This is a genomic window from Streptomyces monomycini (genome assembly GCF_022271435.1).
GTDB lineage: Bacteria > Actinomycetota > Actinomycetes > Streptomycetales > Streptomycetaceae > Streptomyces > Streptomyces monomycini.
This window is the reverse complement of sequence record NZ_JAFIQY010000016.1, coordinates 113,339-161,990: the sequence shown is the minus strand read 5'-3', so window position 1 is coordinate 161,990 and position 48,652 is coordinate 113,339. Positions and strand designations below refer to the sequence as shown.

General features: G+C 70.9%; 48 protein-coding genes, 1 tRNA gene and 1 pseudogene. 31 read left to right on the top strand and 19 right to left on the bottom strand.

Annotated features, from left to right (window positions below; all coding sequences use genetic code 11):
• The 10 genes from JXZ78_RS20075 to JXZ78_RS20030 form a co-directional block, all read left to right on the top strand.
• Positions 1-161, top strand: a 161-nt coding sequence (locus JXZ78_RS20075; RefSeq protein ID WP_238783245.1) for a UTRA domain-containing protein, incomplete at its 5' end; no start/stop codon positions are given.
• A gap of 156 nt (positions 162-317) precedes the next feature.
• Positions 318-674 (top strand): SCO3933 family regulatory protein, encoded by a 357-nt coding sequence (locus tag JXZ78_RS20070; protein ID WP_030023172.1) that lies wholly within the window; start codon positions 318-320, stop codon positions 672-674.
• A complete protein-coding gene (locus JXZ78_RS20065; protein WP_030023170.1) occupies positions 674-2,050 on the top strand; it encodes an FtsK/SpoIIIE domain-containing protein in 1,377 nt (458 codons plus the stop codon). Before JXZ78_RS20070 ends, JXZ78_RS20065 begins: the two co-directional genes overlap by 1 nt.
• 84 nt (positions 2,051-2,134) lie before the next feature.
• Complete coding sequence (locus JXZ78_RS20060) at positions 2,135-2,782, top strand: DUF2637 domain-containing protein (protein ID WP_030023168.1); 648 nt, start codon at positions 2,135-2,137, stop codon at positions 2,780-2,782.
• Between the two features lie 12 nt (positions 2,783-2,794).
• The gene (locus JXZ78_RS20055) at positions 2,795-2,986 is read left to right on the top strand and encodes a mobile element transfer protein (RefSeq protein WP_030023167.1); all 192 of its coding nucleotides are present in this window, start codon (positions 2,795-2,797) and stop codon (positions 2,984-2,986) included.
• A 26-nt stretch (positions 2,987-3,012) separates the two neighbouring features.
• Positions 3,013-3,207: a hypothetical protein gene (locus JXZ78_RS20050; protein WP_030023165.1), complete on the top strand. Its 195-nt coding sequence runs from the start codon at positions 3,013-3,015 to the stop codon at positions 3,205-3,207.
• 25 nt (positions 3,208-3,232) lie between these two features.
• A complete protein-coding gene (locus JXZ78_RS20045; protein WP_030023162.1) occupies positions 3,233-3,481 on the top strand; it encodes a hypothetical protein in 249 nt (82 codons plus the stop codon).
• A gap of 165 nt (positions 3,482-3,646) precedes the next feature.
• The gene (locus tag JXZ78_RS20040) at positions 3,647-4,963 is read left to right on the top strand and encodes a replication initiator (protein WP_050502863.1); all 1,317 of its coding nucleotides are present in this window, start codon (positions 3,647-3,649) and stop codon (positions 4,961-4,963) included.
• On the top strand, positions 4,960-5,148 hold the full coding sequence (locus tag JXZ78_RS20035; RefSeq protein WP_030023160.1) for a helix-turn-helix domain-containing protein: 189 nt from the start codon (positions 4,960-4,962) through the stop codon (positions 5,146-5,148). The genes JXZ78_RS20040 and JXZ78_RS20035 overlap by 4 nt, the downstream gene beginning before the upstream one ends.
• Entirely contained in the window at positions 5,148-6,302 is a 1,155-nt protein-coding gene (locus JXZ78_RS20030; protein WP_030023158.1) for a tyrosine-type recombinase/integrase, read from the top strand. The genes JXZ78_RS20035 and JXZ78_RS20030 overlap by 1 nt, the downstream gene beginning before the upstream one ends.
• 68 nt (positions 6,303-6,370) lie before the next feature.
• Here JXZ78_RS20030 and JXZ78_RS20025 read toward each other — a convergent pair.
• Positions 6,371-6,445, bottom strand: a tRNA-Val gene (locus JXZ78_RS20025).
• Between the two features lie 178 nt (positions 6,446-6,623).
• Here JXZ78_RS20025 and JXZ78_RS20020 point away from each other — a divergent pair.
• The 5 genes from JXZ78_RS20020 (at position 6,624) to JXZ78_RS20000 (ending at position 10,648) form a co-directional block, all read left to right on the top strand.
• Positions 6,624-8,018 carry a coiled-coil domain-containing protein gene (locus JXZ78_RS20020; RefSeq protein WP_078624565.1) on the top strand — a complete coding sequence of 465 codons (1,395 nt, stop codon included), beginning with the start codon at positions 6,624-6,626 and terminating at the stop codon, positions 8,016-8,018.
• A 128-nt stretch (positions 8,019-8,146) separates the two neighbouring features.
• Entirely contained in the window at positions 8,147-8,788 is a 642-nt protein-coding gene (locus JXZ78_RS20015) for a DUF4383 domain-containing protein (RefSeq protein ID WP_030023155.1), read from the top strand.
• Positions 8,789-9,022: 234 nt separating this feature from the next.
• Positions 9,023-10,168, top strand: a complete 1,146-nt coding sequence (gene dgoD, locus JXZ78_RS20010) for a galactonate dehydratase (RefSeq protein ID WP_030023154.1) — start codon at positions 9,023-9,025, stop codon at positions 10,166-10,168.
• 10 nt (positions 10,169-10,178) lie between these two features.
• Positions 10,179-10,493: a hypothetical protein gene (locus JXZ78_RS41090; protein ID WP_106968885.1), complete on the top strand. Its 315-nt coding sequence runs from the start codon at positions 10,179-10,181 to the stop codon at positions 10,491-10,493.
• A complete protein-coding gene (locus JXZ78_RS20000; RefSeq protein WP_030023153.1) occupies positions 10,442-10,648 on the top strand; it encodes an FmdB family zinc ribbon protein in 207 nt (68 codons plus the stop codon). Before JXZ78_RS41090 ends, JXZ78_RS20000 begins: the two co-directional genes overlap by 52 nt.
• Before the next feature lie 211 nt (positions 10,649-10,859).
• Here JXZ78_RS20000 and JXZ78_RS19995 read toward each other — a convergent pair whose 3' ends face one another.
• The 3 genes from JXZ78_RS19995 to JXZ78_RS19985 are packed head-to-tail and all read right to left on the bottom strand — an operon-like array spanning position 10,860 to position 13,312.
• Complete coding sequence (locus tag JXZ78_RS19995) at positions 10,860-11,519, bottom strand: O-methyltransferase (RefSeq protein WP_030023152.1); 660 nt, start codon at positions 11,517-11,519, stop codon at positions 10,860-10,862.
• 9 nt (positions 11,520-11,528) lie between these two features.
• On the bottom strand, positions 11,529-12,185 hold the full coding sequence (locus tag JXZ78_RS19990; protein ID WP_030023151.1) for a response regulator transcription factor: 657 nt from the start codon (positions 12,183-12,185) through the stop codon (positions 11,529-11,531).
• Positions 12,176-13,312, bottom strand: a complete 1,137-nt coding sequence (locus tag JXZ78_RS19985; protein WP_030023150.1) for a sensor histidine kinase — start codon at positions 13,310-13,312, stop codon at positions 12,176-12,178. Before JXZ78_RS19985 ends, JXZ78_RS19990 begins: the two co-directional genes overlap by 10 nt.
• Before the next feature lie 108 nt (positions 13,313-13,420).
• On the opposite strand from JXZ78_RS19985, the gene JXZ78_RS19980 reads away from it, so the two are divergent.
• On the top strand, positions 13,421-14,050 hold the full coding sequence (locus JXZ78_RS19980; protein ID WP_030023148.1) for a DedA family protein: 630 nt from the start codon (positions 13,421-13,423) through the stop codon (positions 14,048-14,050).
• On the opposite strand, the gene JXZ78_RS19975 is transcribed toward JXZ78_RS19980, so the two are convergent.
• The 3 genes and pseudogenes from JXZ78_RS19975 to JXZ78_RS19965 form a co-directional block, all read right to left on the bottom strand.
• Positions 14,013-14,834: a hypothetical protein gene (locus JXZ78_RS19975; protein WP_033039240.1), complete on the bottom strand. Its 822-nt coding sequence runs from the start codon at positions 14,832-14,834 to the stop codon at positions 14,013-14,015. The two genes, JXZ78_RS19980 and JXZ78_RS19975, sit on opposite strands and share 38 nt — an antisense overlap.
• A pseudogene (locus JXZ78_RS19970) lies at positions 14,831-17,470 on the bottom strand (phosphoribosyltransferase). Before JXZ78_RS19970 ends, JXZ78_RS19975 begins: the two are co-directional and overlap by 4 nt.
• Before the next feature lie 69 nt (positions 17,471-17,539).
• Positions 17,540-18,712, bottom strand: coding sequence for an HpcH/HpaI aldolase/citrate lyase family protein (locus JXZ78_RS19965; protein ID WP_030023146.1), 1,173 nt, complete (start codon positions 18,710-18,712; stop codon positions 17,540-17,542).
• A gap of 219 nt (positions 18,713-18,931) precedes the next feature.
• Between JXZ78_RS19965 and JXZ78_RS19960 the strand changes: the two genes are divergently transcribed.
• The 3 genes from JXZ78_RS19960 (at position 18,932) to JXZ78_RS19950 (ending at position 22,456) form a co-directional block, all read left to right on the top strand.
• Positions 18,932-20,203, top strand: coding sequence for a TerD family protein (locus JXZ78_RS19960; RefSeq protein WP_030023145.1), 1,272 nt, complete (start codon positions 18,932-18,934; stop codon positions 20,201-20,203).
• 1,066 nt (positions 20,204-21,269) lie between these two features.
• A complete protein-coding gene (locus tag JXZ78_RS19955) occupies positions 21,270-22,121 on the top strand; it encodes a hypothetical protein (RefSeq protein ID WP_157851711.1) in 852 nt (283 codons plus the stop codon).
• 80 nt (positions 22,122-22,201) lie between these two features.
• Positions 22,202-22,456 carry a hypothetical protein gene (locus JXZ78_RS19950; protein ID WP_157851710.1) on the top strand — a complete coding sequence of 85 codons (255 nt, stop codon included), beginning with the start codon at positions 22,202-22,204 and terminating at the stop codon, positions 22,454-22,456.
• A 35-nt stretch (positions 22,457-22,491) separates the two neighbouring features.
• On the opposite strand, the gene JXZ78_RS19945 is transcribed toward JXZ78_RS19950, so the two are convergent.
• From JXZ78_RS19945 to JXZ78_RS19920, 6 genes are all read right to left on the bottom strand, one after another.
• Entirely contained in the window at positions 22,492-23,229 is a 738-nt protein-coding gene (locus JXZ78_RS19945; protein WP_030023143.1) for a TerD family protein, read from the bottom strand.
• A gap of 233 nt (positions 23,230-23,462) precedes the next feature.
• A complete protein-coding gene (locus tag JXZ78_RS19940; RefSeq protein ID WP_030023141.1) occupies positions 23,463-24,659 on the bottom strand; it encodes a DUF475 domain-containing protein in 1,197 nt (398 codons plus the stop codon).
• 54 nt (positions 24,660-24,713) lie between these two features.
• Positions 24,714-25,289, bottom strand: coding sequence for a TerD family protein (locus JXZ78_RS19935; protein WP_030023140.1), 576 nt, complete (start codon positions 25,287-25,289; stop codon positions 24,714-24,716).
• 261 nt (positions 25,290-25,550) lie between these two features.
• Positions 25,551-26,126, bottom strand: a complete 576-nt coding sequence (locus tag JXZ78_RS19930) for a TerD family protein (protein WP_030023139.1) — start codon at positions 26,124-26,126, stop codon at positions 25,551-25,553.
• Between the two features lie 157 nt (positions 26,127-26,283).
• The gene (locus tag JXZ78_RS19925; RefSeq protein WP_030023138.1) at positions 26,284-26,742 is read right to left on the bottom strand and encodes a peroxiredoxin; all 459 of its coding nucleotides are present in this window, start codon (positions 26,740-26,742) and stop codon (positions 26,284-26,286) included.
• A 207-nt stretch (positions 26,743-26,949) separates the two neighbouring features.
• A complete protein-coding gene (locus JXZ78_RS19920; protein ID WP_030023137.1) occupies positions 26,950-27,390 on the bottom strand; it encodes a DUF3052 domain-containing protein in 441 nt (146 codons plus the stop codon).
• Between the two features lie 470 nt (positions 27,391-27,860).
• Between JXZ78_RS19920 and aceE the strand changes: the two genes are divergently transcribed.
• Entirely contained in the window at positions 27,861-30,593 is a 2,733-nt protein-coding gene (aceE, locus tag JXZ78_RS19915) for a pyruvate dehydrogenase (acetyl-transferring), homodimeric type (RefSeq protein ID WP_030023135.1), read from the top strand.
• 182 nt (positions 30,594-30,775) lie between these two features.
• Here aceE and JXZ78_RS19910 read toward each other — a convergent pair whose 3' ends face one another.
• From JXZ78_RS19910 to JXZ78_RS19900, 3 genes are all read right to left on the bottom strand, one after another.
• Positions 30,776-31,105, bottom strand: coding sequence for a hypothetical protein (locus JXZ78_RS19910; protein WP_030023134.1), 330 nt, complete (start codon positions 31,103-31,105; stop codon positions 30,776-30,778).
• 69 nt (positions 31,106-31,174) lie between these two features.
• Entirely contained in the window at positions 31,175-31,579 is a 405-nt protein-coding gene (locus JXZ78_RS19905; RefSeq protein WP_030023132.1) for a peptidase inhibitor family I36 protein, read from the bottom strand.
• 418 nt (positions 31,580-31,997) lie between these two features.
• Entirely contained in the window at positions 31,998-33,602 is a 1,605-nt protein-coding gene (locus JXZ78_RS19900) for an MFS transporter (RefSeq protein WP_030023130.1), read from the bottom strand.
• A gap of 114 nt (positions 33,603-33,716) precedes the next feature.
• Here JXZ78_RS19900 and JXZ78_RS19895 point away from each other — a divergent pair, with 114 nt between their 5' ends.
• The 7 genes from JXZ78_RS19895 to JXZ78_RS19865 all read left to right on the top strand — a co-directional run bounded on the left by JXZ78_RS19895 (position 33,717) and on the right by JXZ78_RS19865 (position 41,851).
• Positions 33,717-34,433 (top strand): TetR family transcriptional regulator, encoded by a 717-nt coding sequence (locus JXZ78_RS19895; protein ID WP_033039236.1) that lies wholly within the window; start codon positions 33,717-33,719, stop codon positions 34,431-34,433.
• 225 nt (positions 34,434-34,658) lie between these two features.
• Positions 34,659-35,882 (top strand): alpha/beta hydrolase, encoded by a 1,224-nt coding sequence (locus tag JXZ78_RS19890; protein WP_238783242.1) that lies wholly within the window; start codon positions 34,659-34,661, stop codon positions 35,880-35,882.
• A gap of 198 nt (positions 35,883-36,080) precedes the next feature.
• Positions 36,081-36,977, top strand: a complete 897-nt coding sequence (locus JXZ78_RS19885) for a DUF4429 domain-containing protein (RefSeq protein WP_030023127.1) — start codon at positions 36,081-36,083, stop codon at positions 36,975-36,977.
• A 111-nt stretch (positions 36,978-37,088) separates the two neighbouring features.
• Positions 37,089-38,471, top strand: a complete 1,383-nt coding sequence (locus tag JXZ78_RS19880) for a sensor histidine kinase (protein ID WP_030023126.1) — start codon at positions 37,089-37,091, stop codon at positions 38,469-38,471.
• The gene (locus tag JXZ78_RS19875) at positions 38,468-39,148 is read left to right on the top strand and encodes a response regulator (protein WP_030023125.1); all 681 of its coding nucleotides are present in this window, start codon (positions 38,468-38,470) and stop codon (positions 39,146-39,148) included. Before JXZ78_RS19880 ends, JXZ78_RS19875 begins: the two co-directional genes overlap by 4 nt.
• A gap of 237 nt (positions 39,149-39,385) precedes the next feature.
• A complete protein-coding gene (locus JXZ78_RS19870) occupies positions 39,386-40,552 on the top strand; it encodes an alpha/beta hydrolase (protein WP_030023124.1) in 1,167 nt (388 codons plus the stop codon).
• Positions 40,553-40,621: 69 nt separating this feature from the next.
• Entirely contained in the window at positions 40,622-41,851 is a 1,230-nt protein-coding gene (locus JXZ78_RS19865; RefSeq protein WP_238783241.1) for an acyltransferase family protein, read from the top strand.
• A gap of 77 nt (positions 41,852-41,928) precedes the next feature.
• Here JXZ78_RS19865 and JXZ78_RS19860 read toward each other — a convergent pair whose 3' ends face one another.
• Both JXZ78_RS19860 and JXZ78_RS19855 read right to left on the bottom strand, forming a co-directional pair.
• Positions 41,929-42,957, bottom strand: coding sequence for an aldo/keto reductase (locus tag JXZ78_RS19860; protein WP_030023121.1), 1,029 nt, complete (start codon positions 42,955-42,957; stop codon positions 41,929-41,931).
• 7 nt (positions 42,958-42,964) lie between these two features.
• On the bottom strand, positions 42,965-43,432 hold the full coding sequence (locus tag JXZ78_RS19855; protein ID WP_030023120.1) for a MerR family transcriptional regulator: 468 nt from the start codon (positions 43,430-43,432) through the stop codon (positions 42,965-42,967).
• Positions 43,433-43,664: 232 nt separating this feature from the next.
• Between JXZ78_RS19855 and JXZ78_RS19850 the strand changes: the two genes are divergently transcribed.
• Positions 43,665-44,483, top strand: a complete 819-nt coding sequence (locus JXZ78_RS19850) for a serine hydrolase domain-containing protein (protein ID WP_030023119.1) — start codon at positions 43,665-43,667, stop codon at positions 44,481-44,483.
• Between the two features lie 107 nt (positions 44,484-44,590).
• Here the strand turns inward: JXZ78_RS19850 and JXZ78_RS19845 are convergent, their stop codons facing one another.
• Positions 44,591-45,265: a pirin family protein gene (locus JXZ78_RS19845; RefSeq protein WP_030023118.1), complete on the bottom strand. Its 675-nt coding sequence runs from the start codon at positions 45,263-45,265 to the stop codon at positions 44,591-44,593.
• 73 nt (positions 45,266-45,338) lie between these two features.
• On the opposite strand from JXZ78_RS19845, the gene JXZ78_RS19840 reads away from it, so the two are divergent.
• The 3 genes from JXZ78_RS19840 to JXZ78_RS19830 all read left to right on the top strand — a co-directional run bounded on the left by JXZ78_RS19840 (position 45,339) and on the right by JXZ78_RS19830 (position 48,620).
• On the top strand, positions 45,339-46,529 hold the full coding sequence (locus JXZ78_RS19840; RefSeq protein WP_030023117.1) for a PucR family transcriptional regulator: 1,191 nt from the start codon (positions 45,339-45,341) through the stop codon (positions 46,527-46,529).
• An 89-nt stretch (positions 46,530-46,618) separates the two neighbouring features.
• Positions 46,619-47,560 carry an ACP S-malonyltransferase gene (locus JXZ78_RS19835; RefSeq protein ID WP_030023116.1) on the top strand — a complete coding sequence of 314 codons (942 nt, stop codon included), beginning with the start codon at positions 46,619-46,621 and terminating at the stop codon, positions 47,558-47,560.
• Between the two features lie 13 nt (positions 47,561-47,573).
• The gene (locus JXZ78_RS19830; RefSeq protein WP_030023115.1) at positions 47,574-48,620 is read left to right on the top strand and encodes a ketoacyl-ACP synthase III; all 1,047 of its coding nucleotides are present in this window, start codon (positions 47,574-47,576) and stop codon (positions 48,618-48,620) included.
• Positions 48,621-48,652 lie beyond the last annotated feature (32 nt).

Here is a 48,652-nt window from a genome sequence, read left to right as displayed (position 1 = left end):
CCTCACCTGCCGAGGTCAAGACGCTGCAACTGGCGTCCGGCGTCCCGGTCATCCACCTGATCCGCACGGCGTACGACACGGAGAAGCGGGCCGTGGAGGTCTGCGACACGGTGATGGCAGCGGACGCGTACGTCCTGTCCTACCAACTCCCGGCCACCTGACCGACGGTGCGCGAGGCCACTTCCTCGGACTCGTACACCCCAACACGCATACTCGTATAGACGAGTGGCCAAGTGGTGTAGCAAGGTAGTCCACGTTCCCGGAGTAGCCGGGTACGCAGACTGCAACTTGTCTAGACGAGTAGATGGGAAGAAGCCTTGCGCACCATCCGTGTGGAGACCTCGGCCGCGACGATCCTGCTGACCGAGGCGCCCGAACCCAAGGTCCGCGACCGCAAGACCGGCGAGATCGCGAAGGACACCAACAGCGGCGAAGCGCTGATGACGATCGGCGTCGTCTACATCGAGGAAGGGGAGTCGTCCCTGATCAAGGTCACCGTTCCGGAGAGCGGCGCCTCCGAGGGCCTGGCGCTCGGCGCTCCGGTCTCCCTGCCCGGCCTGGTCGCCCGGCCGTGGGAGTCGGTGTTCAACGGCCAGCAGCGGCACGGCATCGCCTACCGGGCCGCCGCCGTCACTCCGGCCGCCTTCCCGGCCGCCATGGGGAACGCGGCCTGATGACCGACCTGACAACGCTTCTGGAGGTGGGTGGTCCCGTCGCCGCACTCGGCGGTGGGGCCGCCTACGCCCGGGCGCGACACCCGGGCGTCTACTGGTCCACGGTCGGCCTGCCGGTCTCAATAGCCCGGCTGCTCGGCTCCTACAGCTCGGTCATGGAAGCGTGCGGCCTGACCGTGACTCCCTCCCGGCTGCGGGTCCTGGCGGTCAAGGCCACCGCCCGCCGCGAGGTCCGACCCGTACCGCCTCGTCGCGGCATCATCCGGCCGACCACGACCGGGTTACGCCTTCGGCTCCGCCTCGCTCCTGGGCAGGAGCCTGCCGATGTGGCGGCCTCGGCCGAACGCCTGCGCCATGCGTGGGGCGTGCACGCCGTGTACGTGACACCCGTCAAGCCTGGCGTGATCGACCTGCGGCTGGTCGGCTTCGACGTGCTGCGGAAGGTCCGTATGCCGCGCAAGCTCCAGGCTGGGCTGCTGAAGGTCCCGGTGGCGCTGCGGGAGGATGCCACGGCCTTCGTACGGGACTACCGCACCGTGCCGCACGGGCTCACCCTCGGCGCCACGCTGTCGGGCAAGTCCATGTACCTGCGCCACCTCATCACCGGGCTGGCTCGGCAGCCGGTCGCCCTGGTCGGCATCGACTGTAAGCGGGGTGTGGAGCTGGCACCGTTTGCGGCCCGGCTCTCGGCGCTGGCCACCGACCCTGAGCAGGCGGCAGAGCTGCTGCCCGTCCTGATTGAGGAAATGGAGGACCGGTACGACCTGATCAAGGCCCGGCAGGGTGTCGCCCCGGACACGCCGGATGAGGAGATCACCTCCGACATCTGGGACCTGCCCGAGCACGAACGTCCGGTGCCTGTCGTGCTGTTCGTGGACGAAGTGGCGGAACTCTTCCTCGTCGCCACGAAGAAGGACGAACAACGTCGGGACGAGATGGTCACGCAACTCATCCGCCTTGCCCAGCTCGGCCGGGCGGCCGGCATCTACCTGGAGATCTGCGGCCAGCGCTTCGGCGCCGAACTGGGCAAGGGAGCGACCATGCTGCGCGCCCAGTTGACCGGACGCGTCTGCCACCGCGTGAACGATGAAGCCTCCGCGAAGATGGCGTTGGGCGACATCGCGCCCGAAGCGGTCTCCGCCGCCTGTGCCATCGCCCCTGAACAGCCCGGTCTCGCCGTGATCGGTGACGCGTCCGGCGGCTGGTCCCGCGTCCGTACGCCGTACCTGTCTCTCGCTGAGGCGGCCGATACCTGCCATGCCTCGGCCCACCTGGTCCCTGACATGCCCGCGCTCCAGCCGTTCCGGCCTGCTGTGCCGGTACGGCCGGGCAAGTCCCCGGCCCCGCTCGTTCGGCCGCAACCGACGACCGGCTGAACTCCGCCTCCCCACCCGGTTGGCGTGACCGCCTCACGCCGTGTCCCTACCCCCGCCATGCCTGAATCCGGAAGGAGCCGCAGTATGCGCGCCCTGCTGGCCCGCGTTGACGCGGTGCTCGTCCAGGCGGTCATCGCCGCCGCACTGTCTTTCGCCCACCTGCACGACATCGCCTCGGCGGCCGGTCAGGACGGGTGGAAGGCATGGGCGTACCCCATCTCCGTCGACCTGCTGCTGGTGGCCGCCTGGCGGAGGCTGCGAACCAGCGACGAGAAAGCGGCCGGGTGGTGCTGGTTCGTGATCGCGCTGGGCGCGTCCCTGGGCGCCAACGTCGCCACCGCCGGGCTGCTCGATCTGAACCACGTACCGGCCTGGTTGCGCATCCTCGTCGCGGGTTGGCCTGCGGTCGCCTTCCTCGGCGGCACGCTGCTCGCTCACTCCGCAGCGGTTCCGGCAGAGGCACCCACCGCCGACGAGGACCAGGAGGAGCCCTCGGCCATCGAGAACCAGGAGGACGCGCCCGCCCCGGCACCGGTACTCCCGGCGCCACCGACCCCCGAACCGACTCCCGCGCCCTCTGCGGTCTCCGTCCCGGCCGCCCTGATCGAACACGCCCGCAAGGTCGCCACCGAGCACCACACCCGCACCGGCACCGCCATCGACACCCCGACCCTGCGCGCCCGCCTCGGCGTACCTCTGCCGATCGCTGACGCCATCGCCGCCCAGCTCTGAGAGGAGATCTACATGAGCGCCAACCGCCGCTTCCGCTCGGTCACCCACATTGGCCCCGTCCAGGTCGGCACGTCGTACGACGGCCGTGGCCGGGAGAAGCACACCGCCGCCTGCACGGCTCCGCGCTGCGGCTTCTCCGCCGACTACGACAGCCGCGCCGCCGCCGAACTGGCCGCCCGCACCCACCGCTGCCCCGTCCGCTGATCCACGCGCTGAAAGGACTCCGTCCCGTGACCGTCAGCCTGCCGCTCGTCGTCGTCCTCGGCCTCTTCGCCTGGGGTGCGGTCAAGTACCTCGGCGTCCGCATCTGGATCGTCGTGGTGATCGCACTCTTCGGCTTCTGGCTCTCGCACACCTTCATGGCGCCGGCCATCGAGAACGGCACGCGCTCCGGCGTGAACATCATCAACGGCTCACATGACTAGACGAGTAGATAAGGAGATCTCTGCCGTGTTCCTGCCCAAGTACCCCGACAGCCCGACGCCGCCGCCCACGCACATCACCCCCACCGCGGCCGACTCGGCCCCCGCGCGGCGGCCCGTCCCTCAGATCTCCATCAGCACCGGCGCCGTCGCGGCCGCCCTCATCGGCGGGGTCGTGCTCACCGCGCTCCTGGCCGCCGTCGCCGTCTCGGCCGTGTCCGTGGCGGTCGCCGCCGTGGTCCTGCGCTCGCTGCTCCGCGAACGCCACCGCCGCTGACTGACCAGCAGCACACCGAACCCCCGGGTCGGCCTCGATACCACCAAGCATCCGCCGCCCGGGGGCCTCCCCCTTCCAGCCGAAGCCAGAAGGAGAAAGGCCATCATCACCCCCGCCACCCCGCCCCCGCTCACCGAACTCGGAGAACTGGCCGCCTTCGGCACCATGCCCGCACTCCTGCGCCAGCTCTCCGGCCTCGGCGGCTGCACCCACCCGATCCGCCTCGACGGCCACCGCACCGAACGCGCCTTGAACACCCGCACCGGCGAGATCGGCAACGTCCTCCACCACCTCGACTCCTCCACCCTCCCGGCCGGTCACCTCCTGGTCCGCTGCAACAACCGCCGCACCACCCGCTGCGCGGCCTGCTCCGAGGTCTACCGCCGCGACACCTTCCAACTGATCACCTCCGGCCTGCGCGGCGGCAAAGGCGTCCCGGAACGCGTCGCCGCTCACCCGCGCGTCTTCGCCACCTTCACCGCCCCCGGCTTCGGCCCGGTCCACAACCGCCCCACCGGGCCGACCGGTTCGGTCCGCCGCTGCCGCTGCGGCGCCTTCCACGACCAGGAGGACACCGCCCTCGGCACCGCACTCAACCCCGACACCTACGACTACGAAGCGGCCGTCCTCTGGAACGCGCACGCCGGTGCCCTCTGGCGGCGCTTCTCCATCTACCTGCGGCGAGAGGTCGCCAAGCGCGCCTGCCTCACTCAGCGCGCGTTCCGGCAGTACGCCCGGGTGTCCTTCGCCAAGGTCGCCGAGTACCAAAAGCGCGGCGCCGTCCACTTTCACGCGGTCATCCGCCTCGACGGCCCGACCGGCAGCGACACCCCGCCGCCCGCCTGGGCCACCGCCGCATTACTCGCCGACGCCATCCAGGCCGCCGCGACGGCCGCCCGCGTGGACGGCCCCGTGATCGACGGCCGGGCGCACGTCTTCACCTTCGGCCGCCAGCTCGACGTACGCACCATCCGCTCGGCCGACTTCGACAGCGGCCAGGAGCTGACCGAACGGGCCGTGGCTGCGTACATCGCCAAGTACGCCACCAAGGGCGCCGAAACCGCGACCGGAGCCCTCGACCGCCCGCTGAAGTTCCTCGCCGAACTCGCCCAGCGCGACATCAACGACCACGCCCGCCGCCTCATCCGAACCGCCTGGAACCTCGGCGCCCGCAAAGACCTGGAAGAACTCCGACTCCGCGCCTGGGCCCACATGCTCGGCTTCCGCGGCCACTTCTCCACCAAGTCCCGCCGCTACTCCACCACCCTCGGCGCCCTCCGCAACGCCCGCGCCGAATGGCGCCACGCTCAAGCCGCAGGAGAGACCGAGACCACCCCGGACACCACCCTCGTCCTCGCCCACTGGGTCTACGCCGGAACCGGCCTCACCAACGCCGAAACCTGGCTCGCCGAAAGCCTCGCCCGCGACACCGCCCTTGAAAACCGCGCCACCCTCGACACCGAAGGAGGCGACTGGTCATGACCACCGCCACTGACGAACTCCTGACAGTCCCGGAAGTCATGGCCCGCCTCCGCCTCGGCCGCTCCACCGTCTACGACCTGATCCGCTCGCACCGCCTGGTCTCCATCACGGTCGGCCGCGCTCGCCGCATCCCCCTGTCCTCCCTCCGCGACTTCATCGCCGATCAGATTGCGGAGGCTGCGTGATGGCACAGCAGCGGAAGCGCAACCCCAACGGCGCCGGCACGATCACCAAGCGCAAGGACGGCCGCTATCAGGCCGCTGTGTACGTCCTTCAGCCGGACGGCACCCGTGCCCGAAAGTTCGCCTACGGCAAGACCTGGGCCGAGTGCGACACCAAGCGGCGTGAGCTGCTGGACAAGGTGGACAACGGCGTGCCCGTGCCCACGCGGTCGGCCAAGCTCGCCGAGTGGCTGCCGTACTGGCTGGAGAACATCATCAAGCCGCGTCGCAAGCGCACGACGTACGCGAAGTACGAGGTACACGTCCGGCTGTACCTGGTGCCCATGCTCGGAACGAAGCGGCTCGAATCTCTGAGCGTCGGGGACGTGCGGCGTTTCCTGAGTCAGGTCGAGCGGAAGAAGTCGGCGGCGACCGCCAAGGAGTCCCACCGGGTCCTCCGTACCGCGCTCATGGCGGCTTGCCGGGAGGAGCTGATCACCCGAAACGTTGCCACGTTGGTCGAGCCTCCTTCGCCGGAGTCCCGAGACCTCACCCCCTGGTCGCTGGAAGAAACCTTGGCGTTCCTGGCAGCCTCGCGGCGTGATCAGCTCTACGCGGCCTTCGTGCTCGCCATCGCACTCGGCTTCCGCCGGGGTGAGATCGTCGGGCTTCGCTGGGCGGACGTAGACCTCGACAAGCGCGAAATCCGCGTACGGAAGCAGCGGCAGCGGGTCCGCGGCGAGGTGTACGACGATGATCCGAAGGGGCGCCGTCGTCGGCAGACCCTGCCCCTGCCGGCCATGTGCGTCGCGCCCCTCCGGTGGCAGCGGATGAGGCAGGCCGCCATGCGGGAGCGCGCTGAGAAGAAGTGGGAGGAGACCGGCTACGTCTTCACCACTCGCACCGGCCGACCGATCGAGCCGCGCAACCTGTACCGCTCCTTCACCCGCGTCGCCAAGAATGCTGATCTCCGAGTGATCCGGCTGCACGATGCCCGGCACGGCTGTGCGACCTTGCTGACCGCTGCCGGGGTCGCTCCCCGCGTCGTGATGGAGATCCTCGGGCACAGCCAGATCGCGATCACGATGAACACGTACACGCACGTCGTGCAGGACACGCAGCGTGAGGCCGTGAGCCACATGGACCGGCTGCTCAAGAGACGACCCGAGATCGGCTGACCAGCGCCGTTGATGTCAATCCCGGATGTCAAAGACCCCCCGTCAAGATCGACGAGGGGTCTTCGCGCTGGTGGGCACAACAGGATTTGAACCTGTGACATCTGCTTTGTAAGAGCAGCGCTCTACCGCTGAGCTATGCGCCCTGGCTGAGCCGACAGACTACCTTGCTTCCTGGGCTGCTTCGCAAACCAGGGACGTGGGCCCCGGCGGCGGGGCCGGTGAATCAGCCCCCCGGATCGCGAACCAACCGGCCACTGTGTTCGTTCCCACTGGGTGGGAGAATGGCAGTCGGGCCTGGGGCGATGCGATCGGGAGAGGGATGTGACGGCGACACACACGCAGCCGCACGAGCAGCGAGCACGCCGTGCAGTACGCCGTCGCTCCCGAGGGGGCGCGTTCCGGGACACGATGGCCCTGCTTCTGCTGCCGCTGCCCTTGCTGGTGGCCGCGGCGCCGGCCGCGTTCGCGGGTGGTGGTACGCGGCGCTGGTTCGGGCGCGGGGAGAGCCAGCGGGCGGACGCGCAGGCCGCGAAGGATGCCGCGGCCGCGGCGTTCTACGAGCTGGACACGGCACAGCGCGATCTGCGGATCTCCATAGAGACGATCACGGCGGTCGACAGATCGCCGGCGGCCGGCCGGGCCGCGAAGGACTACGAGAACTTCGGGCGGCGGATCGACGAGGTCAGCCAGGGCTACATCAGCGCTGTCGACGCCCATGATCTCGACCGGGACGACCTCGACGCCGGTGCCGCCTCGCGGGCCCGCGCCGACCTGGCCCGGGCCAAGGAGGAGCTGGAGCGGGTCAAGGCCGACCTCGACCGGTTCGCCCAGGGGCTCGGTCCGCTCCTGCAGACCGCGGAGACCCAGCTGGCGCGGCTCGCACCTGCGGTGGAACGGGCACGGCAGGCCCTGCTCGCGGCGAGCAACGCGCTCGACGCCGTCCGGGCGCAGGGCTTCCAGGCCGACGATCTGGCGGCCCGGCTGGCCGCCCTGTCGCCCGAGCTGACCAAGCTGAACCAGGGCGCCGGTCAGCACGGCGTGCAGGAGACGATCCGGCGCGCCGACGACGTACTGCGCCAGGCCGAGTCCGTACGGACCGAGGCGGAGCGGCTGCCCGAGAAGGCCGCTGAGATCGACAAGCGGCTGGTGTCGCTGCGTACCCGTGCCCAGGCCATCACGACGCGGGCGAGCAAGGTCGATCCCGTACTGAGCGAGCTGCGGCGGCGGTACAGCGCTGCCTGCTGGCAGGACCTCCAGCATGTACCGGAGCAGGCCGCGGACGCCGTCGCGCAGGCCGAGAACAAGGTGCGGGAGGCCCAGCGGGCACGGGACGAGCAGCGATGGGCCGACGCCACGAGCCTGCTGGCGACCGTGCGGGCCCTGCTGAACACCACCGACGAGGCGGTCTCGGCAGCCGGCGACCGGCTGCGGCGGCTGGACGAGGTGTCCTTCGACCGTGAGAAGGAGGTCGAGCGTACGCGCTTCGCGGTGCGGGACGCGCAGCGTCTGGCGATGGCGGGACGCAGCACGCCCGACCCGCGGCACGCCCGGCCGCTGGACGACGCGGTGGCGCGCCTGGAGCGTGCGATCGCCGGTCTGGAGGGGCGGCACCCGGACTGGTGGCACTTCCTGACCGAGACGGAGGCGGTACGGCAGACCGCGGCCCGCGTCGTCCAGGAGATCCGCGACGAGCGGGGCGGCGGAGCAGCGGGCTGAGTCGGCTCCGGACGGTCGGCAGGGCTCGTGCAGCCCTGTGACCTGGCACTATGGCGTTACGCCCGGTACGGGCGGATGCTGGTGTCAAGCACGGCCCAGGCGGTTCATCGCGCTAAGGAGGCCGGAACATGGACGCTGGCCAGGCTCTGCACGGGCCCATCCGGACGCTGCGCGGCAAGGTGCGGCACACGCGACTCGACGAACATCTGCCCGTCGATCACCGGCTCAGCACGGTGTACCGATTCGGCGCCGGCCTGATGGGGTTGGTTCTCGTCGCCTTCGGCATTCTCGGACTGGTCGACAAGATCGGATTCTTCGACACGGGCGGCGACACCGTCGCCGGACTGAACACCAACGGCGCGCTGAGCGTGCTGTCGATCATCGTGGGCGTGGTCCTCTTCGGTGGCATGGTGATCGGCGGGAACCTCGCCTCCACACTCAACATCGTGCTCGGCATGGCGTTCCTGCTGAGCGGCTTCATCAACCTCGCCATCCTGGAGACCGGCTTCAACTATCTGGCCTTCCGCATCCAGAACGTCCTGTTCAGCTTTGTCGTCGGTCTGATGCTGCTGGTCTTCGGCATGTACGGACGGGTCTCCGGCGGTCTGCCCCACGACAACCCGTACTGGCGCGCCCGGCACCCGGAAGTGGCGCAGCGCCAGACCCGGCGTCCGGCCCCGCCCCGCACCGGCGCTCATGTCTCACCACGGCACGAACCCGCTTCGGTCGGCCGTCACCGCCGCCCGAAACACCGCGGGCACGCCTTGTGACATCAGGGTCGGCGCAGGTGTCACCAATCGTCTCTGCCTCAACCTCTGCCGCACCCGCCCCGCCCACCTCGGCCACCCAGCCCGCAGCCCCCGCCCTCGCGGCTCCCTGCATCCCCACCGCTCCCCTCTTCTCCGTCCTTTCTCCGCCGTCCTTCCTCCCACCCACCGGTTGTTGACCCCCGGCCCCACATGCCAGCCTCTGACCAGCCACGACCAGAGGAAGGGCGGCGGCCTGTGAAGATCAGCCGTGTCGAGACGTTCCTGGCCCCGCCACGCTGGATGTTCGTCCGCGTGGAGACCGACGACGGTCTCGTCGGCTGGGGCGAGCCGGTGGTCGAGGGCCGTGCCGAGCCGGTACGCGCCGCCGTCGAAGTCCTGTCCGAGTACCTGCTCGGCCAGGATTCTTCGCGTATCGAGGACCACTGGCAGGTCATGACGAAGGGCGGCTTCTACCGAGGCGGCCCGGTGCTCTCCTCCGCGGTCGCCGGGCTGGACCAGGCGTTGTGGGACATCAAGGGCAAGCGGTACGGCGTACCCGTGCACCAGCTTCTCGGCGGCCCCGTACGGGAACGCGTCCGCGCGTACGCCTGGGTCGGGGGCGACGCACCGGACGAGATCCGGGACGCACTGACCGCCCAGGTCGAGGCGGGCTTCACCGCCGTCAAGATGAACGGCTGCGGCCGGATGTCACCGGTCGCCACCCGCGCGGAGGTACGCGACTGCCTGCGCCGGGCCGAGACCGCCCGTGCCGTACTGGGCGATGAACGGGACTTCGGCCTGGACTTCCACGGCCGGGTCTCCCCCGCCAACGCGCGCCGCCTCCTTCCTCTGCTGGCCGAGCACGCACCGATGTTCGTCGAGGAACCCGTGCTCTGCGACTACCCGCACGCGCTTCCCGACCTGGTCAACGCCTCCAACATCCCGCTCGCTCTGGGCGAGCGCCTCTTCACCCGGCAGGAGTTCCTCGCGCCTCTCCAAGCGGGTGTCGCCATCCTCCAGCCGGACATCTCGCACGCGGGCGGCATCTCCGAACTGCGCCGGATCGCCGCCCTCGCGGAGATGTACGGAGCCCAGCTCGCGCCGCACTGCCCCCTCGGTCCGGTCGCCCTCGCCGCCAGTCTTCAGGTCGCCTTCACCACCCCCAACTTCCTCATCCAGGAGCAGTCCATCGGCATCCACTACAACCAGGACGCCGAACTGCTCGACTACGTGGCCGACCCGGAACCGTTCCGCTTCCACGACGGCTTTCTCCTGCGCACCGACCGCCCAGGGCTGGGTGTGACGGTCGACGAGTCGGCCGTACGAGCCGCCGACAGGCGGGGGCACGCCTGGCGCAACCCGGTCTGGCGTCACGCGGACGGTTCGTTCGCCGAGTGGTGACTGTACGTCCGTGGACGCGGTCGGTGCCGGTGACGCCTTCGTGGCGGGGTACCCCTCCGCTCTGCTGGACGGCGAATGGGCCACCGGGCGCCTCGTACGGGCCGTGACGACCGGCGCCTTCGCGGTCGCCTGGCCCGGTGACTGGGAGGGCGCCCCCATCCGGGCCGAACCGCATCTCCTCGGCACGCCTCCCGGCACAGTCGTACGTTGCCCCGGACCGCTTCCTCTCCACGACCCGCCCCCTCTCCCCCGCTCGCGGGCTAATCTGTCGCCATGCCTCGTTACGAATACCGCTGCCGCTCCTGCGGCTCGACCTTCGAGCTGAACCGCCCGATGGCCGAGTCCTCCGCCCCGGCCACCTGCCCGGACGGACACGAGGACACGGTCAAGCTGCTGTCCACGGTCGCCGTCGGCGGCTCGGCTGCCGCTTCCGCCCCGACCTCCGGCGGTGGCTGCTGCGGAGGCGGATGCTGCGGTTGAAACCGGACGCCGATAGTTCCAGTGGCATCGGCGGCGCCATCAGCACCGGTGGCGCCGGTGGCTTCGGCTTGCCCGGTGGTCGCTCCGGGCCCGGGCGCCGGCCTCGATCCCAGCTCGGCTTCCCGCACCCGGCACCCGCTTTGCCATATCTCCGCCCGAAGCCCGCGCCCGCACCCGCACCCGCACCCGCACCCGCACCCGCACCCGGCCATTACAGCCTGCGTGCCACCGTCAGGCCGTCTGCCACGGTGAGTATCACCGCCTCTACCCGCTGGTCCGCCCTGACGTGGTCGTTGAACTCCCTGATCGCCGCGGCTGCGCCTTCCACCTGCGGGTCGGTGACGGTGCCGCCGAAGAGGACGTTGTCCGCGACGATCAACCCACCTGGGTGCAGGCGCGGCACCAACTCGTCCCAATAGGCGATGTAGTTGGGCTTGTCCGCGTCCAGGTAGGCGAAATCGATGGCCGGCTCGGCGGGCATCGCCCGCAGGGTGTCCAGCGCCGGTCCGATGCGCAGATCGATCCGGTCCGCCACACCGGCCTTCTCCCACGCTTCACGGCCAAATGCCGTCCACTCCTCGGACACGTCGCAGGCGATCAGCTCACCGTTCGGAGGCAGGGCCTGTGCCATCGCCAGGGTGGAGAAGCCGGTGAACGTGCCGACCTCCACGATGCGGCGCGCACCGCACAGACGGACCAGGAAGGCCAGCAGCGGACCCTGCTCCTGGGCAGACTGCATCTGCGCCTCGTCGGGGAAACGCTGGTAGGTGGTCTCCACCAGCTTCCGTTGCACAGCGTCCAGCGGCGGATTGTGCGCGAGGACGTAGTCGTACAGCTCCTCCGTGATCGCGGTGGATTTGCTCTTGGTCACCGGTACTCCTCAGGTCCCCAGATAGCGCAGAACGGCCAGAACGCGGCGAGAGTAGCCCGAAGTGCCCGCCAGACCGAGCTTGTCGAAGATCGCGTTGGTGTGCTTCTCCACCGCGCTCTGTGAAATGTGCAGCCTCCCGGCGATAGCGGCGTTGGTGTGGCCTTCGGCCATCTGGGCGAGCACCTCACGCTCACGTGCCGTGAGCGAGTTCAGCGGGTCGGTGCGGCTGCTGCGGGAGAACAGGACGCGCACGACCTCCGAGTCGAAGGCCGCCTTGCCCGAGCCGACCCGCTCCAGCGCGTCCAAGAACTCGTCCACCTGCACGACTCTGTCCTTGAGCAGATAGCCGACCCCTTCGCTGTCCTCGGTCAGCAGCTCGGTGGCGTACCGCCGCTCGACGTACTGCGAGAGGACGAGTACACCCACGTCCGGCCAGCGCTCACGGATCTGCACCGCCGCTCGCAGTCCCTCGTCCGTGTGCGTGGGAGGCATCCGTACGTCCACGACCACCACGTCGGGCCGCTGCTCCGCCGGCGCGCGCTCCAGCACCGTCATCAGTTCGGCGGCATCTGCGACCGCGGCTGTCACCTCGTGGTCCTCTTCCGTCAGCAGTCGCACCAGGCCCTCCCTCAGCAGGGTCGAATCGTCGGCAAGTACTACGCGCACGGCAACTCCGCGGTGATCGTGGTCGGTCCGCCGACCGGGCTGTCCACCCGTAACCGGCCGTCCATTGCGGCGACCCGGCGTGCCAGACCGAACAGCCCGCTTCCCGAGGGATTCGCACCGCCCCAGCCGTCGTCCTGGATCCGGACGGTCAGCATGTTCTCGTCACGGTCGACGGTGACGGTTATGGCTTCCGCACAGGAGTGTTTCACCGCGTTCGTCACCGCCTCGGACACGACGAAGTAGGCGACGGCCGCCGCGGCGGCCTCGGGCTCCTGGGTGAGGCGACAGGCCAGCCGGACAGGAACCGAGGAACGCTCCGCGACGGTTTCCAGAGCGGCCTGCAAACCCGCTTCGTCCAACACCGTCGGATAGATGCGCCAGGCGACCTCGCGCAACTCGGTCAGCGCCAGGCGACTTTCCGCGTGCGCCTGTCGGAGCAGCTCGACCGCATGAGCCTCGTCCTTGCTGCGCAGGGCGCGACCGAGCAGCATCCCCAGGCCCACCAATCGCTGTTGGACGCCGTCGTGCAGGTCCCGCTCGATGCGGCGGCGTTCGTCGTTGACCGCGGCGACGACCCCGGCTCGGCTGGAGGCCAGTTCCGCGACCCGGCGTTGCAGCTCTTTCTCGTGCGTAGGGCCGAGGAAGTGCCGCGCGAGCCGGGCTTCCAGCGTCGCCACTCCGAACACTCCTTGCAGGCTGAGGAAGAGCAGGAGCGCGGCGCCCACGCCGGTCTCCGCGACATCGACCGGGTGCTCGACGTGGGTGAACGTCCATACCGTCGACGCCCAGAGAACTATGGTCGCCCCTATGAGCGTGGTGAAGACCACTCCCGCGCCCAGAAGGCCCAGCAGCCAGCGGACTGCCAGGTATTTGAGCGCGCGCTCGTCGTCGTACCCGTAGGCGAAGTCGGCGCCGCCGAACCGCAGTCGGCGGCGTGCCGACTCGATGAGCCACCGGGCTACGGCCGTCACCGGCTCCAGCACCTTGCGTCTCCCGCGCGGCCAGACGAAAACGCAGAGCAGCGCGAGCCCCGAGAGCACGATGAACGGCAGCTCGACCGCCACCGTGCCCGCGCCGACCAACAATCCGACCGTGAGGCGCATCCCGCGCCGTGCCATCCCCCGCATGATCGGAACGCTAGTGGCTGCGCCGGCACCGCCGCACTGTGGAAAACCGCAGTGTTCCGTGCGGTTTTCCGCAATGTGCCGACGGACGCGGATTTCTAGCGTCGAAGCATGAACGAACACGCGGAAACCAGCTGGATCACCGGACTCATGGACACACTCGGCGCGCCAGGCGCCGGCCTGGCGATCGCCGCCGAGAACCTCTTCCCTCCCCTGCCCAGCGAGCTGATCCTCCCCCTGGCGGGCTTCGCGGCGGGGCAAGGCCAAATGACGCTGTTCTCCGCCCTGTTGTGGACGACGCTCGGGTCTGTTCTCGGCGCACTCGCCCTCTACGGCGTGGGCGCGCTGCTCGGCCGGGACCGGATGCTCGCGATCGCGGCCAAGCTGCCGCTGGTCAAGGTCTCCGACGTCGAGAGGACGGAACGCTGGTTCCAGCGGCACGGCAACAAGGCGGTGTTCTTCGGCCGGATGGTGCCGATCTTCCGCAGCCTGATATCGATTCCGGCCGGTATCGAGCGGATGTCGATACCGGCCTTCCTCGTCCTGACCACACTCGGCAGTCTGATCTGGAATTCGATCTTCGTCCTCGCCGGCTACGCGCTCGGCGAGAACTGGGAGGAGGTGACCGGCTATGTGGACGCGTACTCGAAGGTCGTACTGGTGGCCGCCATGCTGGCAGTCCTGGCCTTCCTCGTCATACGGCTCAGCAGGAGTGGTCGGGGACAGCGACGCCGTGGGTGAACGCCCGCAGGATCTCCTCGCCCGCCACGGCTCCGCGCGCGTCCAGCGCGGTGACGTGCGGAGCGCTCCACCCGGAGTCCGCCAGCTCACCATGACCGGGACGCCACCCGCGGTCCGCGGCCAGCAGCAGGTCGGCGTCCAGCAGCGAGTCGCCTGCGGCGAATACCTGCGAGGCGCCGGTCCGGCGGACGACTTCGGCGACGGCGGCGCTCTTGGTCAGCGGCTTCGGCACGGCGTAGATCTTCCGTCCCTGGAGCGAGACGGTCCAGCCGCGGGCAGCCGCCCACTCGGCGAGTTCCTTGACCCAGGTCTGCGGCAGCAGCGAGCGCTCGACGACAAGGTAGGCGAAGAGGTCCTCGGCCACGCGTTCCTTGAGCAGCCATGCCGGGTCGGCGGTCCGCAGCAGGTGCGCACGTACCTCGTCGAGCGATGCGCACTCCGCGCTCAACCGGGCGGCGACGGTGCGCTGCCAGCCCTGGTCGGACTCTCCGTCGACGAGCAGGTGCCCGCCGTTCGCGCAGATGGCGAACCGCGGTGCGGGGCCCGGGAGGTGGATCCGGCCGTACTGCTCGCGGGTGCGCGTGGTCGTGGGGACGAACGTGGTGGCGTCGGCGAGGCCGGCGAGCAGCTCCGCCGCCGTCTCCGTCATGTAGGAGAGCGGCCGGTGTTCGTAGACCTCGACGCAGAGCAGGCGGGGTGCCTCGGCGTCGGGCACGGCCAGGTCCAGTGCGGCGGCCGAATAGATGAGGGTGCGGTCCAGGTCGCTGGCGACGATCGTGCTCACGGCGCGGTCACCGCCTTGCCGTCCGCACCCGTCGCGCCCCGCGTGAAGCGGGGGTGGATCAGTCCGACACAGGTGTAGGGGAGTTCGTCGACCTCTTCGACGGGGACGCCCCGCTGTTCAGCGAGGAGACGCACATGATCGAGGTCCGTTCCGGCGCCGCGCCGGGCAAGAATCTTCCAGGGGACGCGCCGGAGCAGTACCCGTGTGGTCTCACCGACACCCGGCTTGACGAGGTTGACGTCGTGGATGCCGTACGCCTCACTGATCCGCTCGACCGCGGCCCAGCCCGCCCAGGTGGGTGTCCGGTCGGCCGCGGCCAGTTCCTTCACGTCGGGGGCGACCTGCTCGGCGACCTCGTCGAACCGCGCCGCGACGGTGTCGATGAGCACGCGCGACAGGTCGGCCTCCGCGAGATCGCGGTAGAACTTGGCGCCGTGGAAGTCGTCGGGCCCGACGAGATCGTCGCGGAGTACGGTGCGCGATATCAGGCCGGATACGGTCGAGTTGAGGCACGCGGAGGGGATGAGGAAGTCGTCACGGGTGCCGTAGGTGTCCACGCACCCTCCGGGGTCGGCGAGGACGGCGATCCGCGGGTCGAAGCCGGGGAAGTCGCGCACCGCCTGGCCCAGTTCCCGGGTGATGGCGCCCTTGCCCGTCCAGCCGTCGACGAAGACGACGTCCGCCGGGTCGTGGTGGGCGGCGAGCCAGCGCAGGGCGGTGGTGTCGATGCCACGGCCGCGCACGATCGAGACCGCGTAGTGCGGCAGGTCGAGCCCGTGGGCGTGCAGGGCCCAGCGGCGCATCAGAACGCCCACCGGGGTGCCGGCGCGGGCCAGCGAGACCAGTACCGGGCGGGCGGAGCGCTCGGCGAGCACCGTTTCGGTGACGGTGCCGACCGCCCGCGCGATGCGGCCGGCAGAGGTCTCCAAGGCACTGTGGAAAAGCGCCTGGTACTGCTCACTCGGCTGGTACTCGACGGGCAGCGACTCGGCATAGTGGGCACCACCAGCCTGTATCGCCTCCTCACGCTCCTCCGTCGGCGCTTCGAGGGTGATCGAGGACAGGTCCTGGAGCAGCCAGCCGACCTCGTCGGGGTCGTAGGAGGAAAAGGCGGGGCCGCGCAGCGGCTCGGGGAGGGGCATCGGTCAGACCTGTCGTCGCGTGGCGTGGGGCGTGGGCTTCGGGGCGGGCTCCGGCGTCTGCGGCAGCGGGTCCGCCGGTGTGTAGGAAGGAATGACGGCGAGCAGCAGCCGGTCGGTGTGGGCGGCCAGCCGGCCCAGGAGGCCGTCGGCACCGTGGAGTTCCGGAGTGTCGCCGTACGAGTCGATGACGGCGACGACCGCGTCGAAGCGCCGCCGCGGATCCGCGCCGGCCGCGACGTTGTACGCGTACCGCTCCCCCGGCCCGTCAGCCGGCCGGTCGTGGGCGGGGAAGGCCAGCCGGGTGCGTATGGCGTAGCCCGGGTCGTCCACGGCGAGGACCGGGGAGCGGGTGGTGGTCGAGAAATACACCTCGGCCGGTGTCCGGTCGTCCAGGGCTCCGGCGAGGCGCAGCGGTGTGTACATCAGCTCTTCGTTGCCGAGGACCAGCACCCGGCGGGCGCCGGTGAGCTCATTCGCGACCCGGCCCGCCATGCCGGGCAGCGCCGCCTCCAGACGGGCCCGGTGGGTGGTGGTAAAGCCGTGGCGCCCGCCGTCCGGCACGCCTTCCGGCCAACCGAGGTCGACTCGTACGGCTTGCGCCTGGCCGCTCGGGGCCATGGCCTCGTCCGAGACTGCGGCCCCGCTCCCACGGCTGCTCCCGCTGCCGCAACTGCCAGTGCCGCTACCACCCTCCCCGGCGTCGGCCGCCGAGGTTCCCGGAGCCCGGCTCGCGGACGTCGGCGCAGACGTGGATGTCGTGTCCTGATGCGTGGCTACGAGGGCTTGGCCGCGTTCGAGGACGTCGGCCGGGAGTTGTACGCCACCGGCGGCCAGCGCGACGAGGTCGACCCGTGCGCCCAGGTCCGCGGCGAACTTCCGCAGCTGGCCGCGGTCCGAGTCCGAGCGCATGTCGACCAACGCGACGACGACGTACCGCTCGCGGGGGAAGCGGGCGTGCAGTGCCTTGATGGTGTTCAGGACCGTGCGGCCGGTGGAGAACTCGTCGTCGACGAGGACCAAGGGGCCGTCGCCGGCCAGCAGCGCCGGGTCCTCGGGGAGCAGCAGGTGCGAGGTCGCGTGACTGTGCTCCTCCTCGAAGCCGCCGGCTTGCTCGACCCCCGCGACCGGTCGCCGCGTGGAGTGCAGATAGGGCGCGAGGGCCAGCCCGTCGGCCACGCTGTGCCCGAGGCCCGTGGCGGTCTCGGCGTATCCCAGGACGACGGCGCGTGCCGCCTCGGTGTCACCGAGCAGTTCACGGACCTGGCGTCCGAGCCCGAGGCCCGCGCCGTAGACCGTGTCCGGCCGCTGCGGTACGTGCTTTCCGAGCACGTTCGACACGAGCAGGTGCGCCCGTTTCGGATTGCGCCGCAGCGCCAGGCCGAGCAGCCTGGGCAGCTCCGCCCCACCGCTCAGCGAGACACCGAGTCGCTGGGCGACCCACTCTCCCGTCCACACCACTGTGCCCGTCTCCTTCGTCTCTTCCGCCGCCGTCATCATCCGTTGCTTCCTGGACGTCCTCGGCCCGGTGGGGCGGTGACCGCCAGGCCTGAACCGTTCGCCGTCTCAGGTATGCGGAAGGCTGGCCGTCAGCAGTTCCACGAAGCCGACGCCCTCGCGGGCGACGCCGAACGCTTCGGCGCGGAGCAGGGTCCGTTCGGCCCAGGCGCGATGCGGCTTGATCTCGTTCATCTTGTTCGTGTACGCGGAGCGCAGCACGCCGCCGGCGCCCCGCTCGGGCCGCAGGATGTCCACGGCGTCGCTGAACTCCTCATGGCTGACGACCGAGAGGGCGTGCACCGGCGCCACGTGCGAGGGGTGGATGCAGGTCTTGCCCTGGAGGCCGTTCGCGCGGTCGAGTTCGATCTCGCGCAGCAAGCCGTCCATGTCGTGTTCGATCAGGGCCGTCCGGAGCTCCTCCGCCCGGCCGAGGAAGGGGCTCTGCCGCAGCTGCGGCTTGAACATCCGCTCGTGCAGCCGGAAGTACTCCCACACCGGGCCGGTGACCGTGAAGCCGGTGCCGTCCGCCCGGCCGAGGACGTTCACCACGTCGGCGATCACCGACGCGACGATCTGCACGTCGTACGCGGTCATGTCGGGGGCCCGGCGCAGGCCGTAGGCCGAGCAGAAGTCGGTGACGCCGAGACGCAGTGCCAGTATGCGGTCGCGGTACTTGTCCACCGTGCGCGCGATGCCCCGCAGTGTCTCGCCGCGGCTCTCCAGGTGGAGCAGATCGGGCGATTCGAGCACCGGCATGGCGAACAGCCGCCGCCCGCACTCCGCCTCCGCGCCGGTCAGCGCCTCCAGGAACGGGACGCCTCGCTCCTCGGTGAACTTGGGCAGCACGAATCCGGACAACAGATGAACGTCACGGCCCAGTCGGCGCACCAGGTCGGGTATCTGCGCGACCGCGCGCACCCGGATGAACAGCAGCGGGAGGACCGTACCGTTTTCGGCCTCCTCGCCGAGGGCCGCGAACTGCCGTACCAGATTCTCCTCACCGGCGACCACGTCCGCGTCACTGATGGAGTCCTCCAGGCACAGCACCATGGAGACCACTCCACGGCCGGCTTGTTTGACGACGTCCTCGGCGAGGCGCGGACGAGTGGCCGGGCTGTAGAGCGTTGCGCCGAGGGCCACCGAGAGCGTGCTGGGCGGGGAGTCGGCGGTGAACTCGACCGGCTCCTGGTGGAACAAAGCATTCCGGATATCGGGCGCAAGATGCCCAAAGTGACGCATAGAACTCCCCGTGAGCAGGCGGGGCCGGGGCCACCCCGCGGCGACTCGCTGTCTGGATCCGGCCGGTAATCGTACGTGCGGCCGCGACGAGAAAGTTCCCGCCCATGTGAAAAGCACGTGACCCGCACACGACGGCCAGGTGTCGCGGGCACCGGGCGGGCCACGCCGGAGCGGCCCCCGCGTTGTCCCTCCGACCTCCGGGAAGGCAGGATTACGGACATGACGCACGCGATGCTGAAAGGGTCCAACGTACCCCTCGACACCACGGCGGTCCGGGCCGTACTGCGCTGGGCCCCCGGCGCGGGGGTGCCCGATGTCGATGCCTCGGCCCTGCTCCTCGGTGCCGACGGACGCGTGCGGTCCGATGCGGACTTCGTCTTCTACAACCAGCCACGGCACCCCAGCGGCCTGGTGCGGCACCTGCCGAAGACGCAGCTGGCCGACGGGGTGGCGGACACGATCGAGGCGGACCTGTCCGGACTTGAGGCGTCGGTGGACCGCGTCGTGCTCGCTGCGTCGGCGGACGGCGGGACCTTCGCGCACGTACGGGATCTGCGCGTCCTGTTGCACGATGCCTCCTCGTCGGACGACGAGCCGGTCGCGGTCTTCGACGTAGTGCCGGAGACGGGCAAGGAGACGGCCCTGATCTGCGGCGAGTTGTACCGGCGCGGAGACCGGTGGAAGTTCCGCGCGCTCGGGCAGGGGTACGAGAACGGGCTGATCGGCCTGGCCACCGAATTCGGGATCTCGGTGGAGGAAGAGGACGAGTCCGCGGCGCAGGAAGCCGGTGCCTCAGCCGGTACGACAGCGGGTGCGGCAGCGGCCGCGTCGTCGGACGCCACCGCACCGACGGGCAGCGCGGGCAGCGAGGCTGGGTTCGGTTCCGAGTCCGGCGAGACAGGGGGTTTGGCTTCCGCTGCGGACCCTGATGCCGCGACTCAGCATCTGCCCGATTCGGGCCCGGGATCGGGCCCGAGCCAGGCGCCGAGCCCTGCTCCGGCCGTGTCGTCCCCTGCGACACCCCCGGCACCAGCACCAGCGCAGGCGCCGTCCCCGGCACCGGGCTCCGCAGCCCAGTCAGAGCCGGACTCGTTTCCGCTGTCGCCGCCCGCCGCTCCGCCCTCGGCCGCCCCGCACGCGGCCGCGCCGGCTGCGGCGTATCCGCCTCAGCCGCAGCCCACCGGTGGGGGCTACGGCTATCCGCAGAACGGTCCGAACATCCCGCCGCCTCCGACGCGGCCCCCGGCCCAGCCCGCGTACGGATACCCCGGCCCGATGCCGCAGCAGCCGCAGCCTTCGTACGGCTACCCGCAGCCTCCGCAGCAACATCAGCATCAGGCGTACCCGACGGGCCCGGTGGCTCAGGGTGTCCCGGCGCCTCCGGCCTACGGTTATCCGCAGCAGCCCCCGGCTCCCGGTCCGGTTCCCGGACCCGGGCTGGACCCGAACTTCGTCCTTCCGCCGCAGGGACCGCAGTTCCAGCACCGCTGACGGGCGGGTGGCGGCCCGGCAGCGCTCAGCCGTAAGCGCTCACCCGTCACTGTTCAAGGGGCAGTGGCGGCCGGTGGCCGGCATGTGTTCGGGTCGGCCGTCATGGCACCATGCCGGGCTTGCTTGGCGGGGAGAGTGGGGTGCTTCCCTCAGGCGCCTGCCCGCAAGCAAGCGGCTGCTCGCAGACGGCCCACGGCCGGGCGCCCAGGGCACTGAGCAGCGACCGCGCACTGAGCAGCCGTCGAGGCGCTCAGCCGCCCGTTGAGCGACTGAGCAGCCACTGAGGCAGCCGCTGAGCAGTGTCAGACGCCGAGCAGCTCAGAGCGGCCGGCCACGACCACGGTCGCGAGACCGGGCGTTCCGCCCCGGCCGCCACACCGGCCGTAACGTTTCTTCAGCCCAGCCCAGCCCAGCCCAGCCCAGCCCAGCCCAGCCCCCGTACCCCCGGGCCCCCGCACCGCCGGGCCCCCACACCGCCGACTAGGACTCTCCACTCAGCCTCAGCTGAAGCCCCAGCTCAAGCCCCAGCCCACGCCCTCGGCTCAAACCCCCAGCTCGTGCCCTTGACGCAAGCCCCAAGCTCCGAGCCCAGTCCACGCCCGGCTCAAACCCCAAGCTCCGATCCCGGCCCACGCCCCCGCCCCCGCCCCACGTCCACCCCCTGCATGCCGCCCACCGCAAACTCCTCCTCCAGGTCTTCGGCCGTCCGCTGCGCCCGCCCCGGGACCCTCCGCAATCGCTGGCCTCCCGTACACGGCCGGAGAACGGCATCCGGTCAGCAGGCCGATCCCACCGGCGAAGAAGCCGGCCAACTCGCCTCCGCGCTGCGCACCGCCCTCGCGCAGACCCGTCGGCTCCGTGTGCGGGGCGGCGTCCTCTGAGGCCACCGTCATTCGATCGAGGTATGGGGCAGCGAACCTCGGGGGTCCGGCTTCCCGGCCGTGGATCCAGTCGTACGAGAGGGACCGCGTACTGGAGGTGCCGGGTGGCAGGAATGAACAGGCTGGGTCTTGCGGAGCCGTACGTTGAGCTGTCGTCGGCTGCCCGCGAGATGGATTTTCCGCCGGTGGACAACGGAATCGACTTCCTGTGGTCGGTTTCGAGCTTGCTGCGCCGCGACCCGCCGGGCCCGCGAGAGCTGAAATACGTGGTGCTGGACCTGTACGCCGCCGCTGAGGTCCTTCTCAAGGCCCGCCTCGCCCGGGCCGGCTGGAAGCAGGTCTTCCGGCACCCCCACGACGCTGACCGCGGCGACTACGAGTCCGGGGACTTCGAGAGCTGCACCCTCACCCGGGCCCGCACGCGTCTGGAGACCGTAGCCGGCGTCACCGTCGGCGGCCCGGCGACCGAGAGCCTGACCGTCCTCGCACGCCGGCGCGACAAACTCCGGCACCACGGCCTGCGGGGCGTTTCGGCCCGCGAGGTCGAGGCCCGCGCCGGCCAGGTCATGGACTTCCCCGTCACCTTCGTCTTCGCCGAGTTGCTGCCGCCCGTGCCGGAGCGCCCGTATGACCGCCGCGACTGCGCCCTGTGCAAGATCGCGTGGAAAGCCCTGCGGGCGACCATCTGCCACACCACCGGTCTCGCCCGGCTCACCCGGATCAAGGGCGAACTGGCCAACGTCAAGGACCGCGCCCTCGCCTGCCCCCGCTGCGGCCAGTGGGCACTGGTCACCGGCGGCGGCGAGTACCCACTGGTCGGCCGTTTCTGCCATGCCTGGTGGTCCCACCCGACGTGGTCCCACCCGACGTGGGCCCTCCTCGCCTGGATAAAGACCGACGACGGCCACGCAAGTTGGGGGCGCCTCGACTCTTGTCCGCGGTGCGGCGCCCAAGACGCGCTGCTGGACTTCGGAGTACGGCCGGCCGATGCGCCCGACGTGCCCCGGGCGCTGTGCGCGAGCTGCGGCGCCACCTGAGCGCGCCGACTGCGCGCCGACTGCGCGTCGGCGCCGAGCCCTGCCCCGTCTTCGACGGCGCGCCTGCCAGCGCCCGTGCCATGACCGTGCTGTTCACCGACGTCGGCATGGAGCGCGTCGTCGCGGCCGCCGACCGCGACGGACAGGACGTCGAGGAGTGGGTGCGCGCCGTCCTACGCGAGCGATGGGATGCCGAAGAGCTGACGGCGGCGACCGTCGTCGCGCGCTGCACCGTAGCAACCCGGGCTACCGCCCTCCCTTGGCCAAGACCGGGAATGTCCGACCGCGGAAGGGGGCCCGAGGTACATGCCGAAGGAGCAACAGGACGATCTTGACCTCTGACGTCCAACCATGAGACGACGCCCTCGACTCACACCTTCGTCTTGTACCCCCGCCCCCACTGCAGGCCCCAGCCGTACAGGCGGTCCAGTTCGGACTGGAAGCCGTAGACGTACTTCACCTCGCGGCGGACGGTGAGTTCGCCCTTGTTGTTCTCCAGCATGAAGATGGCGCAGGAGCGGGCCTGTGGCGCGCGTTCGTCGAGGCCGATCTCCACGCGGGGGCCGCTGCTCGGGTAGAGCGTCACGACGGCGTGGGTGCGGTCGAAGGCCGGTGTGCCGTCGTAGATGTAGACGAAGATGAGCAGGCGCTTGATCTCGTCGCGGTGGTCGAGGTTGATGTAGAGCGTTTCGCCGGAGGGTGAGCCGAAGCGGTCGTCGCCGCTGAGCTTCACGTACGGCGCGGCGTTGATGTCGCCCAGGAAGTTGCCGAGTGGCTGCACGACGCCCTTGGTGCCGTCCTTGAGCTCGTACAGGCAGGCCAGGTCCAGGTCGATCTTGACGACCGCCGGTCCCTGCGCCTGCACCACCTCCGGTTTGAACATCTTGCCCGGATTGCGCAGCAGGCTGCCGCCGCGCTGCGAGCTGCGCATCCCGATGTCGGACGTGCGCATCTGCCAGGACAGGTTGACCCGCAGGTGCCCGGAGGCCGCGCCCTGCTTCGTCAGCGAGACGACCGGATTGCGCTTGGTCAGTTCGACCACGTACGACGCGCCACCGGCTTCGAATTTCGGCGCCCCGCCCCGACGCCAGTTGTCCAAGAACGACACCTTGCCCCACCCCATCGATCCGACCCGGAGGCCGCCCGCCCGACGGCTCGGCGACCCGACTGCTGCGTGCGTCCCGGCCCCACCGGTTCGTCCCGGCCGTGCCGGCCCTCCCCGGTTGCACCGGTCCTCCCCGGCTGCACCGGCCGCCCCGTGGCCCGGTACGGCCGCGGGGCGGCCATGGAGTGAGCACTCCATGGCCGCCCCGCTGAGAGCGTTCCTCAATCAGACCCTCGTCACACTCCGGAGGCAACTTCCGACTTTGCCGCGGAGTCTTCGCCCGCTTTGCCTTCCTTGCGGTTCTTGCGCATGGATGACCAGAAGGACGCGGCGATCAGCACGATTCCGACCAGGCCGGTGATGACCTCGTTGATCTCGTACTTGATCGTGGCGAGCAGGATGACGGCCAGCGCGCCGATGGCGTAGTGCGCGCCGTGCTCCAGGTAGACGTAGTCGTCGAGGGTTCCCTTACGGACCAGGAAGACCGTCAGCGAACGGATGTACATCGCGCCGATGCCCAGGCCCAGCGCCATCTCGAAGATGTCGTTGGTGATGGCGAAGGCCCCGATGACGCCGTCGAAGGAGAACGACGCGTCGATGACCTCCAGGTAGAGGAAGAGGAAGAAGGCGGCCTTGCCCGCCAGCCCCACACCCGAGACGGAGCCGCGCTTGGACGTCTCGCCGTTCGCACCGGCACCGTCTTCCCGGGCCGCCACCGCCGGCTTCGCGGCGGAGCCGTTCCCGGCGTCCTCGTTCTCGGCTTCCTGGGCCTCTTCGGCCTCCTCCAGCTTGTCCTCGAAGTAGCCGGAGACACCACCCACGACCAGATACGTGAGCAGGCCGGCGACGCCGGACAGCAGCACCGTCGCGCTCTTGTCACCACCGCCGTGCGCGACGTCGGTGGCCACCGTCATGGCGGTGACGAGCAGGACGACCAGCGCGACGATGACGGACAGCATGTCCAGCTTGCCCATCTTGGCCAGCGGCCGCTCCAGCCAGCCCAGCCACTTGTGCTCGCGCTCCTCGAAGATGAAGTCGAGGAAGATCATGAGCAGGAACATGCCACCGAAGGCCGCGATGGCCGGGTGGGCCCCCGTGACCAGGTGCTCGTACTGCGCCTTGTCGTTGATCGCCAGATTGACGGCCTCGATCGGTCCGATCTTCGCGGTGACCGCGACGATGACGACCGGGAAGACCAGGCGCATGCCGAAGACGGCGATGAGAATGCCGACGGTCAGAAAGATTTTCTGCCAGAAGGCGTTCATCTTGCGCAGGATTCCGGCGTTGATGACCGCGTTGTCGAACGAGACCGAAATCTCCAGGATCGACAGGATGCCGACGATCGCTAGCCCCTGCCACCCCCAGAGGACGCCGGCCAAGGCCAGGCCGGCCGCCGTGACGGCGAACGACCAGCCAAAGGTTCTCAGGAGCACTGCCTAACCCAATCCCTCGCTGTATGGGGTCCCCCGCGCGCAGTGCGCGGCGCTTTACGAAACGTTGACCCCGAAGTCTAGAGCGATGCCTCGCAACCCCGACGCGTACCCCTGGCCCACCGCGCGGAACTTCCATTCACCGCTGTACCGGTAGACCTCACCGAAGATCATTGCGGTTTCGCTGGAGGCGTCCTCACTGAGGTCGTAGCGCGCCAGTTCACTGCCGTCCGCCTGGTTGACCACGCGGATGAAAGCGTTGCTGACCTGGCCGAAGCTCTGGCCGCGGACATCCGCCTCGTGGATCGAGACGGGAAAAACGATCTTGTCGACCTCTTCGGGGACCGTGCTGAGGTCCACGAGAATCGACTCGTCGTCCCCTTCACCCTCACCGGTGAGGTTGTCGCCCGTGTGCTCGACCGAGCCGTCCGGGCTCTTGAGATTGTTGTAGAAGACGAAGTACTCGTCGCCGAGCACCCGCCCCGACCTGCACAGCAGCGCGCTGGCATCCAGGTCGAACGGCGCTCCTGTGGTCGAGCGCGCGTCCCAGCCGAGGCCGACCATGACCTGCGTGAGATTCGGAGCGGCCTTGGAGAGGGAGACGTTGCCTCCCTTTGCGAGCGTGACGCCCATGGTGTTCGCATCCTCCCCGGTGACGGTGGTGCCGCGGTTGTCCACGGCTTTCATACGGGTTCGTACATGGCCCGTACGGGACGGACACGGTCCCGGATACGCCACTTTTACGGCGCACAGGTGGACTCCGCGGGGCGCGCGATCCGCCGCGCGCCGGGATCCGTGTCCCGCACGGCCTGCGTACGGGCTTCAAGCGCGCCCGGCGCCGTACTCCCCGGACAGGGGGGTACGACGCCGGGTGCGGAAGGGTGACGGCTCGGCTCAGACGTTGACGCCGAAGTCCTGCGCGATGCCGCGCAGGCCCGAGGCGTACCCCTGGCCGATGGCCCGGAACTTCCACTCCGCGCCGTTGCGGTACAGCTCGCCGAAGACCATGGCGGTCTCGGTCGAGGCGTCCTCGCTGAGGTCGTAGCGCGCGAGCTCGTTGCCGTCGGCCTGGTTCACGACGCGGATGTAGGCGTTGCGGACCTGACCGAAGCTCTGCTGGCGGTTCTCGGCGTCGTAGATGGACACCGGGAACACGATCTTGGCGACGTCGGCGGGCACGCCGGCGAGGTTCACCTTGATGGCCTCGTCGTCGCCCTCGCCCTCACCGGTGGTGTTGTCGCCGGTGTGCTCGACCGAGCCGTCCGGGCTCTTCAGGTTGTTGAAGAACACGAAGTTCTGGTCGTTGGCGACCTTGCCCTGGTCGTTGGTCAGCAGCGCGCTGGCGTCCAGGTCGAAGTCCGTACCGGTGGTGGTACGGGCGTCCCAGCCCAGACCGACGAGCACCGCGGTCAGATTGGGGGCTTCCTTCGTCAGCGAGACGTTTCCGCCCTTGCTGAGGCTGACTCCCACGAGTCCTCCCTGGGTTCGAGGGGTACGAAATGCTTTGCGCCCCCATCGTGCATGGCATCAGATCAACGTTTTGATCCTAGTGACCGGTTCCCACCGATTACAGGTACCGGTACGGACACCGCGCCGATGTCGCGGCGGGAGCCGGTCACGGCGGGAATCAGAGGTCGCCGAGCGCCTTGAGGTAGTCGTTGAGGTCACGGGCGTCGGGCAGGCCGTTGACGACCGTCCAGCGCACCACGCCCTCCTTGTCGATGATGAAGGTCCCGCGCACCGCGCAGCCCTTCTCCTCGTCGAAGACGCCGTAGGCCCGCGAGGCCTCACCGTGCGGCCAGAAGTCCGACAGCAGCGGGTACTCCAGGCCCTCCTGCTCGGCGAAGACGCGCAGCGCGAAGGGCGAGTCGTTGGAGACGGCCAGCAGCTGCACGTCGTCGTTGACGAACTTCGGCAGCTCGTCGCGCAGGGCGCACAGCTCGCCGGTGCACACGCCGGTGAAGGCGAAGGGGTAGAAGAGGAGGACGACGGCCTTCTCGCCGCGGAAGTCGGAGAGCTTGATCAGCTCACCGTGCTGGTTCTTCAGCTCGAACTCCGGAGCCTTCGAGCCGACCTCGATCGCCATGGGGACCGTTCCCTTCGCAGACACCGTGCGCGGACGCCTTTGCCGTGCCCGGCGCCGTCACCGGCGTGCGGCGCGGGGCACCGCCGGCAGCGCCCGCTCCGGCGGATTCCAACAGGTTGCGGCCAACCCTACGCGCCGGGGCACGCACGCCGAGCCCCCCACCGGATCACCCGGCGGAGGGCTCGGCACGGAACGTGGGGGCGCAGCTCAGCGCTTGCCCGACTTGGCGCCCTTGGGGGTGACCAGGCGGCTGCCGCTCCAGTCCTTGCCCGCGTTGATGCTCCTGGTCTGGGACAGGCCCGCCGTCTGCGCGGCTTCGTTGATGTCGCTCGGCTCGACGTATCCGTCGCGGCCGGTCTTGGGCGTCATCAGCCAGATCTCGCCGCCCTCGTCGATCAGACCGATGGCATCCACCAGCGCGTCCGTGAGGTCGCCGTCGTCATCGCGGAACCACAGCACGACGACGTCGGCGACGTCGTCGTATTCCTCGTCAACGATCTCCTGGCCGATCACGGCCTCAATGGCTTCGCGGAGCTCCTGCTCGACGTCGTCGTCGTAGCCGATCTCCTGGACCACCTGTCCGGGCTCGAACCCCAGCTTGATGGCCGGGTTGGTCCGCTCCTCCGCGTGGTCCGCGGTCGCGCTCACGGATTGCCTCCTGTCATGTTTCGGTAAATGGCTTGCACCCACGCGTGCGCGGGGCATTGGGCGTAGTCCACACGGGCCGGGCGGATCGCGCAAGTACCCGGCCGCCGAGACCGTCGAAACGGTGACGTTTACCGCCGTCTCGCCGCAACTGCGACCCCACCCGCACGGCGGGAAGTGATTCACCCCACATCCATTTACTGCCTTTATTGCGTTTTGTTCGGTGACTGGGCTCTTTGGGGGGTGACGCCCGGCACCCGGACCTCTTCGCGGGGTTCGCACGACCGTACGGCGACCGGTTCCGGCGTGGGCGTATGGTTGCGATTTGGCCGACCTCAAAAACCGGCCTGCGAGCGCCCGTCTCTTAGGGGGTGGTTACCCACCGGTAGAGATGACGTATCCCGGTGAGCCGGTACACGATGGAAGACGGCGCGACACCAAAGCAGAGCAAGACCGAACAGCGAAGGAACAGCGTGGCTTCCGGATCCGATCGCAACCCGATCATCATTGGCGGCCTTCCCAGCCAGGTCCCGGACTTCGATCCCGAAGAGACCCAGGAATGGCTCGACTCGCTCGACGCAGCCGTCGATGAGCGAGGCCGGGAACGTGCCCGCTACCTCATGCTCCGCCTGATCGAGCGGGCCCGCGAGAAGCGCGTGGCCGTGCCCGAGATGCGCAGCACGGATTACGTCAACACCATCGCGACCAAGGACGAGCCGTTCTTCCCCGGCAACGAGGAGATCGAGCGCAAGATCCTGAACGCGACCCGGTGGAACGCCGCGGTCATGGTGTCGCGGGCGCAGCGCCCCGGTATCGGCGTCGGCGGCCACATCGCCACCTTCGCGTCCTCCGCCTCCCTGTACGACGTGGGCTTCAACCACTTCTTCCGGGGCAAGGACGACGGCAAGGGCGGCGACCAGATCTTCTTCCAGGGCCACGCCTCGCCCGGTGTGTACGCCCGTGCCTACCTCCTGGACCGGCTGAGCGAGACCCAGCTCGACGCCTTCCGGCAGGAGAAGTCCAAGTTCCCGAACGGCCTGTCCAGCTACCCGCACCCGCGGCTGATGCCGGACTTCTGGGAGTTCCCGACCGTCTCGATGGGCCTCGGCCCGCTGGGCGCGATCTACCAGGCCCGGATGAACCGCTACATGGAGGCGCGCGGCATCGCCGACACCTCCGACTCGCACGTGTGGGCCTACCTCGGCGACGGCGAGATGGACGAGCCCGAGTCGCTCGGCCAGCTGTCCCTCGCGGCGCGTGAGGGCCTGGACAACCTGACCTTCGTGGTCAACTGCAACCTGCAGCGCCTGGACGGCCCGGTCCGCGGCAACGGCAAGATCATGCAGGAGCTGGAGTCGCAGTTCCGCGGCGCCGGCTGGAACGTGATCAAGCTGGTCTGGGACCGCAGCTGGGACCCGCTGCTGGCCCAGGACCGCGACGGCGTCCTGGTCAACAAGCTGAACACGACCCCGGACGGCCAGTTCCAGACGTACGCGACCGAGACCGGTTCGTACATCCGCGAGCACTTCTTCGGTGACGACCACCGCCTGCGCGCGATGGTCGAGAACATGACCGACCAGCAGATCCAGCACCTGGGCCGCGGCGGTCACGACCACAAGAAGATCTTCGCGGCGTACGCGGCGGCCAAGGCCCACAAGGGCCAGCCGACGGTGATCCTCGCGCAGACCGTCAAGGGCTGGACCCTCGGTCCGAACTTCGAGGGCCGCAACGCGACCCACCAGATGAAGAAGCTGACGGCCGAGGACCTCAAGCGCTTCCGCGACCGGCTGCACCTGCCGATCTCGGACAAGGAGCTGGAGGACGGCAACCCGCCGTACTACCACCCGGGCCGCGACTCCGAAGAGATCCAGTACATGCACGACCGCCGCAAGGCGAACGGCGGGTACGTCCCGACGCGTATCGTGCGTGCCAAGCCGCTGCCGCTGCCGGACGAGAAGGCGTACGCGGGGGCGAAGAAGGGCTCCGGCCAGCAGAAGATCGCCACGACCATGGCGTTCGTGCGGGTCCTGAAGGACCTCATGCGGGACAAGGAGATCGGCAAGCGTTTCGTGCCGATCGCGCCGGACGAGTACCGCACCTTCGGTATGGACGCGTTCTTCCCGTCCGCGAAGATCTACAACCCGCTGGGCCAGATCTACGAGTCGGTCGACCGCGAACTGCTGCTCGCCTACAAGGAGTCGCCGACCGGCCAGATGCTGCACGACGGCATCTCCGAGGCCGGCTGCACCGCGTCGCTGATCGCGGCGGGCTCCGCCTACGCCACGCACGGCGAGCCGCTGATCCCGATCTACGTCTTCTACTCGATGTTCGGGTTCCAGCGCACCGGTGACCAGTTCTGGCAGATGGCCGACCAGCTCGCGCGCGGCTTCGTGCTGGGTGCGACCGCCGGCCGTACGACCCTGACCGGTGAGGGCCTCCAGCACGCGGACGGCCACTCCCAGCTGCTCGCCTCGACCAACCCGGCGTGTGTCGCCTACGACCCGGCGTACGGGTACGAGATCGCGCACATCGTCAAGGACGGTCTGCGCCGGATGTACGGCGAGAACAGTGAGGACATCTTCTACTACCTCACCGTCTACAACGAGCCGATCCAGCACCCGGCCGAGCCGGCCGACGTGGACGTCGAGGGCATCCTCAAGGGCCTGTACCGCGTCAAGCAGGGCGACAAGGGCGAGCACGCGGCCCAGATCCTCGCGTCCGGCGTGGCCGTGCCGTGGGCGATCGAGGCCCAGCAGATCCTGGCCGACGAGTGGAACGTCAAGGCGGACGTCTGGTCGGCGACCTCCTGGAACGAGCTGCGCCGCGACGCGGTGGAGATCGAGGAGCACAACCTGCTCCACCCGGAGGAGGAGCAGCGCGTTCCGTTCGTGACGCGGAAGCTCGCTGACGCGCAGGGTCCGAAGGTGGCCGTCTCCGACTGGATGCGTGCCGTTCCCGACCAGATCGCGCGCTGGGTGCCCGGCACCTACCAGTCGCTGGGCGCCGACGGCTTCGGCTTCGCGGACACGCGTGGCGCGGCCCGTCGCTTCTTCCACATCGACGCGCAGTCGATCGTCCTCGGCGTGCTCACCGAGCTGGCCAAGGAGGGCAAGGTCGACCGTTCGCTGCTGAAGCAGGCGATCGACCGTTACCAGCTGCTGGACGTCGCGGCCGCGGACGCCGGCGAGGCGGGCGGCGACGCGTAGTCACCCGCAGGGCAGCTGACAGCTGACACCACGAGGCGCCCCCAGCCGGACCTCTCCGGCCGGGGGCGCCTCGTGTCGCTTCGGAACATCGGCCCGGCGTCCGCTCGGAACGCCGGTTCGGCATCCGCTCCGCACCGTCCGCTCAAGACGTCCGCTCAGAACGGCCTGTGCAGGGCGTCCGCTCAGAACGGTGCCCCGACGGCCGTGGTGGTGATCCGGATGATCGCGAACACCGTGTCGATCACACCGAGGACGACGGCCACCAGTGCCGGCAGCGCATGGCTCCCGCTGTTCCACCGGCGGCCCATCGCGAGCCAGCCGAGGAGCACGGACACCGGCCCGAGCACGATGCTCAGGATGAAGAATCCGGCGACCGCGCAGATCAGTCCGATCACGCCCAGCGTCGCGCGGTCCGGCCCGGTCCGAGACCCCGTCCGGCCTCGTGAGCGGGGGTTGCTCCGCAGGTGGGTCCGCCATCGGGTGCGGCTGTGCTGTCCGAGGCCCGCCATCATCCCTCCCGAGGGTCGCGTGGTTCGGGCTCGGGCTCCGAGTACCCCGCGTCGCCGTACCCACTCCCCCCGTCAGCTCTCCCAGATTTTGAACGCCCTGACCTGGTAAGGGGATTCGGGCACCCAGCTGCCGCCGCCCGGGTAGGTGTCGAACTCCCCGGTCTCCGCGCACTCGGCGCTCTGGTACGTGGTGACGGGCCGGCCGGTGCGGTTGGCGAACGAGGCGGCGCGGACTCCGGCGGGCAGCGTGACGCAGCTTTCGATGTCGGTGCCGGACAGTTCGTAGGTCTGCCGCTTGCCGCCGAAGCCGCGGCCCGGCCAGACGCAGAACTGGCCGGTGGCGCAGTCACCTGCGGCCGGCCCCGGGTGCGCCCGCGGCCGCTGCTGCGGTGCGCCGTGCGCGGCCGGGACGCCGAGGTGGGCGGCGGCCAGTGCGGCGGCTCCGGTCAGCAGGGCGACGGTGTGGATCGGACGCATGTGCATCACTCCCCCGTGGAGTACGAAGTGGTCTGCCGCGGCGGGCACTTGTCCGCCGCGGGCCGGTGATCCGAGCTTGGCCGTGCACGGGCGCCGGAGCCAAGCCCGCGGCGGACGTCCCACCCTGATAGGCGATGTGCCGCTGCCGGGTCTGCAACAGGCGGCCGGGGGCGAGCTGTTGACGCCACCGCCCGGTGTGCGGAGGGGCGGCGGGCGCCGGGGTGCGGAAAGCCTCAGGCCCGTACGGGGGACGGCGGGCCTGTGGAGAAACGAAAACGCGCGGCCGGCCGGAGCGGGAAGCTCCGGCCGGCCGCGCGTCGAGACGCCCCGACCGCCCGGCGGACGGCCGGACGGCAGACGGCAGGCATCAGACGTCAGACGTCCGGCATGCAGGCATTCGGATGTCAGGCGTCAGGCGTCAGATGTGCCCGACCCCCGCGCCCGCCTCCGCGTTGGCGCCGCGCTTGGTGAACAGCGCGACGACGGCCGCGACGACCGCCACGGCGCAGGCGACGGTGAAGGCCAGGCCCATGCCCGACACGAACGTGTCGTGCACCGCGGTGCCGATACGGTCGACGATCTGCGGCGTCATGCCGGGGGCCTGGGCCACCTGCGGCGGCACCGCGCCGACCTCGGCGGCGGCCTTGAGCGCCGGGTCCGGGGCGCCCGGCAGCCCCGCCTTGGTCCAGTTGCCCGCGAAGTCCGAACTGACCTTGCTGGACATCACGGCGCCGAGCACCGCCGTACCGAGGCTGCCGCCGACCTGCATGGCGGCCTGCTGGAGACCACCCGCCACGCCGGACAGCTCCAGCGGCGCGTTGCCGACGATGACCTCGGTGGCGCCGACCATGACCGGCGCGAGGCCCAGGCCCAGCAGTGCGAACCACAGGGACATCGTCAGCGTGCCCGTGCTGGTGGACAGGGTGGTCATGCCGAACATGGCGACGGCGGTGAGGACCATGCCGCCGACGAGCGGGACCCGGGGGCCGAACTTGGTGATCAGCGCGCCCGCGGCCGGCGAGCCGACGATCATCATCGCGGTCAGCGGCAGCAGGTGCAGACCGCTGTCGACGGGGCTCAGGCCGTGCACGTTCTGCAGGTAGAAGGTGACGAAGAACAGGCCGCCCATGAAGGCGAAGGCCATCAGCACCATCAGGATCGTGCCGGCCGTCAGCGGTACGGAACGGAACATCCGCAGCGGGATCAGCGGCTCGCGGACCTTGGTCTCCAGGATCGCGAAGGCGGCGAAGACGACGACCGCGGCGGCCAGGAAGCCCAGCGTCTTGGCGTCGCCCCAGCCCCACTCACCGGCCTTGATCAGGGCCCAGATGAGGCAGAACATGGCACTGGAGAGCAGCACGATGCCGGGGATGTCGAAGGAGCGCGGGGCGTTCACGGCGCGGTGGTCCTTGAGGATCACCAGGCCCAGCACGAGGGCGAGGACGCCGACCGGCACGTTGATGAAGAACACCGACTGCCAGCTCACGTGCTCGACGAGCAGCCCGCCGACGATCGGGCCGCCGGCGGTGGAGGCGCCGATGACCATGCCCCAGATGCCGATGGCCATGTTGAGCTTCTCGGCCGGGAAGGACGCGCGCAGCAGTCCGAGGGCGGCGGGCATCAGGAGCGCGCCGAAAATGCCCTGCAGCACGCGGAAGGTGATGACCAGCGAGACCTCGCTGGACAGCCCGATGGCTCCGGAGGCGATGGCGAAGCCCACCACGCCTATGAGGAACGTCTGCCGGTGGCCGAAGCGGTCACCGAGCTTGCCGGCCGTGATCAGCGAGACGGCGAGCGCCAGCAGATACCCGTTGGTGATCCACTGGACGTCGGCGAGGGACGCCTTCAGGTCCGCCTGGATGGCCGGGTTGGCGATGGCGACGATGGTGCCGTCCAGGGCCACCATCATCACGCCGATCGCGACGGAGAACAGGGTCAGCCACGGATGGCCCCGGAGTCCCTTGCGAGGCTCCGGTACGGAAAGGTCCGGCGCGGCGTGGGCAACCGGGGTCTTAGAGCTCATCCCCCGAGGCTAATGTCAGCCACTGACAGTTGACAAAGTAATTCAACAGTCGGTAACTGTCATTTAGCTCACAGGTATCGTGAGCTGCGGCAACAACGAGAAAGGCGGCGCAGGATGACCAGCTCCACGCCGCAGGTGACCCGACCTGAAACCGCCTGGTCCGGCGGAGGCGAACCCTCCGGCGGCACCGGGACCGGCGGCCTGCGCGAGCGCAAGAAGCAGCGCACCCGCGACGCCCTGATCCGCTCCGCTCTCGAACTGTTCACGGCGCACGGCTACGACGAGACGACGATCGACGAGATCGCCGAGGCCGTCGACGTCTCGCAGCGCACGTTCTTCCGCTATTTCGCGAGCAAGGAGGAGGTCGTCTTCGCCGTCCACGAGATGGTGGAGGCGCGCTTCGCCGAGGAGCTGGAGCGGCGGCCGGCGGACGAGGCACCCCTGGAGGCGCTGCGCAGCGCCGTGATGACCTCGTGGGACGACATCGGCGGCGTGATCCAGTCCGTGATTCCGCTCGAACTGCACATGCGGACGTACCAGATGATCGAGTCGACGCCCGCGCTCATGGCCGCCCACTGGCGCCGCTACTCGGAGCTGGAGGAGCAGATCGCCCGGCTCGTCGCGCGGCGCGAGGGCGTGGACGTGGCGACCGACCCGCGGCCGCGGGTGGCGGTCGCGGCGTTCAGCGGGGCGATACGGGTCGCCGGGAAGGTGTGGGGCGAGGGCGAGGACGTCAGCGTGGAGTCGATCCGCGAGATCACCGAGGAGTACCTGTCGCAGATCGGCCCGGCCGTGTGCGGCGACTGGCGCGGGCGGACGGAGAGCCGGTGACGGCGCCTTCCGGAAGCGGCGCGGGCGGACGGGGAACCGATGACGGCGTCCTTCGGAAGCGGCGCGTCCGTCGGGCGCCGAGTGCCGCCGTGAGTCCGTTTCCGCACGTCTGAGCGGCCGCCGTTACCGTACCGTGTCCGAAGTGGTCCCATATGACCAGCCTGAAACGTGATATCCCTCACCCCCTCAGCGGGCGCCCCGTCACTTCTCCTAGGGTGGCCCGCGGTGACTTCTTCCTTTCCGGGCCTCGGTGCCCCCTCCTTCGGTTTCCTGCAGTCCACCGCCTGGCGTGCCGCGCTCGCCCTGCTGGTGGTGTTCGTGATGCTCGCGATGACCGGCTGGACGGCCGTCAGAGGCAGCAAGGACGACGCCAACCCGCTGGCCACCGCGCGGTCCGCCTGGGAGCACGCCTCCCTCGGCGGTCACCGGCTGCCGGACACCGACTCCGCGCCCGGCGCGCTCGCCGCCTTCTTCCGGAAGCTGAGCCGGGCCGACCGGGCCACGCTCGCCGACCGCTACCCGCTGGTGGTCGGCAACATGGGCGGCGCCCCCGTCGAGCTGCGCTACCAGGCCAACAAGCAGGCGTTGCGGCAGGCCGGCGACCTGGAGCGGAAGCGGATGCACGACCGGCGGCTGACGCCGGTGGGCCGCCAGGAGGCGAGCCGGCTGATGCACCGCTTCGAGTCGATGCGCGGCTCCGGCCGGCAGATCCTCGCGTTCGACCCGGCCGGCGGCGGGCGGGCCGCGGAGGTCTTCGGCGATCTGCGGCGGGCCCGGCACGTCTCGGTGGTGGTGCCCGGCGTGGACACCAACCTCGCGACCTTCGAGCGCACCGCGCGGGCGACCAGCGCGCCCGCCGGGATGGCCAGGTCGCTCTACGACGCCGAGCGGTCCGTACGCGACGGCGACTCCCGTACGGCCGTGATCGCCTGGGCCGACTACACCGCGCCCGCCGGACTCGGCGTCGGCGCGGCCACCGGGCAGCTCGCCGAGGCGGGTGCGGTACGGCTGAACGCGCTGGTGCGAGCGCTGCCGCAGGCGGCTTCCGTCTCGCTGATGTGCCACAGCTACGGCTCCGTGGTGTGCGGCGTCGCGGCCCACCGACTGCCGTCCAGCGTCACCGACATCGCGGTGGCGGGCAGCCCCGGGATGCGGGCGGAGACCGCCGCCGGGCTCGGGACCGGCGCCCGGGTGTGGGCGATGCGCAATCCCGACGACTGGATCCAGGACGTGCCGTACATGGAGGTCGGCGGGCTCGGCCACGGTGCCGACCCGGTCACCGCGGCCTTCGGTTCCCGGGTGTTGTCGGCCGCCGGCGCCGAGGGCCACGCCGGGTACTTCGTGCCCGGCACGGAGAGTCTGCGCAACTTCGCGAGGATCGGGGTGGGCGCGGTCGCCTCGGTGCACTGCGCCGCGCAGGACCGGGAGTGCTCGGCCGGCCTCGCCTGAGGGGCGGCGCACGAGGGAGTGGCGGCGCACGGTGCCGTGCCCTTGTCCGTCCCCGTACCCGGGCCCGGGTCCGTGCCGCAAGGCGCGAACCGGACGGGCCGGGCGCGGGGGCGACATGGGGCAAAAGCGGCTTGACGCGCGTAGCGCATGATGTCCGGAAGGGGGACGGGCGGGCGACCGCCGCTTACGATGAGCCGCATGGGTGATGTGCTGGCCGGTTTTCACGCCGTCTGGGAGTTCGACACGGACTCCGTGCTCATCCGCTTCGAACGGGGGATACGCAGGCCGAAGCTGTTCCAGGCGCTCGGCGAGCGCCGCGTCCCCTACGAGGCGCTGAGGTCCGTCGAGCTGTCGCCGGGCAGACGCGGCACGGTGGTGCTGCGCGCGGTGCCCCGGCCGGGCGCCGACCCGCTGATGGAGGCCGCCGACGGCCAGCTCAAGGACGATCTCGACCCGTACCGCCTGGCGCTGCCGGCCGACCGGGAGACCCTCGCCGAGTACTACCGCGACGAGCTGCGCGCCGTGCTCGGGCCCGCCGCCGCGCTCCCCGCCGACGAGCACCTGGTGGCCGCGCCGGAACCGCCGCTGACCTTCAAGGCGTACGACGGCAAGGCGTCCTTCGACGGCGACTCGGTGGCGTTCCGCTGGTTCTGGACGGGAGCCTCGTCGGCCAAGTGGAAGTGCGGTGACCAGCATTTCCCGGTCGGCGGACTGACCGGGGTGGAGTGGCGCTCGCCGGAAGGCGGCGCCGGGGCGCTGTCGGGCAACGGGTATCTGCGGCTGGTGGAGCGCGGTGCGGAGGACCGGCGGCCCGGCGAGGCCGACCAGGATCCGGCTTCGGTGGTCTTCGGGCTGGGGTACGGGCCGGTGCACGAGTCGCTGCCGTTCGCCGCCTCGGTGCTCCAGGCGGTACGGGCGGCCACACCCGGCGCCGACGCGGGGCCGGGCCGGCCGGTGCGCCCCCGTACCGACGACCGCCGCGACCCGGCGGACATCGCCGACCGCATCCGGCAGCTGGGCGAGCTGCACACGGCGGGCCTGCTGACGGATGCCGAGTTCACGACGAAGAAGGCCGAGCTGCTGGCGGAGCTGTAACGGCGCGGGGGCCGGTGCCAGGGCGCTCGCCCTGCCGGAGCACGTCCCGGGCCGCCGGAGTGTGCTCCGGCCTCCCCGTACCGGGGTATGACGGCAGAGGCCACCCCCGGTATGACGCCTCGCCCGCCCGCCGCCCCTTACGCTGACCAGGCCATGCAGACCACACCACGTCCCACCGGCGACCGCCGTTCCCCCCGTGCCCGCGCCCTGCGGGCCGGGCGGCAGGCGTTGCACACCCTCGCGGAGGACCTCGGGAGGCCGACCGACCCCGGCGCCGCGCTCTTCGGCCAGGTGCAGAACCGCTGGCTGCGCCTGCTGCCGTACGTGGTCGCCTTCGCCTTCGCGGTCTCCCTGCTGCCCTCGACGGTCCATGTGCTCACGCACGACTACGGGCTCAGCGGCGGCCCGGCCGGTGCGCTGGCCACCGCCCAGACCGTGCCGCTGCTGCTGGCGGTGACCCGGCCGCTCCAGGCGTGGTGGGTGATCTTCGCGGCGGACGTCCTCGGCGGCATCGCGCTGGCCGTCGTGCCGGCGGGAGAGGGCCGCGCCTGGCCCTGGCCGGCCACGGTCATCGTCGGCTACCTCGTCCTGATGCTGGCGCTGTCGCTGCGCGAGAGGCGCCGCACACTGATCGCCGTCTGGGGGGCGACCGGCGCCCTGAGCGTCCTGTTCGAGCTGGTCCGACCGGACCGCAGCGACGGCACCTGGGTGCTGATGTTCGTCCTGTCCGGTCTCGTCCTGCTGGTCGGCGGCGCGCTCCAGGAGCGCGGGGCGGCCCAGCGCAAGCTGATCGAGCAGGAGAACATCAGCGAGGCGGAGCGTGCCATGCGCACCCTGCTGGAGGAGCGCACCCGGATCGCCCGTGAGCTGCACGACGTCGTGGCCCACCACATGTCGGTGATCACGGTCCAGGCCGACAGCGCGCCGTACCGGATCAGCGGCATCCCGGAAGCCGCTCAGGAGGAGTTCAGCACGATCGCCGCCACGGCGCGCGAGTCGCTGGCCGAGATGCGGCGGCTGCTGGGCGTGCTGCGCAGCGAGGAGACGGAACGGCACGGCGGCCCGGAGAAGGCGCCGCAGCCCGGCCTGGCGCAGCTGCCGAAGCTGGTCGAGGGGACGGTGCGGGCGGGGGTGCCGGTCGAGCTGGCGCTGCCCGACGAGCCGGTGGTCCTGGCGCCCGCGGTGGGCCTGTCGGCGTACCGCATCGTGCAGGAGGCGCTGGCCAACGTCGTACGGCACGCGCCGGGCGCGCACACCCGCGTCTCGGTCACGGCCGACGAGGACGGCGGGCGGCTGACCGTGCTGGTCGTCAACAGCGCCCCGCCGCGCGTCGCCGCGCCGCTGGAGACCTCCGGTACGGGCCACGGTCTGGTCGGCATGCGCGAGCGCGTACGGCTGCTGGACGGCACCCTGGACACCGGGCCCCTGCCCGACGGCGGCTTCCGCGTCGCCGCCCAACTTCCCATAACAGCAAAGGACCGCCACCCCGCATGACCACTCGGGTGATCATCGTCGACGACCAGGCCATGGTGCGAGCCGGCTTCGCCGCACTGCTCGCGGCGCAGAGCGACATCGACGTCGTCGGTGATGCGCCGGACGGCGTGCAGGGCGTCGAACTGAGCCGCCGTACGCACCCGGACGTGGTGCTGATGGACGTCCGGATGCCGGAGATGGACGGGCTGGAGGCGGCCCGGCAGCTGCTGGACCCGCCGCCCGGCGTCGTGCACCGGCCGAAGGTGCTGATGCTCACCACCTTCGACGTCGACGACTACGTGTACGAGGCGCTGCGGGCGGGGGCGTCGGGGTTCCTGCTGAAGGACGCGCCGCCGGCCGACCTGATCTCGGCGGTACGGGTGGTCGCGGCGGGCGAGGCGCTGCTCGCGCCGTCCGTGACGCGGCGCCTGATCGCCGACTTCGCCCGGCAGCGGCCCGCACCGCGCAAGGACCGGACCGCGCTGCGCCTGAACGGGCTGACGCCACGGGAGACCGAGGTACTGGAGCTGATCGCCCGCGGCCTGTCGAACCAGGAGATCGCGGAGGCGCTGGTGCTCGCCGAACAGACGGTGAAGACCCACATCGGCCGGGTGCTGGCCAAGCTGGAGCTGCGCGACCGCGCGCAGGCCGTGATCTTCGCGTACGAGTCGGGGCTGGTGTCACCGGGCGTGAACTGACCGGGCACCGCCATGCCCTCAGGGCGGCCCCGCCGACGTACGGGCCGGTGGGGGCGGGTGGGGTGGGGGTAACCCCCTACAAGGTCCTCGGGGTGGCCGGTCGTGCTGAAGGACGAGCAGTTCAGGCACCCCCTACCCCGGTATCAGCGGACAGTTGGCCCCGCGGTGTGACGCCGGGTCACCCACCCGCTTTCTACGTTTCCCTCCGTCACGCCAACGGAAGAGGGAGACCCCACCATGTCCTTGCTGCGCCGGTTCACCCCACGCGGTAGGCGCACGCTCGTCGCCCTCACGCTGGCGGCGGTGGTCGTCGGCGGCACCGGCGGCTGGGCGGCGGGGTCCACCCAGGAGGCCGTCACCGGGCCCGCGCCCGGCGCCGCCGCCTGGCGCGCCGACCACTCGCTGGGCAGGCGGCTGCCGGACCCGGTGACCGCCACCCCGGCGCAGGTCGCCCGCTTCTTCGCCGCGCTGAGCGAGGCCCAGCGGCAGGAACTGGCGGCCCGTCACCCGTTGACCGTGGGCAATCTGGACGGCGCGCCGGTGGCCCTGCGCTACCGCGCCAACGCCCTCGCGCTGACGGCGGAACGCGACCGGCAGACGGCCCGCGCCACCGACCCGGCCGGCACCCTCCAGGACCACCAGGAGGCCCGCCGACTGGCTGACCGGTACGCCGAACTCCTGCGCCCCGGCCGTCAGATACTCGCCTTCGACCCGCGCGGCCGCGGCCAGGTGGCCGAGGTGTTCGGGGATCTGGTGGCGGCGCGGCGCACGTCGGTGTTCGTACCGGGCTCGGACATCGACCTGTCCTCGTCCGACCGCGCACGCGACCCGTACGGCACGCCGTCCGGCATGGCGAAGTCGCTGCGGGCCCGGATGGCCGCCGAAGCGCCCGGTGTCCCTACGGCCGCGATCGCCTGGACCGGCTACACCACGCCGGTCGGCCTCGGCCCGGACGCCGCGACCGGCCGCCTGGCGGAGGCCGGCGCCCCGCGCCTGGCCCGCTTCCTGGACGGGCTGGCCGCCGTCGGCGTCCGGGCCCCCGCCCTGCTGTGCCACAGCTACGGCACGGTCGTGTGCGCTCAAGCCGTACCGCTGCTGGAGCCGGGGCGGATCGCGGACCTCATCGTCTTCGGCTCCCCCGGGATGCGCACGGACAGTGCGGCGGCGCTGCACACCACCGCCCGGGTGTGGGCCGCCCGGGACGCCTCCGACTGGATCGGCAACGTGCCGAACGTCGAGTTCCTGGGCCTGGGGCACGGTACGGACCCGACGGACCCGGAGTTCGGCGCGCGCCGAGTGCCCGCCAGGACAGCCGAGGGGCACACCGGCTATCTCGCGCCCGGCACGGACTCGTTGCGCAACTTCGCCGACATCGCGCTCGGCCGCTACGACCGGGTGCGCTGACGCCGACGCCGCAGCCCGCTACTCCTCCCCGACTCCTCCCCGACCGAACCTCCTCCGAAGGAGGCCCTCATGGCCGCCACCCCACTCCTGGCTCCCGTCCGCAAGACCATCCGCACCATCGAGGGCCGTACCCCCGCCCACCGTGACCGTGCCGTCGACGGCCTGCGCGCGCTCGCGCTGCTCGCCGTGCCGACCGGGCACTGGCTGCTCGGCGGATTCACCCTCGACCCCGGCGGCGCGCTGCACAACGCGAGCCCGCTGTCCTCCTTCGCCGCCCTGGCGCCCGCGAGCTGGGTTCTCCAGATGCTCGGCATCTTCTTCCTGGTCGGCGGGTACGCCTCGGTGCTCTCCTTCCACCGGGCCGCCGCGCGCGGGGAGTCGACGGGCCACTGGCTGCGGGCCCGGCTGGCACGGCTGGGCCGCCCCGTTCTCGGGGTGACCGCTGTCTGGGCGGCGCTGATCCCCGTACTGTCCACGCTCGGCGTGCCCGAAGCCACGCTGCGTACGGGGGCGACGCTGGTCATCCAGCCCCTGTGGTTCGTCGGCGTCTACGCGGGGATCACCGCGCTCACGCCGTACTGCGTCCGCGCGGCGCGCCGCCTGGGCGCCTGGGCCGCAGCCCCGCTGCTGGGCGCCGTCGCCGTCGTCGACTTCCTGCGGTACGGGCCGTACGCCGACGCGATGCCGTCGTGGCTGAGCCTGCTCAATCTGCTGCCGGGCTGGATGTTCGCGTACCAACTGGGCGTGTCCTGGGGGGAGAAGCGGCTCGGCCGGCGTGCCGCCTGGGTGCTGCTGCTGGGCGGTACCGCCCTGTTCGCCGCGCTGCTGCTGTTCTTCCACTACCCGGCGAGCATGGTCGGTGTCCCGGGCCAGGACCGTACGAACTCGCACCCGCCGTCGCTGCTGGTCCTCGCGCTGGCCGCGGCCCAGTCCGGCGCCGCGGTCCTGCTGCGCGACCGTATCGCCCGGCTGCTGCGCCGCCCTGCCCTCTGGGCACCCGTGGTCGTCGTCAACCTCTGTGCGATGACGGTGCTGTGCTGGCACCAGACGGCGATGTTCTCGGCGGCCGTCCCCGCGTCCTTCCTCGGCGCCGTGCCCGGTCTCACCACCGCGCCGGACACCGTCGGCTGGGTCCTGGCCCGCCTCGCCTGGCTGCCGGTCTTCGCGGTGGTGCTGCTGCTCATCGGCCGTCTGACCCGCCGTTTCGAGGCGCCGTGGACCGGTGTCACGGCGGCCCGGCGGACCGTCGCGGGAACCCTGGCGGCGGCCTTCGCGGTGTTCGCGCTGGGGCTCGCCTGAGCCCCGGCGCGGGCGCGGGAAACGCGGCGGGCGGAGCCGATCGGGGGACGGCTCCGCCCGCCGCGCGTGCGCGGGTGTTACTCCCGGCCCGCCGAGGTGAACTTCATGTCCGCGTACCGGTCGCCCGCCACCTTGCCCGCGACGGGCGCCAGCAGCGCCAGTTCCTCCTCGGTGAGCACGACGCGCGTGGCGGCCGCGTTCTCCTCGATCCGGCTGCGCTTGCGCGTCCCGGGGATCGGCACCACGGCCAGGCCGTGCACCTGCGCCTGCTGCTGCACCCAGGCCAGCGCGACCTGCCCGAGCGAGGCCCCGTGGGCCGCGGCGACCTCACGGACCGGCTCCAGCAGCGCCGCGTTGGCCTTCGCGTTGTCGCCGGTGAAACGGGGCTGCTGACGGCGGAAGTCGTCCTCGCTCAGCTCCTTCTCGGCGCTGACGAACGAGCCGGTCAGGAAGCCGCGGCCGAGCGGCGAGTACGGCACGAAGCCGACGCCCAGTTCGCGTGCGGCCGGCACCACGCCGTTCTCCACGTCCCGGCTGAACAGCGACCACTCCGACTGCACGGCCGCGATCGGGTGCACGCCCTGGGCCGCGCGCAGTTCGCCGCCGGTGACCTCGCTCAGGCCCAGGTGCTTGACCTTGCCCTCGGCCACCAGCTCGGCCATCGCGCCGACCGTGTCCTCGATGGGGACGGCCGGGTCCCGGCGGTGCATGTAGTACAGGTCGATCGCGTCGACGCCCAGGCGGCGCAGGCTCGCCTCGACCGCCTCGCGGATGTAGGGGCGGTCGTTGCGGATGACCCGCTTGGCCGGGTTCAGCGGGTCGGCCGGGTCCGCGGCGATCGCGAACTTGGTCGCCACCACGATCTCGTCGCGGTGCGCCTGGACGAACGGGGCTATGAACTCCTCGTTGCGGCCCATGCCGTACATGTCGGCGGTGTCGAAGAGTGTGACGCCCAGTTCGAGCGCCCGCTCCAGTGTGGCCCGCGCCTCGCCCTCGTCGTCCGTCGGGCCGTACGCGAAGCTCATGCCCATGCAGCCGAGGCCCTGGACACCGACCAGCGGTCCGGAGGCGCCCAGCTGAACGGTGCCGATGTGCTCTGTGGTCATGCCGTCCTCAGACTCTCTCCGACGCCCGGCGGGCGTCGGCATAAATGTCGATCTTGTAGTCGAGGACCTGGAGCGTGCTCTGCAGTTCGGCGATCCGCTGCCGTACGTCCTCGCGGTGCGCGGTCAGCAGCCGTTCCCGCTCGGGGAAGGTGTGCGCGCCCTCGCGCACCAGCTCGGCGTAGCGGACCATGTCCGCGACCGGCATGCCGGTCAGGCGGAGCTTGGTCACCAGGTCCAGCCAGTCCAGGTCGCGGTTGCTGAAGCGGCGCTGGCCCGTGTGCGTACGGTCCACGTGCGGCATCAGCCCGATCCGTTCGTACCAGCGCAGGGTGTGCGCGCTCAGGCCGGTGACCTCGGCGACCTCGCTGATCGTGTACTGGTCGCGGCCGGTGGGCCGCGGGTACAGGACCGGTCCTTTGCAGGCCGTCAGCCGTGCTGGTTCCCGCACCGTCCGGTCCGTCGCCGTCACCGTCATGCCGTGCCTCCCGTTGTCGCCGGATGTCCCGTAGCAGGAACGTTTTCTCCGGATCTCTCACGACGGCTTCAACGCTAGAGACTTGGAGTGCACTCCAAGCAAGCGAAGTCTTGACCCGGTCTTGAGGAGATCCGCGGCCGGCCGCGCGCCCTCCCCCGGCTGCCCCGGCCCGGACCCGCCTTCTCCCCCGGCCCGTCCCGGCCCCGCCACCCGGAGCGTTAGGCTCGTGGCCATGCCCTTGCAGAGCCTTCGGATGATCGAGAACTGGCCGGTGCCGACCGCGGCCGTCGCTGTCGTACGGACCGACGGGACGGTGGCCGGATCGTACGGTCCCCAGGAGCACCGCTTCCCGCTGGCCTCGGTCACCAAGCCGCTCGCCGCGTACGCCGCGCTGCTCGCCGTCGAGGAAGGGGCGGTGGAGCTGGACGAACCGGCCGGGCCACCGGGCTCGACCGTGCGCCACCTGCTCGCGCACACCGGCGGGCTGGCCTTCGACGAGGACCGGGTGCAGGCCGCGCCGGGCGAGCGCCGGCTGTACTCGAACGCGGGCTTCGAGGCGCTCGGCGACCACATCGCCAAGGCCACCGACATCCCCTTCCCGCAGTACCTGCGCGAGGCGGTCCTCGAACCGCTCGGTATGGCCGCCACCGACCTGCCGGGCTCACCCGCCAAGGACGGCGTCTCGACCGCCGCCGACATGGCCCGCTTCGGCGCCGAACTCCTCGCGCCGCGGCTGCTGGCGCCGCAGACGCTCGCCGAGGCGACCTCCGTGGTCTTCCCCGGCGTCCGCGGTGTGCTGCCCGGCTACGGGACGCAGAACCCGAACGACTGGGGCCTGGGCTTCGAGATCCGGGACGGCAAGTCGCCGCACTGGACGGGCGCTTCGTCCTCGCCGCGCACCTTCGGGCACTTCGGCCAGTCGGGCACGTTCCTGTGGGTGGACCCGGACGCGGGCGCGGCCTGCGTCGCGCTGGCCGACCGGGCCTTCGGCCCCTGGGCGGTCGAGGCGTGGCCGCCGCTCACGGACGCGATCCTCGCCGAGCTGCGCTGAACACGCGCAGCGGTGCCGCGGGGGGCCGGGCCGTACGACGGTCCGCCGCCCCCTGCGCCGTACGACGGTCCGCCACCCTCTCCGCCGTACGACGGTCCGTCTCCACCTCAGCCGTACGACGGTTCGCCCGGCATCTCCCACAGCAGGCACTCCGCGGCGCCGTCGGCGGCCAGCTCCAGGTCGGCCGCGTCCGTGACGCGCGCCGCGTCCCCGGCCGCCAGGCGCTCGCCGGCCAGCCGGATCGCGCCGCGCACGACGTGCACGTACATCCGCGGCGCGTCCGGCACGGCGGACCGTTCACCGTCGGCCAGCCGTCGAACGTGCAGCATCGACGCGGCTCCGGGCAGCGCGTACGGCGTGCCGTCGGCGATGCCGCGCACCACCTCGTACACCGGCTCGCCGCCGGACCCGGTGGGCGCGAGCCACATCTGCACGAACCGCAGCGGCCCGTCGCCGCCGTTGCGTTCCTCGTGCCGCACGCCGTCCGCCGAGCTGAGCCGCTGCACGTCGCCGGGCCGCACCACCGTCTCGTGGCCGGTGGTGGAGTCGCGGTGGGTCAGCTCCCCCTCGACGACCCAGGTGACGATCTCGGTGTCGCGGTGCGGGTGCTCGTCGAAACCGGCGCCGGGCGCCAGCCGTTCCTCGTTGCAGGCGACCAGCGCGCCGAACCGCAGGTTGTCCGGGTCGTAGTGCGGGCCGAAGGAGAAGGCGTGCCGGGTCTCGATGCCGGCCGCCGCGTCACCGCCCGGATAGCGTTCGTCGCCTCTGTGTACCTGGATCACCCGACCACCGTAGCCCCCGCCCCCGAGAGCCCACCGCGCCGTCACACCGCCCCGATAAGGCAGGCTTGTCCCCGTGTCTGAACCCGCATCGCGCGACCCGCACCCGCATCCGCACACCGCGACCCTCCGCCGTCTGGAGAAGTCGTCGGGAAAGCTGGCTGCCAACGCCATCGCCCGCATGGACGCGCAGCTGCCGTGGTACCGCGCCATGCCGCCGGAGAACCGCTCCTGGATCGGCCTCGTCGCCCAGGCGGGCATCGCGGCCTTCACCGAGTGGTTCCGGCATCCGGAGACGCCGCAGGCCATCAGCACCGACGTGTTCGGCACGGCGCCGCGCGAGCTGACCCGGGCGATCACTTTGCGCCAGACCGTCGAGATGGTCCGTACGACCATCGAGGTCATGGAGGCGGCGATCGACGACGTGGCGGCCCCCGGGGACGAGGGCGTGCTGCGTGAGGCGCTGCTCGTCTACGCGCGGGAGATCGCCTTCGCCACCGCCCAGGTGTACGCGCAGGCCGCCGAGGCGCGGGGCGCGTGGGACGCGCGGCTGGAGTCGCTGGTGGTCAACGCGGTGCTCTCCGGGGAGGCGGACGAGGGGGCGATCTCACGGGCCGCCGCGCTCGGCTGGAATTCTCCCGAACATGTGTGCGTTGTGCTGGGTACGGCCCCCGACGGGGACAGCGAGCTGACGGTGGAAGCCATCCGCCGCGCGTCCCGGCACGCCAAGCTCCAGGTGCTCACCGGCGTCCTGGGCAGCCGCCTGGTCGTCATCGCGGGCGGCTCGGACGACCCGCTCAAGGCGGCGAAAGCCCTGATCGGACCGTTCGCGGCGGGCCCGGTGGTGGCCGGTCCGGTGGTGGCCGACCTGCTGGCCGCGACCCGCTCCGCGCAGGCCGCCGCCGCGGGACTGAAGGCATGTGCCGCTTGGCCGGATGCCCCCCGTCCCGTACTGTCCGACGACCTGCTGCCGGAGCGGGCGATGGCGTCCGACCCGGCTGCGCGTCAGCAGCTGGTGGAGGAGATCTACAGACCACTGGAGGAAGCAGGCTCGGCCCTCCTGGAGACGCTGAGCGTGTATCTGGAACAAGCCAGCAGTCTGGAGGGCGCGGCGCGGATGCTCTTCGTGCACCCCAACACCGTGCGCTACCGGCTGCGACGTGTGACCGACGTCACCGGATGGTCACCTTCGGACGTACGCTCCGCCTTCACGCTGCGCATCGCGCTGATCCTGGGGCGTCTGGCCGACGGGGACAGCCAACTCTAGACTTTTGTAGAACACCGACAATTCCCCTGATGGTTCTTCGTCCCTGTCCCCACGGGCGGGCGGGACCTCCCACAAGAGAGAGTGTGAGGGTGCTCGTACTCGTCGCTCCCGGCCAAGGCGCTCAGACGCCCGGCTTCCTGACCCCCTGGCTCGACCTCCCCGGTGTCGAAGACCGGCTCCGTGAGTGGTCGGCCGCCATCGACCTGGACCTGGTCCATTACGGCACGAACGCGGACGCGGACGAGATCCGCGACACCGCGGTGGCACAGCCGCTGCTGGTGGCGGCCTCCCTGGTGTCCGCCCGGCAGCTCTTCGCGACCGCCGAGGACTTCTCCCGGCTGGTCGGCGCCGCCGCCGGGCACAGCGTCGGCGAGCTGGCCGCCGCGGCCCTGACCGGCGTGCTCTCCGAGAACGACGCGCTGGCGCTGGTGCGCAAGCGCGGCCTGGCCATGGCCGAGGCCGCCGCCGTCACGGAGACGGGCATGGCCGCCCTTCTCGGTGGCGAGCAGGACGTCGTCCTGCCGCATCTGGAGAAGCTGGGTCTGACCCCCGCGAACGTCAACGGTGCGGGCCAGATCGTCGCCGCGGGCACCGCCGCACAGCTGGCCGCGCTGGCCGAGGACAAGCCCGAGGGCACCCGCCGCGTCGTACCGCTGAAGGTGGCCGGCGCCTTCCACACCGAGCACATGGCCCCGGCCGTGACGGCCCTGGAGGCAGCGGTCGCGGAGGTCACCCCGGCCGACCCGCACACCCGGTACGTCTCGAACAAGGACGGCCGTGTCGTCACCGAGGGGCAGGACGTCGTGCGCCGCCTGGTGGGCCAGGTGGCCAACCCGGTGCGCTGGGACCTGTGCATGGAGACGTTCAAGGAGCTGGGCGTCACCGGCATCATCGAGGTGAGCCCCGGCGGCACCCTCGTCGGCATCGCCAAGCGCGCGCTGCCCGGTGTGCAGACCCTCGCGCTCAAGACCCCGGACGACCTCGACGCGGCCCGCACGCTGATCGCCGAGCACTCTGCCCAGGCCGAATAGGAGCCCCGAGAGCATGACCTCGAAGATCAAGCCCGCCAAGGGCGCCGCGTACGCGCGCATCATGGGTGTCGGCGGCTACCGCCCGACCCGGGTGGTGCCGAACGAGGAGATCCTCAAGCACATCGACTCCTCCGACGAGTGGATCCGCTCGCGCTCCGGCATCGCCACCCGCCACTGGGCCGGCCCGGACGAGACCGTGGCCGCCATGTCGGTGGAGGCGGCCGGCAAGGCCATCGCGGACGCCGGGATCACGCCCGAGCAGATCGGCGCGGTGGTCGTCTCGACCGTCTCGCACTTCAAGCAGACCCCGGCCATCGCGACCGAGATCGCCCACAAGGTCGGCGCGGGCAAGCCCGCCGCGTTCGACATCTCCGCGGGTTGCGCCGGATTCGGCTACGGTCTGACGCTCGCCAAGGGCATGATCACCGACGGCAGCGCCGAGTATGTGCTCGTCATCGGCGTCGAGCGGCTCTCGGACCTGACCGACCTGGAGGACCGGGCCACCGCGTTCCTCTTCGGTGACGGCGCCGGCGCCGTGGTCGTCGGCCCCGGCAAGGAGCCCGCGATCGGCCCGACCGTCTGGGGCTCGGAGGGCGACAAGGCCGAGACGATCAAGCAGACTCTCGGCTGGGACGTCTACCGCCGCACCCCGGTGCCCGGCGGCAACGGCCCGGACGCCCAGCCTGCGCTGGACGAGATCCGCTACCCCGCCATCACCCAGGAGGGCCAGGCGGTCTTCCGGTGGGCGGTGTTCGAGATGGCGAAGGTCGCCCAGCAGGCGCTGGACGCGGCCGGAGTCAGCCCGGACGACCTGGACGTCTTCATCCCGCACCAGGCCAACATGCGGATCATCGACTCGATGGTGAAGACTCTGAAGCTGCCGGAGAGCGTCACGGTCGCCCGTGACGTGGAGACCACCGGCAACACCTCGGCCGCCTCGATTCCGCTCGCCATGGAGCGGCTGCTGGCGACCGGGCAGGCCAAGAGCGGGGACACCGCGCTCGTCATCGGCTTCGGGGCGGGTCTCGTCTACGCCGCGACGGTCGTTACCCTCCCCTAGGCGAGATTCGCGCAACGCGTCCGGTGACCTCG

Coding starts and splice junctions, on each gene's coding strand:
- JXZ78_RS20015 (WP_030023155.1), top strand. CDS start 8,147: ATGGACGCTGGCCAGGCTCTGCACGGGCCCATCCGGACGCTGCGCGGC.
- JXZ78_RS19980 (WP_030023148.1), top strand. CDS start 13,421: ATGAACGAACACGCGGAAACCAGCTGGATCACCGGACTCATGGACACA.
- JXZ78_RS20000 (WP_030023153.1), top strand. CDS start 10,442: ATGCCTCGTTACGAATACCGCTGCCGCTCCTGCGGCTCGACCTTCGAG.
- JXZ78_RS19935 (WP_030023140.1), bottom strand. CDS start 25,289: ATGGGCGTCACGCTCGCAAAGGGAGGCAACGTCTCCCTCTCCAAGGCC.
- JXZ78_RS19910 (WP_030023134.1), bottom strand. CDS start 31,105: ATGATGGCGGGCCTCGGACAGCACAGCCGCACCCGATGGCGGACCCAC.
- JXZ78_RS20055 (WP_030023167.1), top strand. CDS start 2,795: ATGAGCGCCAACCGCCGCTTCCGCTCGGTCACCCACATTGGCCCCGTC.
- JXZ78_RS19875 (WP_030023125.1), top strand. CDS start 38,468: ATGACCACTCGGGTGATCATCGTCGACGACCAGGCCATGGTGCGAGCC.
- JXZ78_RS19925 (WP_030023138.1), bottom strand. CDS start 26,742: ATGGCGATCGAGGTCGGCTCGAAGGCTCCGGAGTTCGAGCTGAAGAAC.
- JXZ78_RS19985 (WP_030023150.1), bottom strand. CDS start 13,312: ATGCGGGGGATGGCACGGCGCGGGATGCGCCTCACGGTCGGATTGTTG.
- JXZ78_RS20065 (WP_030023170.1), top strand. CDS start 674: ATGACCGACCTGACAACGCTTCTGGAGGTGGGTGGTCCCGTCGCCGCA.
- JXZ78_RS20040 (WP_050502863.1), top strand. CDS start 3,647: ATGCCCGCACTCCTGCGCCAGCTCTCCGGCCTCGGCGGCTGCACCCAC.
- JXZ78_RS19905 (WP_030023132.1), bottom strand. CDS start 31,579: ATGCGTCCGATCCACACCGTCGCCCTGCTGACCGGAGCCGCCGCACTG.
- JXZ78_RS19885 (WP_030023127.1), top strand. CDS start 36,081: ATGGGTGATGTGCTGGCCGGTTTTCACGCCGTCTGGGAGTTCGACACG.
- JXZ78_RS19900 (WP_030023130.1), bottom strand. CDS start 33,602: ATGAGCTCTAAGACCCCGGTTGCCCACGCCGCGCCGGACCTTTCCGTA.
- JXZ78_RS19870 (WP_030023124.1), top strand. CDS start 39,386: ATGTCCTTGCTGCGCCGGTTCACCCCACGCGGTAGGCGCACGCTCGTC.
- JXZ78_RS19895 (WP_033039236.1), top strand. CDS start 33,717: ATGACCAGCTCCACGCCGCAGGTGACCCGACCTGAAACCGCCTGGTCC.
- JXZ78_RS20030 (WP_030023158.1), top strand. CDS start 5,148: ATGGCACAGCAGCGGAAGCGCAACCCCAACGGCGCCGGCACGATCACC.
- JXZ78_RS19965 (WP_030023146.1), bottom strand. CDS start 18,712: ATGCGTCACTTTGGGCATCTTGCGCCCGATATCCGGAATGCTTTGTTC.
- JXZ78_RS19865 (WP_238783241.1), top strand. CDS start 40,622: ATGGCCGCCACCCCACTCCTGGCTCCCGTCCGCAAGACCATCCGCACC.
- JXZ78_RS19860 (WP_030023121.1), bottom strand. CDS start 42,957: ATGACCACAGAGCACATCGGCACCGTTCAGCTGGGCGCCTCCGGACCG.
- JXZ78_RS19960 (WP_030023145.1), top strand. CDS start 18,932: ATGACGCACGCGATGCTGAAAGGGTCCAACGTACCCCTCGACACCACG.
- JXZ78_RS19850 (WP_030023119.1), top strand. CDS start 43,665: ATGCCCTTGCAGAGCCTTCGGATGATCGAGAACTGGCCGGTGCCGACC.
- JXZ78_RS19880 (WP_030023126.1), top strand. CDS start 37,089: ATGACGCCTCGCCCGCCCGCCGCCCCTTACGCTGACCAGGCCATGCAG.
- JXZ78_RS19830 (WP_030023115.1), top strand. CDS start 47,574: ATGACCTCGAAGATCAAGCCCGCCAAGGGCGCCGCGTACGCGCGCATC.
- JXZ78_RS20060 (WP_030023168.1), top strand. CDS start 2,135: ATGCGCGCCCTGCTGGCCCGCGTTGACGCGGTGCTCGTCCAGGCGGTC.
- JXZ78_RS19950 (WP_157851710.1), top strand. CDS start 22,202: ATGACCGTGCTGTTCACCGACGTCGGCATGGAGCGCGTCGTCGCGGCC.
- JXZ78_RS20035 (WP_030023160.1), top strand. CDS start 4,960: ATGACCACCGCCACTGACGAACTCCTGACAGTCCCGGAAGTCATGGCC.
- JXZ78_RS19855 (WP_030023120.1), bottom strand. CDS start 43,432: ATGACGGTGACGGCGACGGACCGGACGGTGCGGGAACCAGCACGGCTG.